At 66.2% G+C, this 57,671-nt stretch carries 47 protein-coding genes (2 of these 47 running past the window's edge); 20 read left to right on the top strand and 27 right to left on the bottom strand.

All coding sequences use genetic code 11. The annotated features are described in order from the left end of the window. The 9 genes from bamA to RDV64_RS13930 form a co-directional block, all read right to left on the bottom strand. Window positions 1-883 carry the beginning of an outer membrane protein assembly factor BamA gene (gene bamA, locus RDV64_RS13970; protein ID WP_309195529.1) on the bottom strand. The gene continues 1,412 nt to the left of window position 1, outside the view, so 883 of the gene's 2,295 nt are visible here — the first part of the coding sequence; its start codon is at window positions 881-883; its stop codon lies beyond the left edge, outside the window. A 196-nt stretch (window positions 884-1,079) separates the two neighbouring features. Continuing rightward, window positions 1,080-2,213 (bottom strand): RIP metalloprotease RseP, encoded by a 1,134-nt coding sequence (rseP, locus tag RDV64_RS13965; protein WP_309195528.1) that lies wholly within the window; start codon window positions 2,211-2,213, stop codon window positions 1,080-1,082. A gap of 110 nt (window positions 2,214-2,323) precedes the next feature. Beyond that, window positions 2,324-3,484: a 1-deoxy-D-xylulose-5-phosphate reductoisomerase gene (gene dxr / locus RDV64_RS13960; protein ID WP_309195527.1), complete on the bottom strand. Its 1,161-nt coding sequence runs from the start codon at window positions 3,482-3,484 to the stop codon at window positions 2,324-2,326. After that, complete coding sequence (locus RDV64_RS13955; protein WP_309195526.1) at window positions 3,481-4,443, bottom strand: phosphatidate cytidylyltransferase; 963 nt, start codon at window positions 4,441-4,443, stop codon at window positions 3,481-3,483. The genes dxr and RDV64_RS13955 overlap by 4 nt, the downstream gene beginning before the upstream one ends. Beyond that, on the bottom strand, window positions 4,440-5,180 hold the full coding sequence (locus RDV64_RS13950) for an isoprenyl transferase (RefSeq protein ID WP_309195525.1): 741 nt from the start codon (window positions 5,178-5,180) through the stop codon (window positions 4,440-4,442). The genes RDV64_RS13955 and RDV64_RS13950 overlap by 4 nt, the downstream gene beginning before the upstream one ends. Window positions 5,181-5,219: 39 nt before the next feature. Continuing rightward, the gene (frr, locus tag RDV64_RS13945; RefSeq protein WP_309195524.1) at window positions 5,220-5,771 is read right to left on the bottom strand and encodes a ribosome recycling factor; all 552 of its coding nucleotides are present in this window, start codon (window positions 5,769-5,771) and stop codon (window positions 5,220-5,222) included. Between the two features lie 112 nt (window positions 5,772-5,883). Further along, window positions 5,884-6,615: a UMP kinase gene (gene pyrH / locus RDV64_RS13940; RefSeq protein WP_309195523.1), complete on the bottom strand. Its 732-nt coding sequence runs from the start codon at window positions 6,613-6,615 to the stop codon at window positions 5,884-5,886. 7 nt (window positions 6,616-6,622) lie between these two features. Further along, window positions 6,623-7,546, bottom strand: a complete 924-nt coding sequence (gene tsf, locus RDV64_RS13935) for a translation elongation factor Ts (RefSeq protein WP_309195522.1) — start codon at window positions 7,544-7,546, stop codon at window positions 6,623-6,625. A 174-nt stretch (window positions 7,547-7,720) separates the two neighbouring features. Further along, window positions 7,721-8,419, bottom strand: coding sequence for a carbonic anhydrase (locus tag RDV64_RS13930; protein ID WP_375143752.1), 699 nt, complete (start codon window positions 8,417-8,419; stop codon window positions 7,721-7,723). A gap of 214 nt (window positions 8,420-8,633) precedes the next feature. Here RDV64_RS13930 and rpsB point away from each other — a divergent pair, with 214 nt between their 5' ends. From rpsB to radC, 6 genes are all read left to right on the top strand, one after another. Beyond that, a complete protein-coding gene (gene rpsB / locus RDV64_RS13925) occupies window positions 8,634-9,503 on the top strand; it encodes a 30S ribosomal protein S2 (protein WP_309195520.1) in 870 nt (289 codons plus the stop codon). 179 nt (window positions 9,504-9,682) lie between these two features. Then, window positions 9,683-10,861: an SPFH domain-containing protein gene (locus RDV64_RS13920; protein WP_309195519.1), complete on the top strand. Its 1,179-nt coding sequence runs from the start codon at window positions 9,683-9,685 to the stop codon at window positions 10,859-10,861. A gap of 1 nt (window position 10,862) precedes the next feature. Beyond that, window positions 10,863-11,318, top strand: coding sequence for an NfeD family protein (locus RDV64_RS13915; protein WP_309195518.1), 456 nt, complete (start codon window positions 10,863-10,865; stop codon window positions 11,316-11,318). Window positions 11,319-11,336: 18 nt separating this feature from the next. Continuing rightward, entirely contained in the window at window positions 11,337-12,110 is a 774-nt protein-coding gene (gene sfsA / locus RDV64_RS13910; RefSeq protein ID WP_375143751.1) for a DNA/RNA nuclease SfsA, read from the top strand. A gap of 44 nt (window positions 12,111-12,154) precedes the next feature. Beyond that, on the top strand, window positions 12,155-13,003 hold the full coding sequence (gene map / locus RDV64_RS13905) for a type I methionyl aminopeptidase (RefSeq protein ID WP_375143750.1): 849 nt from the start codon (window positions 12,155-12,157) through the stop codon (window positions 13,001-13,003). A gap of 298 nt (window positions 13,004-13,301) precedes the next feature. Beyond that, complete coding sequence (gene radC, locus RDV64_RS13900) at window positions 13,302-14,012, top strand: DNA repair protein RadC (protein WP_309195517.1); 711 nt, start codon at window positions 13,302-13,304, stop codon at window positions 14,010-14,012. A gap of 346 nt (window positions 14,013-14,358) precedes the next feature. On the opposite strand, the gene RDV64_RS13895 is transcribed toward radC, so the two are convergent. From RDV64_RS13895 to RDV64_RS13885, 3 genes are all read right to left on the bottom strand, one after another. After that, complete coding sequence (locus RDV64_RS13895) at window positions 14,359-14,562, bottom strand: hypothetical protein (protein ID WP_309195516.1); 204 nt, start codon at window positions 14,560-14,562, stop codon at window positions 14,359-14,361. 166 nt (window positions 14,563-14,728) lie between these two features. Then, window positions 14,729-16,522 (bottom strand): chloride channel protein, encoded by a 1,794-nt coding sequence (locus tag RDV64_RS13890; protein WP_309195515.1) that lies wholly within the window; start codon window positions 16,520-16,522, stop codon window positions 14,729-14,731. Continuing rightward, the gene (locus RDV64_RS13885; protein ID WP_309195514.1) at window positions 16,522-17,025 is read right to left on the bottom strand and encodes a thioesterase family protein; all 504 of its coding nucleotides are present in this window, start codon (window positions 17,023-17,025) and stop codon (window positions 16,522-16,524) included. Before RDV64_RS13885 ends, RDV64_RS13890 begins: the two co-directional genes overlap by 1 nt. Before the next feature lie 122 nt (window positions 17,026-17,147). Between RDV64_RS13885 and RDV64_RS13880 the strand changes: the two genes are divergently transcribed. After that, window positions 17,148-18,554 (top strand): FAD-linked oxidase C-terminal domain-containing protein, encoded by a 1,407-nt coding sequence (locus RDV64_RS13880; RefSeq protein ID WP_309195513.1) that lies wholly within the window; start codon window positions 17,148-17,150, stop codon window positions 18,552-18,554. A 19-nt stretch (window positions 18,555-18,573) separates the two neighbouring features. After that, window positions 18,574-22,362, top strand: a complete 3,789-nt coding sequence (locus RDV64_RS13875; protein WP_309195512.1) for an AsmA family protein — start codon at window positions 18,574-18,576, stop codon at window positions 22,360-22,362. 25 nt (window positions 22,363-22,387) lie between these two features. Here the strand turns inward: RDV64_RS13875 and RDV64_RS13870 are convergent, their stop codons facing one another. From RDV64_RS13870 to RDV64_RS13840, 7 genes are all read right to left on the bottom strand, one after another. Continuing rightward, window positions 22,388-23,590 (bottom strand): ROK family transcriptional regulator, encoded by a 1,203-nt coding sequence (locus RDV64_RS13870; RefSeq protein ID WP_309195511.1) that lies wholly within the window; start codon window positions 23,588-23,590, stop codon window positions 22,388-22,390. 52 nt (window positions 23,591-23,642) lie between these two features. Beyond that, window positions 23,643-24,716: a sn-glycerol-3-phosphate ABC transporter ATP-binding protein UgpC gene (locus RDV64_RS13865; RefSeq protein ID WP_309195510.1), complete on the bottom strand. Its 1,074-nt coding sequence runs from the start codon at window positions 24,714-24,716 to the stop codon at window positions 23,643-23,645. Between the two features lie 3 nt (window positions 24,717-24,719). Beyond that, entirely contained in the window at window positions 24,720-26,237 is a 1,518-nt protein-coding gene (locus RDV64_RS13860) for an argininosuccinate lyase (protein WP_309195509.1), read from the bottom strand. Window position 26,238: 1 nt separating this feature from the next. After that, the gene (locus RDV64_RS13855; RefSeq protein ID WP_309195508.1) at window positions 26,239-27,072 is read right to left on the bottom strand and encodes a carbohydrate ABC transporter permease; all 834 of its coding nucleotides are present in this window, start codon (window positions 27,070-27,072) and stop codon (window positions 26,239-26,241) included. Further along, entirely contained in the window at window positions 27,069-27,962 is an 894-nt protein-coding gene (locus tag RDV64_RS13850; RefSeq protein ID WP_309195507.1) for a sugar ABC transporter permease, read from the bottom strand. Before RDV64_RS13850 ends, RDV64_RS13855 begins: the two co-directional genes overlap by 4 nt. A 50-nt stretch (window positions 27,963-28,012) precedes the next feature. Next, window positions 28,013-29,263: an extracellular solute-binding protein gene (locus tag RDV64_RS13845; protein ID WP_309195506.1), complete on the bottom strand. Its 1,251-nt coding sequence runs from the start codon at window positions 29,261-29,263 to the stop codon at window positions 28,013-28,015. Between the two features lie 72 nt (window positions 29,264-29,335). After that, window positions 29,336-30,175, bottom strand: coding sequence for an MBL fold metallo-hydrolase (locus RDV64_RS13840; RefSeq protein ID WP_309195505.1), 840 nt, complete (start codon window positions 30,173-30,175; stop codon window positions 29,336-29,338). 174 nt (window positions 30,176-30,349) lie between these two features. Between RDV64_RS13840 and RDV64_RS13835 the strand changes: the two genes are divergently transcribed. Then, complete coding sequence (locus tag RDV64_RS13835) at window positions 30,350-31,357, top strand: SIS domain-containing protein (protein ID WP_309199510.1); 1,008 nt, start codon at window positions 30,350-30,352, stop codon at window positions 31,355-31,357. 4 nt (window positions 31,358-31,361) lie between these two features. Here RDV64_RS13835 and RDV64_RS13830 read toward each other — a convergent pair whose 3' ends face one another. Both RDV64_RS13830 and tesB read right to left on the bottom strand, forming a co-directional pair. Then, entirely contained in the window at window positions 31,362-33,854 is a 2,493-nt protein-coding gene (locus tag RDV64_RS13830) for a S8 family serine peptidase (RefSeq protein ID WP_309195504.1), read from the bottom strand. A 200-nt stretch (window positions 33,855-34,054) separates the two neighbouring features. Next, window positions 34,055-34,918, bottom strand: coding sequence for an acyl-CoA thioesterase II (gene tesB, locus RDV64_RS13825; protein ID WP_309195503.1), 864 nt, complete (start codon window positions 34,916-34,918; stop codon window positions 34,055-34,057). 112 nt (window positions 34,919-35,030) lie between these two features. Between tesB and RDV64_RS13820 the strand changes: the two genes are divergently transcribed. The 6 genes from RDV64_RS13820 to RDV64_RS13795 all read left to right on the top strand — a co-directional run bounded on the left by RDV64_RS13820 (window position 35,031) and on the right by RDV64_RS13795 (window position 39,954). Continuing rightward, complete coding sequence (locus RDV64_RS13820; protein WP_375143749.1) at window positions 35,031-36,218, top strand: FAD-dependent monooxygenase; 1,188 nt, start codon at window positions 35,031-35,033, stop codon at window positions 36,216-36,218. 83 nt (window positions 36,219-36,301) lie between these two features. Next, window positions 36,302-36,493: a twin transmembrane helix small protein gene (locus RDV64_RS13815; protein ID WP_309195501.1), complete on the top strand. Its 192-nt coding sequence runs from the start codon at window positions 36,302-36,304 to the stop codon at window positions 36,491-36,493. An 11-nt stretch (window positions 36,494-36,504) separates the two neighbouring features. After that, window positions 36,505-37,077 (top strand): cob(I)yrinic acid a,c-diamide adenosyltransferase, encoded by a 573-nt coding sequence (locus tag RDV64_RS13810; protein ID WP_309195500.1) that lies wholly within the window; start codon window positions 36,505-36,507, stop codon window positions 37,075-37,077. Between the two features lie 77 nt (window positions 37,078-37,154). After that, the gene (locus RDV64_RS13805; protein WP_309195499.1) at window positions 37,155-37,904 is read left to right on the top strand and encodes an electron transfer flavoprotein subunit beta/FixA family protein; all 750 of its coding nucleotides are present in this window, start codon (window positions 37,155-37,157) and stop codon (window positions 37,902-37,904) included. 119 nt (window positions 37,905-38,023) lie between these two features. Continuing rightward, on the top strand, window positions 38,024-38,968 hold the full coding sequence (locus RDV64_RS13800; protein WP_309195498.1) for an electron transfer flavoprotein subunit alpha/FixB family protein: 945 nt from the start codon (window positions 38,024-38,026) through the stop codon (window positions 38,966-38,968). Window positions 38,969-39,075: 107 nt separating this feature from the next. Next, entirely contained in the window at window positions 39,076-39,954 is an 879-nt protein-coding gene (locus tag RDV64_RS13795; RefSeq protein WP_309199509.1) for a 3-hydroxybutyryl-CoA dehydrogenase, read from the top strand. Window positions 39,955-40,024: 70 nt separating this feature from the next. On the opposite strand, the gene RDV64_RS13790 is transcribed toward RDV64_RS13795, so the two are convergent. The 3 genes from RDV64_RS13790 to RDV64_RS13780 all read right to left on the bottom strand — a co-directional run bounded on the left by RDV64_RS13790 (window position 40,025) and on the right by RDV64_RS13780 (window position 45,493). Next, window positions 40,025-41,113: a choloylglycine hydrolase family protein gene (locus tag RDV64_RS13790; protein ID WP_309195497.1), complete on the bottom strand. Its 1,089-nt coding sequence runs from the start codon at window positions 41,111-41,113 to the stop codon at window positions 40,025-40,027. A 105-nt stretch (window positions 41,114-41,218) separates the two neighbouring features. Then, window positions 41,219-44,113 (bottom strand): hypothetical protein, encoded by a 2,895-nt coding sequence (locus RDV64_RS13785; protein WP_309195496.1) that lies wholly within the window; start codon window positions 44,111-44,113, stop codon window positions 41,219-41,221. A 3-nt stretch (window positions 44,114-44,116) separates the two neighbouring features. Further along, complete coding sequence (locus RDV64_RS13780) at window positions 44,117-45,493, bottom strand: tetratricopeptide repeat protein (RefSeq protein ID WP_309195495.1); 1,377 nt, start codon at window positions 45,491-45,493, stop codon at window positions 44,117-44,119. 230 nt (window positions 45,494-45,723) lie between these two features. On the opposite strand from RDV64_RS13780, the gene RDV64_RS13775 reads away from it, so the two are divergent. Further along, entirely contained in the window at window positions 45,724-47,985 is a 2,262-nt protein-coding gene (locus tag RDV64_RS13775; RefSeq protein ID WP_309195494.1) for an adenylate/guanylate cyclase domain-containing protein, read from the top strand. Window position 47,986: 1 nt separating this feature from the next. Here the strand turns inward: RDV64_RS13775 and RDV64_RS13770 are convergent, their stop codons facing one another. Together RDV64_RS13770 and RDV64_RS13765 are read right to left on the bottom strand one after the other, a co-directional pair. Then, a complete protein-coding gene (locus RDV64_RS13770) occupies window positions 47,987-50,242 on the bottom strand; it encodes a biotin carboxylase N-terminal domain-containing protein (RefSeq protein WP_309195493.1) in 2,256 nt (751 codons plus the stop codon). Beyond that, window positions 50,224-51,222, bottom strand: coding sequence for a hypothetical protein (locus RDV64_RS13765; protein ID WP_309195492.1), 999 nt, complete (start codon window positions 51,220-51,222; stop codon window positions 50,224-50,226). The genes RDV64_RS13770 and RDV64_RS13765 overlap by 19 nt, the downstream gene beginning before the upstream one ends. A 166-nt stretch (window positions 51,223-51,388) precedes the next feature. Between RDV64_RS13765 and RDV64_RS13760 the strand changes: the two genes are divergently transcribed. The 4 genes from RDV64_RS13760 (at window position 51,389) to RDV64_RS13745 (ending at window position 57,306) form a co-directional block, all read left to right on the top strand. Next, on the top strand, window positions 51,389-52,204 hold the full coding sequence (locus RDV64_RS13760; RefSeq protein WP_309195491.1) for a UDP-2,3-diacylglucosamine diphosphatase: 816 nt from the start codon (window positions 51,389-51,391) through the stop codon (window positions 52,202-52,204). A 22-nt stretch (window positions 52,205-52,226) separates the two neighbouring features. Continuing rightward, entirely contained in the window at window positions 52,227-53,252 is a 1,026-nt protein-coding gene (locus RDV64_RS13755; protein WP_309195490.1) for a glycosyltransferase family 1 protein, read from the top strand. 9 nt (window positions 53,253-53,261) lie between these two features. After that, window positions 53,262-54,878 (top strand): glucose-6-phosphate isomerase, encoded by a 1,617-nt coding sequence (gene pgi / locus RDV64_RS13750; RefSeq protein WP_309195489.1) that lies wholly within the window; start codon window positions 53,262-53,264, stop codon window positions 54,876-54,878. Between the two features lie 124 nt (window positions 54,879-55,002). After that, entirely contained in the window at window positions 55,003-57,306 is a 2,304-nt protein-coding gene (locus tag RDV64_RS13745; protein ID WP_309195488.1) for a xanthine dehydrogenase family protein molybdopterin-binding subunit, read from the top strand. Window positions 57,307-57,382: 76 nt separating this feature from the next. On the opposite strand, the gene RDV64_RS13740 is transcribed toward RDV64_RS13745, so the two are convergent. Beyond that, a protein-coding gene (locus RDV64_RS13740) for an aldehyde-activating protein (RefSeq protein ID WP_309195487.1) crosses the window boundary here: on the bottom strand, window positions 57,383-57,671 show its 3' portion. It continues 131 nt past the right edge of the window; the window shows 289 of its 420 coding nt (coding positions 132-420); its start codon lies off the right edge, out of view — the gene reads right to left on this strand; the stop codon is at window positions 57,383-57,385.

Raw genomic sequence — 57,671 nt, 5'->3', positions numbered from 1 at the left:
CGATCTTCTCGGCGGAATAACGGCGGCCGGGACGGGTCGCAACGCGGCGGCGGAGCTGATCGGGGTCAACATCGGCCAGCGTGGTTTCCACCCGCACTTCACCAAATTCGTAACGCTCGCCTTCGTCGATGGTGAAGGTGATGAAGAACTGGTTGCGCTCGCGGTCATAGTCCGCCGTGGCGGCAATGATGCGGAAGTCGGCAAAGCCGCGGTTGAAGTAGAAGCGACGCAGCGCGTCCTGGTCGGAGACGAGGCGGGCCGGATCGTAGGTGTCGGACGAGCGGATGAAGCCAAGCAGGCCGCTTTCCTTCGTCTTGATCAGGTCGCGCAGGCGGCTGTCGGAGAATGCGCGGTTGCCGATGAAGGCAATGCGGCCGACCGTGGTCTTCACGCCTTCGGTGATGTCGAACACCAGGTCGACGCGGTTTTCGCCGCGGTCGATGGTCTTCGGCTCGACGCTGGCAAGGTAGCTGCCGCGGCTGCGATAGGCCTGCAGGATACGCTGCACATCGCTCTGGACCGTGGCGCGGTTGAAGATCGCGCGGGCCCGGCTTTGCGTTGCGGCTTCGAGAAGCTCGTCGGAGATGCGCCTGTTGCCTTCGAACGATACGCGGCTGATCACCGGGTTCTCGACGACGCGGACCACCAGCGTGCTGCCCGACGACGTGATGGTCACATCCTCGAACAGGCCCGTGGCGAACAGCGCCGCGATGCTGTCGTCGATGGCACCTGCCCCATAGGAGGCGCCAGGACGGATGGTGAGGTAGGCGCGGACGGTTTCATCGTCGACACGCGCATTGCCTTCCACTGCAATCCGGCTCGCCACTGCGGCGAAGGATGGAGCGGCGAGCGCGATTGCAATCCCCATGACGGCAACGGCCATGGCCATCGCCTTGAGGGTGGTTCGCATCATTGGACCCGGACGGAACAACATGATCGGGACATAGCCTCGCTTTACTTCCAACCGCCGCATGTGCGGTCTGCCTCCAGCTATGCTCGCCTCGGGCCGGTAGAACAAGGCGATACCCCCCTCTTCAGGCCTGTTTCGGAAGGCACCGTTGCGCCTATGCCACGCTCCGTTACGAGGTAAGGTGAACGATGTCGTTGAAAGTGGCGAAACCCATTAACAGCAACACCAGACCGAGCCCGATGCGAAATCCCACATCCTGCGCCCGCTCCGACAAGGGACGCCCGCGCAGCCCCTCGATTGCGTAGAAAAGCAGGTGGCCGCCGTCGAGCATCGGGATCGGCATCAGGTTAATGAGACCGATCGAGACCGACAGCATTGCGGCCAGACTGAACAGTGCGCTGAACGAAATCGACGCCACTTCGCCGGAAACCTGCGCCACGCGGAGCGGTCCGCCCAGCTGATTGGCCGACTGCGTGCCGGTGATGATACCGCCCACGACCTCGACGGTGCGCTTTGTAATATAAAGGGTTTCATCCACTCCGGCGGCAATTGCGCTGAAGGGGCCGAGCTTTTCGCGAGGGATGCCTTCAGCACCCACGTCCCGCTGCACGCCGAGGACACCCTGCGCGTAGGGATTGCCGAACGGGTCCGTCAGCTCGCGCTGTTCGGGCGTTGCAACGAGGTCTACCGATTCGCCGCCGCGGGTGACGGTGAAGGTCAGCGTCTCTCCGGCGGCGCTGGCGACGACCCGCTGCACAGCGGAAAAGCTGGCGACCTTGTCGCCGTCGATGGCGACAATCACGTCGCCCGGCTCGAAGCCGGCGGCTGCGGCCGGACTGTCAGGCTGGACGGAGGAAACCATGGCATCCGCCATCGGCCGGCCGTTGATCGAGAAATAGATCGCAAAGATTGCAATCGCGAGAATGAAGTTGGCGACGGGCCCGGCCGCAACAATGGCAGCGCGCTGCCACAGGGGCTTGAGGAAGAAGCTCGTCTTGCGCTCCGCTTCGCTCATGCCTGACAGCGCGTCCCGGTCGGGAACGCTGGCGGCATTCTCGTCACCGGCAAACTTCACGTAGCCGCCCAGGGGCACGACGGAGAGCTTCCAGCGGGTGTTGTAGCGGTCGTTCCAACCGAAAAGTTCCGGCCCGAACCCGATGGAGAAGGCATCCACCGCCACCCCGCACCAGCGCGCCACCAGAAAGTGACCCATTTCGTGGACGAAGATGATGAGCCCGAGCACAAACAGGAACGGCAGCGCGTAGCTTGCAACGTTCGAGCCGAGCGACAGGATGTAGTCCATCGAAGATCCTTCCAATTACACGCGCCGGAATATTGACTGATTCGTTTCACGACGCGCGTTGTTCATCGCGCATACTGTTGCCGCATCCACGCCTGCGGCCTGATGCGAACCTAGCGGCCGGCCATTGCCGGGATCTTCTCCCGTGCAACCCGGCGCGCCTCGCCGTCGATCGCCTCCACCGCGTCGACGCTGTCTGCCGCGCCGCTGCGGCCGGCCATGGCATCCAGCGTCGCCTCCACGAGGGCGGCAATGTCCAGAAAGCCGATCTCCTCGGCGAGAAACGACGCCACGGCAACCTCGTTCGCCGCATTTAGTGCATTGGTCGATGCGGTGCCAGCACGCAGGGCTGCGCTCGCAAGCCGCAGGGCCGGAAAGCGGGCGTCGTCGGGCGCCTCGAAGGTGAGGTTGCCGAGCGCGACCAGATCCAGCGCCGGAACCGGCGCCGCCCCCCGGTCGGGATAATGCAGGCAGTGGGCGATGGGCGTGACCATCGACGGATTGGACATGTGGGCAAGGCAGGAGCCGTCCGCATAGTGGACCATCCCGTGGATGATCGACTGCGGGTGGACGACCACCCCGATCCGGTCAGGCCCAACGGGAAAGAGGTGATGCGCCTCGATCACCTCGAGGCCCTTGTTCATCATGGTCGCCGAATCGATGGAGATCTTCGCACCCATCGACCAGTTGGGATGCTTCAGCGCCTGACGCGGGCCGGCAGCGCGCATCGCCTCCAGCGACGCCTCGCGGAACGGACCGCCGGACGCTGTGAGGACGATCCGTGTGATGGCGCCCAGCGCACCGCGTTCGAACACCTGGAAGATGGCGTTGTGCTCGGAATCCACAGGCAGAACGGTGGCACCGGCAGCGCGGACCCGCGCCATCGCCACCTCCCCCGCCGCAACCAGCACTTCCTTGTTGGCAAGGCAGACGATGCGCCCCGCATCAATGGCGGCAAGCGCCGGACGGAGCGCTGCAAAGCCGGGGATTGCAACAATCACGCGCTCGGCATCCATGGCGGCCAGGGCAACCATGGCATCGGCGCCGGCATCGGTGGCAAGGCCCTGCGGGCCGAGCCGCGCCTTCAGCGCCGGGCCGCAGGCAGGGTCGGCCGCCACCGTCATCAGCGGGCGGTGGCGCTCGGCAATGGCACAAAGTTCGTCGACACTGCTGTTGGCGGCGACCCCCACCAGTTCGAAACCGCCAGCCTCGATGGCGGCAAGGGCGGATGTCCCGACAGACCCCGTTGCGCCAAGGAGAACGACGCGCGTCATCCCATCCCCATCATGTGGAGGAGACCGGCGGCCGGTGTCGCGGCCGAAACCCAGAATGCCACGATGCTGCCCATCAGCACGCTGATGAGTGCGGACACTATGAGCCCGTCGACACGGTCCATCACGCCGCCGTGGCCGGGGATGAGCGTTCCCGCGTCCTTGATGGAAAAGCGCCGCTTGGCTGCCGATTCGATCAGATCGCCGCTTTGCGCCCCAATGGCGACCAGGCCCGCGGCGATCAGTGTTCCCGCCGCAAACGGCACGCCCAGCATGTTGCCCACAACCGCGCCGAACACGATGGCTGCCACAAAGCCGCCCACAGCGCCGGACCAGGTCTTGCTGGGCGAAACGCTGGGCCACAGCTTGGGTCCGCCCACCTTGCGCCCGACGAAGAACGCCATGGTATCGCTGGCCCATGCGATGAGAAAGACGAAGATCACCGCGCCGAAACCGTCTGCGCCCTTGCGCAGCGCAACCAGCGAAACCACCGCGAGCCCCGAATAAAGCATGCCCGCCGCCAGCCAGCGCAGCGAGATGAAGGATTTTTGCAGGGTGCCGACCGCGGCAGTCACACCACAGGCGATGGCCACGGCAGCAAGCGCCACGGGAAGCGGCGACATGTGTGCCAGAACGGCAATGCCGGCAAGGGCGGCCCATCCGGTCAGCCGCGGGCCCAGCATCCCGCCGGCCCCCACCATGGCAAGCCACTCGTAAAAGACAGCGGCGCCGATGATGAGCGCCAGAAGCAGGAAGGGAATCCCGCCCAGATAGGCGGTCGTGATGACGATGGGGATCAGCACCGCCGCCGACATCAGCCGCAACCGCATTTCGCGGTTGAAGAGAAAACGCTCCCGCAGCGCACGAACGCGGGCGCGGATGCGCCGCGGCGGCTTGGCGGGAACAGGGGCGCCTCGAGGACGCCCGCTGGAGCGCAGCGAGAACCGCTTCGGCCGGCTCACGTGGACACGGAGGTGACTGGCGGCACGGTGCCGAAACGGCGCTCGCGGCCGGCAAAATCGCGCAGCGCCTCGTCGAACATGGCTTCGTCGAAGTCAGGCCACAACGCGTCCGGAAAGCTGTATTCGGCGTAGGCCGACTGCCACAGAAGAAAATTCGAGATCCGCTGTTCGCCGCTGGTGCGAATCACGAGGTCCGGATCCGGCAGGGTGCCGGTGTCGAGGAAACCCGCGAACCTTGCTTCGTCCAGCGCTTCGACGGCAAGCTCGCCGCGCGCCACGGCCTCGGCTGCCCGCCGGGCGGCCCGGACGATCTCGTCGCGCCCACCATAATTGAACGCCAGCACCAGGTGCATCCGGTCATTGTGTGCCGTCCGCGCTTCTGCGTTTTCGATCATGCCAAGCAGCGTGCTGTTCAGATCGTGTCGTCCGCCAATAACCTGCACCCGCACCCCCTGCTCGACCAGTTCTTCGAGGTCGCTGCGGATATAGCGCTGGAGGAGGCCCATTAGTTCACTGACTTCGGCCTTCGGACGATTCCAGTTTTCGCGGGAGAAGGCATACAGCGTGAGAACGCCGACACCGCGGTTGCCCGCGTGACGCACGATCCGGCGGACGGATTCAACGCCCTTGCGATGACCCAGCGTCCGCGGCAGGCCGCGGCGGCCTGCCCAGCGCCCGTTGCCATCCATAATGATGGCGACATGCCGCGGCACCCCGCTGTGCGTCAGCGGCGGCAACGACGCGGGGGGCGGTCCGGCGGGAACGTGAGTCACGTGTCAGATCTGCGTGATTTCTTGCTCTTTGTTAGACAGGATAGCATCAATTTCCGAGACTTTGTCGTCCGTCAGTTTCTGCACCCGATCGGACTGGACACGCGTGTCGTCCTTGCTGGCCCCGTCCTTCTCGGCCTTCTTGATGTCTTCCATCCCGTCGCGGCGGACGTGGCGGATCGATACCTTGGCCTGCTCGGAATATTTGTGGGCGACCTTCACCAGCTCGGCGCGGCGCTCGGCGTTCAGCTCGGGGATCGGGATGCGCATCACCGTGCCCTCGACCACGGGGTTGAGGCCGAGGCTGGATTCGCGGATCGCCTTTTCCACGGCCTGCGCCATGGAGCGGTCCCAGACCTGAACGTTGATGAGGCGGGCCTCCGGGACCGACACCGTTGCCACCTGGGACAGCGGCATCGTCGTGCCGTAGGCATCCACGGTGACGGGCTCCAGCATGGATGCGCTGGCCCGTCCGGTGCGCAGACCGGACAGCTCGTTCTTAAAGCCCTGGATTACGCCGTCCATCCGCCGTGCCAGGTCATCAAGGTCGACGCTCATCTCGGCTCTCCTCAGTCACGTATTCTTGTCCGCCTCCATGAAGGCGGAAGGGGTTGGTATCAAGTGAACAGGCCCTTCGGCAACGTCTCGCTGCACAAAGGGCCGTCCGTATTCAGTCGCAGACGATGGTGGACACGCCCTCGCCGCGCGCCACCAGAGGCAGTGCACCCTCGTCCTTGATGGAGAACACCACAATGGGCAGACCGTTGTCGCGGGCCAGCGCAATTGCAGCAGCATCCATCACGCCGAGGTTTTTCTCCAGCGCTTCCTGGTGCGTCACCGTCTCGTAGCGGGTTGCGTTCGGGTCGCTCTTGGGGTCGGCGGTGTAGACACCGTCCACGTTGGTGCCCTTCAGGAGCGCATCGCAGCCCATCTCCACCGCGCGCAGCGATGCCGCGGTGTCGGTGGTGAAGAAGGGGTGGCCGGTGCCCGCAGCAAACAGGACCACGCGCCCTTCCGCCATGTGCTTCAGCGCCCCGCGGTGGGTGAAGCGGTCGCAGATCACCGGAACGTCGATGGCGGAAAGCACGACGGCCTCGGTACCAAGCGCCCGCAGCTGTGCCGCCACGGCAACCGCGTTCATCACGGTGGCCAGCATTCCCATCTGGTCGCCGGCAACACGGTCGACGGCGGTCAGCATGTGGTTGGCGCCGCGCAGGAAATTGCCGCCGCCGATGACCAGGCCGACTTCGCAGCCGGACCGGACCACCTCGACGATCTCCGAAGAGATGCGCTGGAGCGTCTTCTGGGAGATGCCATGGGCGCCATCGCCCATCAGCGCTTCGCCGGAGACTTTGATGAGAAGCCGGCGCCACTCGGACGCCGGCTTTAACTGTGACGGCACGGCGCGATCAGACGCCAGCTGCCGCAGCGACTTCGGCAGCGAAGTCGGACTCTTCCTTTTCGATCCCCTCGCCGAGCGCGAAGCGGACGAACCCGGTCACGGTGATCGGGGCACCCACAGCAGCTTCACCGTCCTTGACGGCCTCGGCCACGGTCTGATCCGGGTTCACGACGAAGGCCTGCTTCATCAGCACGACTTCCTCGTAGAACTTGCGCATCCGGCCTTCGACCATCTTCTCGATGATGCTGTCCGGCTTGCCGGAAGCACGGGCCTGATCGGCGTAGACGGCGCGCTCACGGTCGGCGGCTTCAGCCGGGATGGCGTCCACGTCGAGGGCGAGCGGGTTCACGGCGGCCACGTGCATGGCAATCTTGCGGCCCAGCTCTTCGAGCTTGGTCTTGTCGCCGGTGGACTGCATCGCGACCAGAACGCCGAGCTTGCCCAGACCGTCCGCCACTGCGTTGTGGAGGTAGGTGGCGACAACGCCGTCGCTGACTTCGAGGCTGGCCGTGCGGCGCAGTGCCATGTTCTCGCCGATGGTCGCGACCGCTTCGGTCACTTCCTCGGCAACGGTGCGGCCGGTGCCGGGGTAAGGCTGTGCCTTCAGCGTGTCGAGGTCGCCATTTGCTGCGAGACCTTCAGCGGCGATAGCGCTGACCAGTGCCTGGAACTTTTCGTTGCGGGCGACGAAATCGGTTTCGGAGTTGACTTCGACGAGCACGGATTTCGTGCCCTGCGAGGCGGCGCCAATAAGGCCTTCGGCTGCAACGCGATCCGCTTTCTTCGCGGCTTTCGACAGACCTTTCTTGCGCAGCCAGTCAACCGCGGCTTCCATATCGCCACCGGTTTCATTCAGCGCGGTCTTGCAATCCATCATGCCGACGCCGGTTTTCTCGCGGAGCGCCTTCACCTGCTGCGCGGTGATCGTCATGGTATAAAGTGTCCTGATTGTGCGTGTTTTTGTGGCAACGGCCGGCACCTCTCTTGAATGAGGTACGACCTCGTGTCGAGACCTTGCGCATGACTTTTGCCGCACAAAGCTTCACACTCCGTGCGGCAACCACGCGTCCCGATGGCGTTATATAGTCGCCCTTTTCGCAGACCGCTACCCCGCAGTCGCCTCCGCGCGGATTGCCTCCCGATCACGGCCGTTGAGCCCGATCAGGGGATCGGCGGTGACAAGGTGCTGCAACAGCCCGTCGCGCAGGCTGTAAACCATGCCGTACACGCCAAGGTCCTGCCCGCGCGCCCACGCATTGCGCACGATTGTGGTGGAGGTGATGTTCTTGACCTGCTCGATGACGTTTAGCTCGCAAAGCCGGTCGGCCTGTGCGGGTTCACCGTCGATCGCGTCGATCTCGTCCCGGTGAAGACGGCGTACCAGGCGGATGTGGTTGAGCCAGTTGTCGATCAGGCCGTGGTCTTCGTCGGACATGGAGGCCTTCACGCCGCCGCAGCCATAATGGCCGCACACGATGATGGTCTTCACCGAGAGCACCTCGACCGCGAATTGCAGCACGGACAGGAAGTTGAGGTCCGACGGCGAGACGACATTGGCAATGTTGCGGTGGACGAAAACCTCTCCCGGCGGCAGATCCATGATCTGGTTGGCCGGCACCCGGCTGTCCGAACACCCGACCCACAGGAATTCCGGCGCCTGCTGATGCGACAGCCGCTCGAAGAATGTCGGGTCGTTGGACTTGATCCTGTCGGACCAGTTCCTGTTGCGCAAAACGAGCTTGTCGAGATCATCCACGCCGTGTTGCTCCTGCCACTCGCACTGACCCTGCCACCGTCTAGCCATACACCGTTCCGCCGGTTTGCACTGAATGAACGCTGGCGCAAGGTGCGCGGCGCAGCAGTGCGGATGATTGGAAGCGCCGACAGATTGGCCGCAACCCTCTCTTGCCATCCGCAGCGCGCTCACGTATGTCCCCGCGTAATCCCTCACGCGAGCACGGACTTCCGGTGCCATCCTGGCAGCGCTCGCGGCGGTTCAACCGGATGAGACTACAAAAATGGCAGTTCCTGACTTTACGATGCGGCAGCTTCTCGAAGCTGGCGTTCACTTCGGCCACCAGACGCACCGCTGGAACCCCAAGATGGACGAGTACATCTTCGGCGCCCGCAACAACGTCCACATCATCGACTTGGCGCAGACCGTTCCGCTGCTCCACCAGGCGCTGAAGGCCGTTTCAGACACCGTCGCCAAGGGCGGCCGTCTTCTCATGGTCGGCACCAAGCGGCAGGCCCAGGAGGCCGTCGCCACATCCGCCACCGAATGCGCGCAATATTATGTGAACGCGCGCTGGCTCGGCGGCATGCTGACCAACTGGAAGACCATCTCCCACTCCATCAAGCGCCTCAACAGCCTTGAAGAGCTGATGGACGGCCAGGGCCAGGCCGGCGGCTTCACCAAGAAAGAGCGCCTGACGCTCGACCGTGAGCGCGAGAAGCTCGACCGCAACCTCGGCGGCATCAAGTCGATGGGCGGCGTGCCGGACATCGTGTTCGTGATCGACACCAACCGCGAAACCATCGCGGTGCAGGAAGCGCGCCGGCTCGGCATTCCCGTGGTCGCGATCCTCGACACCAACTGCGACCCCGACGGCATCACCTACCCCATTCCGGGCAACGATGACGCCGCCCGCGCAATCACCCTTTATTGCGACCTGATCTCCCGCGCCGCACTCGACGGCCTGCTCCGCTCGCAGGGCGACAGCGGCTACGATCTTGGCGAGAGCGAAGAAGCCCCCGTCGAGGCCGCAATCGAAGAGGCGCCGGCAGAAGCCGCAGCCGAGGCTCCCGCGGCCGAGGCAACCGTCGAAGACCTGATGACCCCGACGCCCGAAGACACCGGCGACAAGCCCGCCGAACAGCAGGCCTGACGTCAGGCCAAGGGGCAACCTCCCCGGCCGCGGCAGCGATGCCGCCCAAACCATCCAGCCCGGACAGCCCCGCTGTCCGGGCTTTTTCGTTGTTCGGGCCGTGCGAACACGCCGGTTTTGTTGCGGCACGAAGCGTTCGTGCCCACTTATAGGACCGTTGCTTCAACACGGACTTGCGCATGATCCCCTTCGACCTTGGCGTCAACCTTTACCTGATCGCAGCGGCGGTCCTGGTTTTCGTGGTCATTGTTGCCGCAGTGAAGACCGTGCCGCAGGGGATGCACTACACCGTCGAGCGGTTCGGCCGGTACACCCGCACCCTCAAGCCCGGCCTCAACATCCTCACCCCGTTCGTGGAGCGCGTGGGCGACAAGCTCAACATGCGCGAGCAACTGCTGGACGTGCCGAGCCAGGAGGTCATCACCCGCGACAACGCCACGGTGACGGCCAACGGCGTCACCTTCTTTCAGGTGCTGGACGCGGCCCGCGCTGCCTACGAGGTGACCGACCTAGACAACGCCATCCTCAATCTCACCATGACCAACATCCGCTCCGTCATGGGGTCGATGGATCTCGACGAGCTCCTCTCCAACCGCGACGAGATCAACCAGCGTGTCCTGCGCGTCGTTGACGCCGCCGTGGACCCGTGGGGCGTGAAGATCACTCGCATCGAGATCAAGGACATCAACCCGCCGCCCGAAACCACCGCGGCGATGACCCGCCAGATGAAGGCCGAGCGCGAAAAACGCGCCATGGTGCTGGAGGCCGAGGGCGACCGGGCCGCCGCCGTCGCCCGCGCCGAGGGCGAGAAGCAATCGCTCATCCTCGCCGCCGAGGGCCGGCGCGAAGCCGCCTACCGCGACGCGGAAGGCCGCGAGCGCACCGCGGAAGCCGAGGCCCGTGCCACCGAGGTGGTGTCCACCGCCATCGAGGAAGGCTCGATCCAGGCGATCAACTACTTCGTCGCCGAAAAATACGTGGGTGCGCTGCGGGACATTGCAGCGGCGCCCAACCAGCGCACGCTGATCCTCCCTATTGAGACCGCGGCCACGCTGGGCTCGCTCGCCGGCATTGCCGAAATTGCACGCGATGCCTTTTCAGGCGGTCCCGGCCCGGCCAGCCCTGCGCCCGAGGGCGGCGGCCCGCGCCCGTCGCCAAGGGAGATCGAGCGCGCCGTGGAGGCGGTGATTGCCCGGACGGCCTCGCCGGTGCCGACTATAACGCCGGACAACGACACGCCAGACAGCGCCACTGCCGAAGTGCCGCCCGGCGAAAGCCGGATCGAACGGATCCGCCGCCTGACCACCCGCAACGATGCCCTAGGCGCCCGCCTGTCCGGCGAGACGGAGGACCGCTGAGATGATCGTCTTTCTCGCGATCCTGCGCGACCTCGGCCCCTATGTCTGGTTCATTGTCGGCGCGCTGTTCCTGATTGCGGAGGTGATGCTGCCGGGCGTCAACCTCATCTGGTTCGGCGTGGCAGCCTCCGCCACCGGGCTTGTGGACCTTGCCGTGCCGCTCGGCTGGGAGCTGCAGATGGTCTGCTTCCTCGCCATCTCCGCCATCTCCGTGGTGGCTGCGCGGATGATCACCATGCGCAGCATCAGCACCGGGACGGAGGAGGTCAACCGCGGCCCGTCGTCGATGATCGGCCGCGAGCTGGCGCTGGCGGACCCCATCGTCAACGGCACCGGACGCGCCCTGTTTGCCGACAGCACCTGGCGCGTCGCCGGGGCCGACCAGCCCGCCGGAACCCGCGTGCGCGTTGTGGGCATCGACGCGTCCACACTGGTCGTGGAACCTGTGGAGCGGTGAATCGACCGGCGGGCAGCCATGCCCGCCTGCCTTGCGCCGCCCACCACGCCGCGCCACCCTCGCGCAATGATCATCCTGCCATTTCCCGACCTTGCCGAAGGCACCTGGATCGAGCGGCGCAAGCGCTTCATGCTCGATGTGGCGTTGCCTGATGGTTCGCAGATCACCGCGCACGTCCCCAACACCGGCGCGATGACCGGACTCGTCAACCCCGGCGCGCGGGTGCTCCTTTCGGTCTCGGACAATCCGAAACGCAAATATGCCCATACGCTGGAAGCGGTTGAGGCGGATGGCGTCTGGGTGGGCGTGAACACGCAAAACCCCAACCGGATCGCTGCGGCACTTGCGCGCGCGCGCCATGCCCCCTTCCCTGCCGAAGGTGAGGTCCGGCCCGAAGTGCGATACGGCAAGGCCGAGCGGATCGACCTTCTGATCACCCCGGCGGACGCGCCGCCGCTTTACGTGGAGATCAAGAACGTCCACCTGGTCGAGCGGCCGGGCGAGGCTTCGTTTCCAGATTGCGTGACCGCCCGCGGCGCCAAGCACCTGGACGCCCTCGCCGATGAAGTTGCCGCTGGCAACCGCGCGATGATGGTCTACCTCATCCAGCGGGGCGACGTGTCGTCCTTCCGCCTCGCGCGCGAGATCGACCCCGCCTATGGCGCCGCGTTCGACCGCGCGGTGGCGGCCGGCGTTTCGATGGTCGCATTGCGCTGCACGGTCACGCCTGAGGGGATCGGCGATGCCGAAGCAGTGCCGGTCCTTGAGCCGATGGGCATGGCTGCTGCCTGAAAGGCCGCGCGTGGGTTGCCATCGCGTCCGGAAACGACGACATAATGGACATCAACAGACGGCGTGGTGACATGGTGGAATTCGTCGACGCGGACACGGCGCCCGCGCGCAACACGGGACAGGTGCGGCTCTACAACGAGGCCGCCTTCGAAGCGATGCACAAGGCTGGCGGGCTGGCCGCCCAGTGCCTCGATGCGCTTGAAGACATGATCGAGCCCGGTGTCACCACCCAGGCCATCGACGAATTCGTCATGGATTTCGCAAAGCAGCACGACGTGCTGCCGGCAACGCTTTATTATCGCGGCTTCCGCCACTCCACCTGCACGTCGATCAACCATGTGGTGTGTCACGGCATTCCGGCGCAGAAGGCGCTGCGCGAGGGCGATATCCTCAATGTCGACGTGACCTTCATCCGTGACGGATGGCATGGGGATTCCTCCCGCATGTACCGCGTCGGCCAGGTGCGCCGCGCTGCTGACCGGCTCCTCAAGGTCACGCTGAAGGCGCTTCAGATCGGGATCGAGGCGGTCAAACCCGGCAACACCACCGGCGATATCGGCGCCGCCATCCAGGACTATGTGGAGAGCGAGCGCTGTTCCGTGGTGCGCGAGTTCTGCGGGCACGGCGTTGGCCGGCTGTTCCACGACATGCCCAACATCCTGCACTATGGCCGCGCGGGCGATGGCGTGCGGCTGCAAAAGGGCATGATCTTCACCATCGAGCCGATGGTGAACCTTGGCCGCCCGCACGTGAAGGTCCTGTCGGACGGATGGACCGCCGTGACGCGGGACCGTTCCCTGTCCGCCCAGTACGAACACACCATCGGCGTCACCGAAAGCGGCTGCGAGATCTTCACCGCATCCGAACGGCTTGACGCAGCCGCTTCTGCCTGACCGATTGAGCAAATAAATTCCCGCATCGATAGCCCGAAATTGTGTGGCTCTTACGGCAACCAAAGGTTGATTAATAAGATTGGTTTTCGTAGTTTCGTGTGATCGGGAGTATCGCGTGATGACTGGGACGACCAATATCCTTTCTGCCTTGCACCTGGCGGCAGCATCGCGCGGTCGTGCCGGCGGGCATGACCTGCCCGCAGAGGAAACGGCACCAGCGGAAAATGGCTCAGGCCGGCCGCCTTTAAACACTGATAACGACGCACCAGGCCTCTTCAATGCCCAGGCCCTCGGACCGATGCCAAAGCCGAAATCCGGCGACAATGCTGGCGGCAAAGGCTCCGCCGACATGCTCGAAGGACACCGCAATCGGCTGCGTGCGCGGTTTGACAACGGCGAGACGCTGGCGGACTACGAGATGCTCGAACTGGTGCTTTTCCGCGCCATCCCGCGACGCGATACCAAGCCCATCGCAAAGGCAATGATTGCGAAATTCGGCTCTTTTGCCGAGGCGTTGTCGGCCCCTGTGGCCCGGCTGACCGAGATCGATGGTGTCGGCGCGCGCGTGGTGTCCGACATGCGCGTGGTGCGCGCGGCCGCCGAGCGGTTCGCCCTTGCCGAGTTGCGCAAAAGGCCAACGCTCTCATCCACCGAAGCTGTCGCCGAATATTACCGCATCAAGTTGAAAAGCGCCGAACGGGAAGAGTTCCACATCCTGTTCCTCGACAAGCGGAACCAATATCTCGCCAGCGAATGCGCGGGCGTCGGCACCGTGGACCACACGCCGGTCTATCCCCGCGAGGTGATTGCACGCGCCCTCACCCACGGGGCCACCGCCGTGGTTCTGGTCCACAACCACCCCTCCGGCGATCCCACCCCCTCACGGGCCGACGTGACGATGACGGAGCAGATCATCCGCGCCACCGCAGCGGTCAATGTCTCGATGCACGATCACATCATCATTGCCGGCCACCGTTATCTTTCCATGCGCAGCGAGGGCTTCATCTGATTGGAGGCGCCCGCGGCCGGATCGGGTACGATGAGGCAAAGGCGGGAACGCGTGGACACGCGCGAAGCTCGCGTCAGAACGCACGTCTTCATCGAGACGCCCCGGCCGGTCACACTGTGCTGGTTTGTTTTTGCTGCAAATGGCATTCGCGGGACGAAGGGCTATCTTGTGTCCGTCGGCTGCCCTTTCGTTCTCGGCATCACGAAAGGGTTCGCCGGAACGTCATCGCGCCGCACTGGCTGCTGGCCATGCGCAAGGCGTGGCAGGAAGGGCGTCACCGCGCCGCGCACCATTTGCAAGATCGGCGCCGGGCCGGAACACCGCCGCCGATGGCGCTTGAGAGGCTTCAGGCAAGCCTTCGGCGAAGGGCCTGATTCAGATAGTCGAGCACACGCTCGGCGCCAGCTGTACCATCCATCGCAATCTTGTATTCGATTGCGGCCTGCAGCTCACGGTCGATTTCTGCCGTGAGGAACTGGCCACGCTCTTCTGCGGGACGGTCGATATTCGGCGCGCTTTCGCCGCCGCTGCACGAATCGAATGCTGGCACGCTTTTTCGTCTTTCGTGGACTGACATAACCTCAGTTAACAACCATAGGGTGCCACACGCTTATGCCCCTGTCGAGCACGGACAGCGCCTGAAGGCGGTAGTGTTGCCTAAAAATCCCTGCGGCGCGGCGGTTCATTGAAGGCATCGCATCGCGGCGCCGGATCAACTACTGGTGCGCCTCGTCGCTGGTTTCCTCCAGGCGGCGGTTGTAGGTCCGCAGCGCCTGCACGTGGCTGACGGAGCCGACGACCCGGTTGCCCTTGCGCGGGTCGATCACCGCCAGCGCATCAGCCCCCGTTTCGTTGAAGATGCGCAGCGCCGTTTCGAGGGAATCGTTGACGGCAACGGTGCGCTCATCGTCGGGGTCGGCAAGGTCGGCATCATCTTCGATGGGTGCCATGAAGCTGGAAACATTGACTGTCTTCAGGAAGTAGCGATGCGGTCCCTCGGCCAGCACCACACCGCGCGTTTCCAGCTGGTAGTGGAAGAAGGACCGGCCGTGGACAGCCAGGTGCAGCGCCGTGGCGATGGACACGGTGAGAAGCAGAGCGATTGACACCGCGTAGCCGCCCGTCAGCTCGAAGACGATCATGGTGGTGGAAATCGGCGCACCGAGGAGGGCCGATGCGACGGCGCCCATGCCCAGAATGGCGTAAAGGCCCTGGTCGCTGGCAAGGTCCGGAAACACGGTGGCCGTGACGATGCCGAACATGCCTCCGGTCATCGCGCCAAGGTACAGCGCGGGCGAAAAGATGCCGCCGCCGAAGCGGGACGCCAGCGTCACCGCCGTTGCGACGATCTTGGCGACAATGAGCAGCAACATGGTGGTGAAGGCAAAGCCGCCTTGCAGTGCCGTGTCGGTCGCCTCGTAGCCGACGCCCAGGATCTCCGGCAGATAGAGGCCGATGAAGCCGATGATGAAACCGCCGATTACCGGACGCAGCCAGGTGGGCATGATGACGGCGCGGGCCGACTGGTCGAAGATGATGAGCGCGAACTGGAACGCAATGGCGACCAGCGCCGCCACCACGCCAAGAATGGCGAAGGCGGGCATCTCCCAGTAGGAGCCGATGGTGTAGGCAGGAATTTCGAATGCCGCCACGTCGCCGATGAAATAGCGGCCCGCAAGGGTTCCGGCCACAGAGGCAATCACGATGGGCACGAAGGCCCGCATCGCATAGTGCCGCAGCACCACCTCGTGGGCGAACAGCACGCCGGCGATGGGCGCGTTGAACGAGGCGGAGATGGCGCTGGCCACACCGCAGGCAAGGATCACCCGGCCTGCCATCGGCGGCAATTTGATGGCGGTGGTGAGGCCGGTGGCGACCGTTGCACCAAGGTGGATCACCGGCCCCTCGCGCCCGGCGCTGGCGCCCGCCCCCAGCGACACGATGGTGGCAAAGGCGGAGGCAAGCCCGGTGCGCAGCGACAGACCCGCCCCGCCCCGCGCGGAAGCCTCGATCACGTCGGCAACGCCGTGGGGCCGCCGTCCGGGCAGGACGAACTGGTTGAGGAGGCCCACAATCGCCCCGCCCAGAACGGGTGTGCCGATGATGACCCACCACGGCTGCGCAGACACCGCCGCAATGATCCGCTCCGACGTGACGCCCAGCCACAGCCACTGCACCGCGTCGATTCCGAGCCGGAACAGCACGGCGGCGCCGCCGACGGCAGCACCGACAATTACCGCAATCAGCCACAGGGCCGGGTCGCGGGAGGTGGCGAACTCGGTCACGTTGCCGGCGGAGCGCGCATAGGTCTGCCGGCACCAAAGCACGCTGCGGGTCATCTTGCCGCCGGCGTGCTCGGCAAAACTGCGGCGAAGCGTGCGCCGCGGCGGCGTGGCCAGAATCTCGTCGAACACCTCGGCGCGGGCGTCCTGGGCGGCGTCGTCGGCCGCAGCATCCTCATCCGCATCCCTTGCGGTGTCGGCGCGGGGGGGCGAGCCGGTCCGTTCCATCAGCGCACCGGTGCAGATGCCAGAGCGGCAATCCGGCGGCCGGCATTGTCCGGCAACCCGGCGGCGGCGTGACGTTCGATCATCGCATCGAGCGCGGCGCAGACGGCAGCCGTCATGGGCGTGACGCGCCGCGTGCCGAGATCGACGTGGAGAAACAGGCTTTCCGATGAAGCGACAAGCTCGTTGTCGGCAAGGCGCCACATTGTCTGAAAGATGTGGAGGCGCTTGTCGTCCCGCCCCAGAAGCTGCACGCTGACGCGCACGCGATCGTCGCCACGCACCTCCTGACGATAAAGAACGTGGGTTTCCACATTGAAGATACTGGCATTTTGCGCCTTGCGGTATTCCACGCCGAACGCCAGCGCCTCAAGCGCAATGTCGACCGTGCGGTCGAACATCACGTGGTAATAGGCCATGTTGAGGTGGCCATTGGCGTCCAGCCAGTCGAGTGCGATGTCGAATGGCGGCGACCATATCAGGGCCTCGTCCGTTCGGCGTTCCATCGCAACTCTCTCCCATCCGGCTCACCGCAAGGTGCATACTGCACCACGAGCGTGACCTTCAGCTTGCCGGCAACATCGTCTAGATTGCTCCCGAGCCTAACATACAACAGGAACACATCCGCATGGCCGTGCCGCTCCGCCGGGTTGATCGCAACGACGACGGGATCGCAACCGCGGTCCCAGTGCTGAAACAGCGTTTCGGTCCGCACTGTCACACGGGCGCGGACATGCGCCGGCAACACGGTCATACCACGTCGTGGCTGGCGAACGAGGCGCCCGACGCCGTGGTTTTCGTGACCACCGCGCAGGATGTGGAGGATGTCCTCGAGATCTGCCGCACCCACGGTGTGCCGGTGATCGCGTTCGGGGTCGGCACGTCGCTGGAGGGCCACGTCAATGCGCCCGCAGGCGGCGTCTCGGTGGACTTCTCGCAGATGAACCGGATCATCGAGGTGCAGGACGAGGACCTCACCTGCACCGTGGAGCCCGGCGTTACCCGAAAGCAGCTCAACGATTTCCTGCGCGACCGCGGCCTGTTCTTCCCCATCGACCCCGGCGCCGACGCTTCGCTGGGCGGCATGTGCGCAACCCGAGCGTCCGGCACCAACGCCGTGCGCTACGGCACCATGCGCGACAATGTCATTGCGCTGGAAGCGGTGCTGGCCGATGGCCGCGCGCTGAAAACCGCGTCCCGCGCGAAAAAGACATCTGCCGGGTACGACCTCACGCGCCTCCTCATCGGCTCGGAAGGCACGCTCGGCCTCATCACGAAAATCACGCTGAAGCTGCACGGCATCCCGGAAGCGATCTCGGCCGCCGTCTGCCCGTTCCCCAGTGTCGAAGCGGCCTGCAACGCCACCATCCTCACCATCCAGAGCGGCATTCCGGTGGCGCGGATCGAGCTTCTGGACGCGCTGCAGATCCGTGCGGTCAACGCCTATGCCAAGCTGGGCCTCCCCGAGCAGCCCACGCTGTTTCTGGAGTTTCACGGTTCGCAGTCCAGCGTCACCGACCAGTCCGAAGCGGTTGCCGCCATCGCCGAAGAGCTGGGCGGCGGGCCGTTCAGCTTTTCCACCCGCGCGGAGGAGCGCAACAAGCTCTGGCAGGCGCGGCACGATTCCTACTGGGCAGCCCTTGGCCTGCGCCCCGGTGCGGCCGGCATTTCCACCGACGTTTGCGTCCCCATCTCGCGTCTTGCAGAATGTGTGGCAGACACCCAGGCCGACCTTGAGGAGCTGGGGCTACTGGCCCCTATTGTCGGCCACGTGGGCGACGGGAATTTTCACACGCTCGTCCTCGTCGACAACGACAATGCGGACGAGCGCGCCAAGGCAACGCTGTTTCTGGAACGGCTTGCGGAGCGGGCGTTGACCATGGACGGCACCTGCACCGGCGAGCACGGGATCGGCCAGGGCAAGATCAAGTATTTGCGGCGCGAGCTGGGGGATACGGCGGTGGACGTGATGGCGGCGATCAAGTCCACGCTCGACCCGCAGAATATTCTGAACCCCGGCAAGATCCTATCCTGACCACAGACGAGGGCTTTTCGTGAACTGGATCGTCATCACGATCGGCACTGCGCTTGTTCTGGCGCTGTTTGCCGCGCTGGTCGGGCCCGTGCTGGTGGACTGGACCGCGTACCGGACCACCATCGAAGCCAACGCCTCCCGCGTTCTGGGCACGGAAGTCGTCATCGACGGGGAGGCGGAACTGCGGATCCTGCCCTCACCCCGCGTGCGGCTGACCGATGTGCGGATCGGCAGCACCGACGCCCCGCTGATGCGGGCCGAGGCGGTGGTGCTGGACGTGGACCTTCTCCCCCTCCTCAGCCGCGAATTCCGCGTCCTGGGGCTGAAGCTGGAGCACCCTGTCGCCACCGTCAGCCTCGACCGGAACGGCAGCCTTGCCTTGCCGGAACTGACCGTCGACAGCCGCTTCACCTCCGTGTTCGACGTCGACCACATCACGGTGGAGGAAATTGCCGTGGCGGGCGGCTCGGTCAATGTCGTCGACCGCCGGTCCGGCCGTTCGACCGCAATCACCAACATCGACATGACCGGCGAGGCGCGGACGCTGCGCGGGCCGTTCGCCGCCACCGGCGAGGCCACCATCGGCGGTGTCCGGCACGCGGTGCGGCTTGGCGGCGGCACGGTGGAGAGTGGGACGATGCCGCTTTCGGCGCGCATCAACCCCGAAGGCAGCACGCTGGCGCTCAGCTTCGAGGGGGCGCTGGTACCGCGGCCTCGGCGGCTCTCTCTGCGCGGCGAGGTGGCACTGGAATCCTCCGCATCCACGCCGTGGTCGGTGCGCGGCACTCTCAGCGCCAACGCGCAGGACGTGCAGTTGCAAAGGGCCACCGTGCGCTACGGCGCCGGCGCACAAACGCTGGAGCTTGCCGCCAACGCCACCTACGCGCTGACCCGCAGCGATCCGGTCGCCATCGCGCTGGAAGGCCGGCAGATCGACCTTGACCGCATGGCCCGCGCTTTGATGCCCGCCAGAGCCAGCGGCACCCCCGCGGGCTCACCGTCGCCCGACGAGATCGTCCCCCTCCTTGCCCGCTACCTCGCCCCCGTCAGCGCGGCCCTTGCCGCCCCCGCATGGCCCGATGTGCCGCTCGATATCGAGCTTGCCATCAACACGGTGCTTGCCGGCGGTTCGGTGATCCGCGACGTGTCGGCCGAAGCCTCGGCAGCGCGCGGCACCATCGCCCTCAACCGCGCCGAAGCCGTCTTCCCCGGCGACACGACGGTGGATGTCGTGGGCCGGATTGCCGATGCCTTCGATGGCACGGTCAAGATCTCGGCCTCTCAGCCGGCACTTCTGGCGAGATGGTGGACGGGCACACGCTTTGCCCGTGGGCCGATGGACCCGGTGCTGCTGGAGGCCGACATCCGTGCCACCGCAGACACGCTGGAGGCGCAGCGGCTTTCCCTGCGCATCGGCGAGTCCCGCGCCAACGGCCGCGCCAGCTACGCCCGCAAAGATGGCGCGCCGGTGCTCGACGTGGCGATGACCGCCCCCCGCCTCGACATTGCCGACGTGGCGGACGCTGCCGCCGTGCTCGCGGCCACTGGCGCTGCCCTCGACACCATGCCCGAAGTGCTGATGGACCTTTCCGTCGACCAGCTCATGATTGGCGGCGTCGAAGGCGCAGCATTGAACATCGACGGCGCATACCGCAGCGGTGCGCTGACGATCGACGCCATCTCGGCGGAAAATCTTGCCGGCGCGCGCCTGTTCGCCCGCGGCGAGATCAACAACCTCGGGGACAACCCCGTCGGCGTCATCGAAGGATCGCTGGATGTGGAGGACGGCAATCAGCTTGCTGCCGCGATCCGCGCACTCGCGCCGAACGACACCGGCGCCAGCGCTCTCGCAGCGCGGGTGACGGCGCTGGCACCCGCCCATCTCGACATTGCGCTCACCGGCCAGCCGGGCGGCAGCACGGCCGACCTCTCCCTCGGCCTCGATGGCACCCTTGGCGGCACCACGTTGACGCTGAAGGCACTGTCCGCCGCCCCCGGCCCGAACTGGAAAATGCTGCCGTCCGAGCTGACCCTCGACGCGCGCAACGACAACGGCGCTGTCCTTCTGCGCCAGTTCGGCCTCGACGCCGCCGAACGCGCAGGCCCCGCGCATCTTGCCGTCAACCTTGCCACCACCGCCGAGGACGCACTGGCCGGCCGCGTGACGTTCGATGGCTTCGATATCGATGCCGTGTTCGACGGCACCGTTGCCAACGGTGCGGGCCTTGCCCCCACGGGCCGCCTTGCCGTCACCGCAGCAGGTCTCTCGGGGCTCGCCGATGCGCTCGGAACCACGCTGCCCGCGTCCGGCACGATCGACGTTGCGGCGACCCTTGCCCCTGAAAGCGCCGGCATTGCACTGGACGGCCTCAAGGGCACGGTGGACGGTGTGATCGTCACCGCAGATGTGATCGTCGATCCCTTTGCGGCGCCTCTTTCGGTGGACGGCACCCTTGCGCTGAGCGAGGCGGACCTTGCGGGCATCGCGCGCCTCTTCCTGGGCGACCCCAAGTCCGCCAACGGGGACGGCAAGTGGGCCACCGCTGCGCTCGGCAGCCCGCTCCTGTCCGGTACCGACATTGCGCTCGGGATCACCGCGGAGACGCTGACCGTCGGCCAGCAGACTGTCCGCGATGCCAGCTTCGACCTTGATGTGAACGATACCGCCATGAGCCTGCGCAACGCACGCGGCCGGGTGGCAGACGGGACCGCCACGGGCCAATTGCAGATCACCCGCCGCGGCGCTGCGGCCGACATCGCATTCTCCCTCGCGCTGGATGACGCCTCGCTCCGCCCCCTCCTGCCGTCGCCGGACGGAACGCCTGTCGCCACCGGCTCCGTCTCGCTCACCGCGGAAGCGTCCGGTTCCGGCTACACGGTTGCAGGCATCGTCGGCTCGCTGGCGGGCGAAGGCTCACTCCATCTTCGCGATGCTCGCCTCGAAGGTTTCAACGGCGCACCGTTCCCTCTGCTGTCGGAACCCGTCGCCGGTGAGCCGCCATCCGAGGCCGATGTGGCCGCAGCCTTTGCCGCGCATCTGGCGGCGGGCGCGCTTGCGCTGCCGGCGCTCGATGTACCGTTCTCAATTGCCGACGGAACCGTGACCATAAAGGAGGCCGCGCTCCCCGGCGGAACGGTCACGACCCGCGCGAGCGCCAAGATCGACCTTGCCGCATCCATGCTCCAGAGCGACTGGACGGTGGTTCAGCAAACGCCGGATGAAACGCCGGTTTCGGCCCTCGTCCGCTTTACCGGGCCCGTTGCAGAGCCGGTGCGCAGCATCGACGTTTCGGCCATTGCCGGCTGGTTGAGCCTGCGCGCGCTGGAGCGTCAGGTGGAGGCGGTGGAAGCGCAGAACGCCGAACTGGAGGCGGAGGCCGAGGCCATCAACCCCGCCCTGCCCGGCGAAGAGCCGGCGTCCCCGCCGGAGGCCACCAGCCCGCCTGACGAGGATGCAAACGCGGCAAACCCAACCGACGGGATTGCCGATCTGATCGACGGCAGCGACGCGGCCGCACCGTTCGACATGGACGGCCCTCCCGCGGAGGCACCGCCGGTGCCGCCCGCACCGCCATCGGGCGACCGCAGCCAGCGCAGCACCGCGCCTGACGTCCAGACCGCGCAATCGGAAACGCCGGGTCCCGGCGCCAGCCTTGCCAGCCGGGTGCGTGCGCTGGACGACGCGCTGACGACCTACGAGACGCGGCAGGCGAACCGCGAAAGCGTCCGTGCCGAACTCCTGCGCCGCCTCGGCGTGGACCCGCAGACGGCGCAGAGCCGAGCGCAAGAACTCGCCACGGCAAAGTGACGGCGCTCAGGCGGCCGGTTGTCTGCTAGGTGCGTTCGTCCTGCCGTGCAGCAACCGCCGCCGCGTCCTCGAACAGCGTTTCCTGAAAATGGTTGACCGCGATGGCGATGGCGCCGAACTGGCCGGCCCTCCCGCCAAGCTGGCTCGCCTCGATGCCGATCGGCGTTTCCATGCAGCCGGCCAGCTGCGCGCGCACCAGCGCAATCAGCTCCGGACGCGTGCCGATGCTGCCGCCGAAGACGACCACCTCGGGGTCGAGGATCGCGTGGATTGCCACAATCGCGACCGCCAGCATCCGCGCCGTTTCCTCCAGCACTCGCCGCGCGGCATCCTCGCCCGCATTATAGCGGTCGAAGATTTCGCGCACGGTGCCCTCAGAGCCGCCCATGGCCGTGTAACGCGCCACGATGGCACTGCTGGACACTGCGTTTTCCAGCGTACCGGCTCGAAAATTGCGGCTGTCGAACGGGTCTCCGCCCAGCGGCAGCCACGCGATTTCGCCGGCCCCACCGCGCGCACCGCGCACGATCTGCCCATCTGAAACGATGCCGAGGCCAACGCCCGTCCCCATCGCCAGAAAGGCAAACGTGCCGGTCAGCCGCTTGTTGCCGCGGTGGAGTTCGCCGGTGGCCGCCAGCGTGACGTCGTTCTCCACAAAAACCGTCATGCCCATGGCTTCGCTGAGCGCGTCCTCGAAATCGAACGCATCGAGCCCCGCAATATTGGTGACGAGACTGAGCCGGCAGCGCTGCCTGTCGTAGGAGCCCGGCACGCCGAGCGCACCGCACGCCACCTGCGCCATCTCAACGCCGCTTTCGCGCACGAGCCCCCGCACCAGATCGACAATCTGGTCGATGATGTCGTGGCCACCGCCAACGGCAGTGGGCACGGTGCATTCGGCCAGGATATGGCCGGTGAGATCCGAAATGGCGAGCCGCAGGCTGGTGCCGCCCAGATCGCCGCCCCACACGTAGGCGCGATTGCGGTTCAGCTCATAGTTGGTGGCACTGCGGCCGACATTGCCGCGCTGCTGGCCAATCTCGCGCAGCCAGTCCTCTTCCAGAAGGTCGCGAACGATTTCCGACATGGTCTGCTTGGAAAGGCCCGTGCGGCGGGCAAGTTCGGCGCGGGAAATGGCGCCCGCGCGCACAACCTCGCGCAGCACCGTGCGCAAGGACGCACGGCGGCTGTGGGAGTGCGACGCGAACGCGATGAGGTGCCTGTCCATTCTCTTCCCGAATATATTTTGAGCGGTGCCGGTTTTGATGCCGAACCGCGGATCAACCCGCAGGCAGGGCCTGCCCGCTCGCGCGGTCGAACAGGTAAAGCGCGCTGGCCGGCGCAGAGACGGTGACGTCGGCACCGGCATCGAGCCCCGGCTGTGCCTCGGCCTTGGCAATCAGCGTCTGGCCGCCGGCCTTGAGGTAGACCAGCGCGTCGTGGCCAAGCCGCTCCACAATTTCCACGGTCCCGCGGATGGCGTGCCCGCCCTCCGGCGCGCCGACGCGCAGCTCGTCCGGCCTGAGCCCCACGATCACCTCACCCGCGCCGGTGGTGCCCGCAAAGGGGGCGGCAAACCCGTCGATCCCGTCGAGCCGCACCGTGCCGTCGGCGCCAATCGTGCCGGGCACCAGATTCATGGACGGGCTGCCGACGAACTGGGCGACAAAGGTGTTGACCGGCGTGCGGTAGAGTTCGTCCGGCGTGCCAAGCTGTTCGATCCGGCCATCGCGCATGATGGCGATCCGGTCTGCCAGCGTCATCGCCTCCACCTGGTCGTGGGTGACGAAAACGATGGTGGCGCCGAGCCGCTGATGGAGCCGCTTCACCTCAAGGCGCATCTGGGCGCGGAGCTGCGCATCGAGGTTGGAGAGCGGCTCATCGAACAGGAAGACGGCGGGGTCGCGCACCATGGCGCGGCCGATGGCAACGCGCTGGCGCTGCCCGCCGGAAAGCTGCGAGGGCCGCCGGTCCAGAAGCGGCGTCAGCTCCAGTAGGTCCGCGGTTTCGCGGATGCGTTTGGCCTTGTCGGCACGCGGCAGCTTTGCGGTGCGAAGGCCGAAGCCGATATTCTTCTCCACCGACATGTGCGGGTAGATGGCGTAGTTCTGAAACACCATGGCGATGTTGCGCGCTTTGGGCTCCAGGTTGTTGACCACCTTGTCGCCGATGCGGATTTCGCCGGCGGACACGTCTTCGAGGCCCGCCAGCATCCGAAGCGTGGTGGACTTGCCGCAGCCGGACGGGCCGACCAGGACGATGAACTCGCCGTGCGCAATATCGAGGTCGATGCCGTGCAGCACCTCCACATCGTCGAAACGCTTGGTGAGATTGCGGATTGAAACGCTCGCCATGTCCTACTCCACCGCAGCCGTTGCGGCGAGCGCATCGAACGCTGCCGAGAGGCGCGCTGCGGCCTCCTTCTCGTGGGCGGCATGGGCCGCCGCCGCTTCGTCCATTGCAGCCAGCGCCCTGCCGTAGTGGGCCAGCGCCTCTTCCATTGCAGCCGGGCCCGGCCCGCCGAACCGCTCGCGCACCGCCACGAAATGCTCCGGCGATACGGCAGCGCGGAACGCACTCGCATCCAGCCCCGGCGCGCGCCCCGTATGATCCTCGAAGGCGGCCTTGAAGGCGGAGAAGCCGCCGCTGAGGACGCTGCCTCGGGCGACCACCGCGCGTGACACGGTTGCCGCAATCTCGTGCGCATCGCGGAAGGAAAGGCCCTCCTCGCGCACCAGCGTGTCGGCAAGTTCGGTGATGGTGATGCACGAGCGGTCGATGTTGCGGCGCACGTTCGCCGGTTCCACGCGCGCAGCTTCGAGGACGGCGGCGAGGAGGTCGACCACGCGACCCGCCGTCTCGAATGCGATGAGGCCGGCGGCCTGTGCCACGCTCTCGCTGTCGTTCATGTCGGTGAACGGGGTGTTGTGCATGGTGCGCACCATGGTCTCGGCCTGTCCCGATGCGGTGGAGGCCAGGTGCCGCATGTGCTCGATGGGCACCGGATTGCGCTTTTGCGGCATGATGGAGGAGATCTGCACCAGGCTGTTGGCAACATAAAGCTGCCCCACCTCGAACGCCGTCCAGTATTGGAGGTCCTGCACCAGCCGGCCGAGGTGGATCATCATCAGCGATATGGCCGAATAGCTGGCGGTCACATAGTCGACCCCGGCAATCGACGCGTAGGAATTGCGCGTGGGCGCGGCAAAGCCGAGGAGGTCCGCCATCCGCGCACGGTCGATGGGAAAGCCGGTGGTGGTGATTGCGGCGGCGCCCATGGGCGACAGGTCGACGATGGCACGGGCCGCCTCCAGCCGCTCGATGTCGCGCAGCAGCGTTTCCAGCGCCCCGGACAGATAGTGGCCGTAGGTGGTGGGCTGGGCGGGCTGGCCGTGGGTGTAGGCGACGATGATCTCCGTCTTGCCGGCTCTTGCGGCATCGAGCATCGCGTGCGCGCTCGCCCGCGCCTTGGCCAGAAGCGTGTCGATCACGCTCTTGAGGCGGACGCGGAAGATCGCGTGATCGAGGTCGTTGCGGCTTCTGGCGGTGTGAAGCTTGCCGCCAAGCTCGGCCCCAAGCTCGGCCTTCAACGCAGCTTCGACCTCGAAGAACAGGTCCTCATGCTCGCCGGTATAGTCGGACGGGGCGAGAATGTCGGACGCTTCGATCTGGCAGAGGGCCGCTGCGATGCGGGCAGCTTCGGCTCGGCAAAGCACCTGCGTTTCGGCCAGCATCACGCAGTGCGCGCGGTTGATGCGCATCAGCGGTTCGCCGAACACCGTCTTCGCGTTCTCGTAGATCGGCGCCAGCACGGTGCGGGCATAGACCGGGTCCGGAAAGGAGGTGGTGTCGGTGTCGGACGGACGGGCGGTCATGTCAGCCTTTCAGTCCGGAGAGGACGACGCCCCGGATGATGTATTTCTGGAAGACGATGAAGACGATCAGCGTCGGGATGGTGGAAACTGCCGCGCCCGTCATCACCATTTCCCAGCGGGTGAGGTTCTCGCTGGCAAAGGACGACAGGCCCACCGGCACGGTGAAGAGGTGGGAATCGGACGTCACGATCAGCGGCCACAGGAACGCCGTCCAGTTGCCCAGAAACGTGAAGATGGCGAGCGCGGAGAGCGCCGGCGCCACCAGCGGCAGCGCAATCTCCCACCAGATGCGAAATTCGGAGAGGCCGTCGATCCGCGCGGCGTCGATCAGCTCGTCCGGCACGGTGCCGAAGAACTGGCGCATCAGGAAGACGCCGAACCCCGTGATGAGACCGGGGAACATGATGCCCCAGAGCGTATCGGTCCATCCGAGCGCTGCGCTCATCACGTACCAGGGGATCACCAGCATCTCGGTGGGGATCATCAAGGTCGAGAGAATCGCGACGAAGACGAGGCCGCGCCCGCGGAACTTGAACTTGGCGAGGGTGTAGCCGACGAGACTGTCGAAGAAGAGGACGGACGCCGTCACCAGGGTGGAGGTGATCAGCGAGTTGATGAACCAGTCCTTGAACCGCGCGTCCTGAAGCAGCTCCTCGTAGTTGGCGAGGGTCGGGCGGGCGGGGATGAAGCGAAGGTCGTAGACCTGGTCGGGCGTCTTCAGCGATGTGGAGATCATGAAGAAGAACGGCATCACCATCAGGACACCGCCGAGGAAAAGCAGAGTCCAAACGAGGATGCGGCCGGGGCGCACGTTGGCGCGCTGCAAGGCGGTCATTTCGACCTCAGGAGACGGAGCTGGATCACGGTGATGATGAGGAGGACCACGAACAGCACCATCGTCTGCGCCGTCGCATAGCCCATGTCGTACTGGACGAAGGCGGAGTTGTAGATGTTGAGCACCAGTGGGCGGGTGGCGTTCAGCGGCCCCCCCTGCCCGTCCACCGTCATGTTGAACACCTGATCGAAGATGCGCAGGAAGCCGATGGACGAGATCACGATGAGGAAGAGCAACGTCGGGCGCAGGAGCGGCAGCGTGATCGACCACAGGATCGTCCACGGGCCGACGCCGTCGATCCTCGCGGCCTCATAATAGGTGTCCGGAATGGCGCGCAGGCCCGCGAGAAAAATGATGACCTGGAAGCCGAGCCCCGCCCACACCGCAGGCGCCAGCACCGAGGGCAGCGACTGCTCCATCGAGCGCAGGAACGGTTGCTGCGGGAGGCCGAGGGAGAGGAGCACGTCGTTGAAAAGGCCGATGGGGAACGGCTCGTAGAACCAGCGCCAGACCCAGGCCATCGCCACCGCGGTGGTGAGGTACGGGACGAAATACAGCGCGCGGATAAGACCGTGGCCGAAGCGGACCTTGTCGAGAAAATAGGCGACGGTGAAGGAGATGACGAGGCTGACCGGCAGGCCGATCGCGAGATATTCGAAGGTGTTGGCGAACACGGTCCAGAACACCGGGTCGGCAAACATCTTGGCGTAATTGTCGAGGCCGATGAAGGTGGCTTCGCCGAAGAACTTCCATTCGGTGAGCGAGATGTAGGCCGACTGGGCGGTCGGCCAGAACCGCACCACCACGAAAAAGATCACCGGCACGGCCAGAAAGATCCAGGCGGTGAGCGCCTGTTTCTGGTTGACGGTCATGTTTTCGGTCAAGCGCATGGCATCCTCACCCTCGGTGGCCCGGCGGGGGTACCGCCGGGCCGAAGCCGCTATTTGGCGTAGTAGTCGTCGAGCAGCTTCTGCTCGGCGTCGGCGGCGGCAGCCAGCGAGTCTTCCACCGAAACGCCGGCAATGTTGATCCGGTCGATCATGTCGAGCCAGATCTGCCGCTGTTCGGATTCGTTGACGAACTGCGTGGTCTGCGCGCCCTCAAGCCCCGAAAGGAACGGCCCGTAGACCGGATCGGCAAGGTTTTCCTCGGTCTGCGCCACTGCCGGACGGGCCGGAAGCTCGCCGACAACTTCGAGCCACAGCTGCATGGCGTCGGGGCTGGAAATGAACTTCAGGAACTCTGCGGAGGCCGCCAGCGCCTCGCCCTCGGTGCCGCGGGTGATGCCGTTGACCCAGTAGGACGCATAGTTGGAGCTGATGCCGTTCTGGGTCGGCAGCGGTGCCACGCCCCAGTTGAGGCCGTCCATCTTCTGCACCGCGCCGATGCGGAACGAACCGTCGATGAGGATGCCGGCGCGCTGGGCTGCAAAGGAGGCCTGCGATTCGTTCATGAAGCCGTAGTCGGTGGCTTTGTTCTCCATGAACATGTCGGTGTAGTTCTTCAGCGCCGCCAGCCCCTCGGGGGTGTTGTAGGTGACGGTCTTGCCGTCGTCCGAATAGGGCGCGCCGCCTTGCTGGCGGATATAGACCTCACGCCACAGATGCGCGTCCTGCGCCACCGGCGTTGCAGTGATCCCCGCAACCAGCAGGTTGCCGGCCGCGTCCCGCTCGGAGACTGCGGTCGCCGCCTCCACCAGCGCGTCGTAGGTGGCCGGCGGTGTTTCCGGGTCGAGCCCGGCCTTCTCGAACAGGTCCTTGTTGTAGAACATGGCGAGCGAGCGCACTGCGGTGGGGATGCCGTAATACTGGCCGTCCACCTTCATCTTCTGGACGATGGGGAAGAAGTCGGCGTCCACTTCGGCGGGATCGATCACGCTTTGCGGGATCGGCTGAAGCAGGCCGGCGTCCAGAAAGTCGGGCAGCCAGCCATAGTAGAGCTGCACAACGTCCGGCCCCTCGCCGGCCAGCACTGCGGCGGCCACCTTGGTGCGATATTGCGCATAGGGGAAGTGGGTGTGCTTGACGGTGATGTCCGGGTGTTCCGCCTCGAACTTCTCGATCAGCTGGTCGATGGCGTCGACCCGCCCCTCGAAATAATATTGCCAGTATTCGATCTCCACCGCGAAGGCGGGGGATGACATCAGCGCGGCACCCATGGCCGCTGCGGCCAGTTTGGTCTTCAAGCTCATTGCCAACTCTCCAGAGTTCGTCGCCATTAAATGCCGGCACCGCATCACGGCTGCCGGCGCCGATTGTCTCGCTCAGTCGTTGAGGGGCTGCCAGACAAGGTCGGACCCCGCGCGCGCCACCCGTCCGAACTGGAGGCCATCGCGGAAATGACCGGCGGCCACGGTCCAGTGTTTGGCCGCTGCGTCTTCGAGAAAGGCCTGCCGCGTCCGGCGCGCCAGCGCCGGGTCGACGTCGGCGCGGTGCGACCAGTCCGGCCGCTCCACCTGCGCCGGGCAGTGGCAGATGTCGCCGGTGACCACCAACGTGCCGCCATCGGTGTCGAACGCGATGGACTGGTGGCCCGGCGTGTGGCCGGGCGTCGGAATGTAGCGCACGCCGGGCATGATTGCGGCGCCGTCCGCAAGCGGGGTGACGCGGCCGGCATCCAGCAGCGGCTGCACGCAGGCGGCAAAAGCCCTGGTGTGGTGGGGCCCGATGCCGGGCGCATCGCCCGTGAAGGCCGCCAGATCGGCCGCCGGCGCAAACACGGTCGCGGCCGGAAAGGTCGGCCCCGCATCGGTGGCGAGCCAGCCGATATGGTCCATGTGGAGGTGGGTGAGGATTATGGCGTCCACAGCTTCCGGCGCAGTCCCCGCCTCTTCGAGCCGTGTCAGGAGCTGGCCGGACAGTCCGCCGAGATAATCATTCGGCCCCGGTCCGATGCCGGCATCGCAAAGAATGGTAGCCGCCGGTGTTTTCACCAGGAAGGCACCGAGGCTTGGGTGAAAGGCACCGTCATCCAGCCCGTCGCACGCAAGACCGGCCCAGTCCGCCTCGGGCGTTTGCGGAAACGACCACGTGACCGGCACCGGCTGCGGCACGGCATCCACCAGCGCATGGATCTGGACATCGGCACGGCGCAGTTGGTGCAAGTGGACGCTCCATTTGTTCCAATAACGAACTAACGCAATATATCCCGCGCCTGTCAAGCCGGAAATTCGCATCCAGCCAAGTTCCTTCCATTGACCGCGCGCGCAAAAGTCCGAAAAATGGTCAAAATAATGATGGTTGAGGGAAACGTGGCTGATCGAGATCCAAAACCGGGGATGCTGGCCGAGGCGGCGGAGGCCGGCGGTGCGGTCGCCTCGCTCCTGACCCGCGAAAAAGCCACGCTCGGCGCCCTTGCCCGCCGCTTTGCGTTCACCTCGCCGCCCGTTGTCACTACCGCCGCCCGCGGCTCGTCCGACCATGCCGCCAGCTTCTTCAAATATTTGATGGAGCTTGGTTCCGGCATTCCAGTCGCCTCCATCGGCCCGTCGGTGGCGTCGGTCTACGGGCGGCCGCTGCAGCTGGCGGGCGCGCTCCATATTACCGTGTCGCAGTCGGGCGAGAGCCCGGACCTCATCGCACTGCAGGATGCGGCAAAGGCCGGCGGCGCCTTCACACTTGCCGTGGTCAACGCGTCCGAAAGCCCGATCGCCCTCAGCGCAGATCTGGTGCTGGATATTGGCGCCGGACCGGAGCGCAGCGTTGCCGCCACCAAGAGCTTCATTGCCTCCGCCGCAGCGCTGGCAGCTTCTGTCGCCGCCCTCACCCACGACGATGGTCTCGACCGTGCGCTTGCCGCCCTCCCGGCCGCGCTGGATGCAGCGCCCGGCGCGCCCGACGAGGCCGTTGCCCGCCTTTCGGGCGCTGCGCACATCTACTGCGTTGGCCGCGGGCCTGCGCTTGCCATTGCCTCGGAGGCTGCACTCAAGTTCAAGGAGGTGGCGGCAATCCACGCCGAGCCGTTCTCGCTGGCGGAGGTGATGCACGGGCCGCTGGCGCTTGTGGGCCCAGCCTTCCCTGTCGTCGGCTTCGTGCCGGGAGACGCGGGCCTTGAGAACGCGCAGGAGGCGCTGGGCCGCCTGTCTGCACTCGGCGCCGATCTATTCTGTTTCTCCAGCGGAACGCTGCCCGGTACGTCCGTCCCGCTGCCCGCCACCGGCGCCCCGGCCCTTGATGCGCTGGCCGGGATCTTGCCCTTTTACCGGCTGGTGCATGCGGTGGCGCGGGCCAGAGGGCTCGACCCCGAAGCCCCGCCCCACCTTGCCAAGGTCACCCGCACCGCGTGACCGGTCAGATCAGGAAATCGCTGGCGTCGATGTCGCCGGCTGAATTCCGGATGATGACGAAATCGCGGTGGGCGTCGCGGTCGAAGACCAGTGTGCTGTTGCCCCGCGTCTGGATGATGAGGTCGCTCATGGAATCCACCCGCACGTTCGACCGGTAGTCGAGCAGGTCGGTACCATCCTCCCAGTCGGCGATCACATCGCGGAACGAGGCGGCCGCAAAGGCAAAGCGGTCCGCACCATAGCCGCCCAGAAGAACGTCGGCCCCGGCGCCACCTTCCAGATAGTCGGCACCATCGAGGCCCACCAGGCGGTCCGCATGGCCGCCGCCGCGCAGCACATCGTTGCCCTTCTGGCCGACCAGATAGTCCCGTCCAGTCCCGCCCAGCAGCGTGTCGTTGTCGAAGCCGCCAATTAGCGTGTCGGCGCCAACGTCCCCGAAAAGGCGATCCTCACCCGCACCGCCGAAACAGCTGTCGTTGCCCGTGCCGCCGCGCGCGATATCGGCGCCGTCGCCGCCATCCAGCGTATCGTTGTTGTGTTCGCCGAGAAGCAGGTCGTCGTCGTCGCCGCCGACGAGGCTGTCATTGCCGCCGCCCCCGCGCAGCGTGTCGTTGTGGAGACCGCCGAAGACGACATCGTTGCCGGACTGCCCGGCCAGAAAATCCCGGCCGAGGCCGCCGTCGATCCGGTCGGTCCCGGCACCGCCGAAGACGCGGTCGTTGCCGCCACCGCCCAGGAGCACGTCGTTGCCGTTGCCGCCGTTCACCACGTCGTTGCCGTTCTGGGCAACGACGCGGTCATCGCCCCGCATGGTGAAGATGCGGTTCGCGCCCTGTGTGCCGGTCACGTTATCGTTGCCGTCGCCCGTCACCATCCACTCGAAATTGCGCAGGGTTGCGTCCACCCCGTCGATCCTCGCAGCGCCGGTGGCCATGTTGACGACGGTGTTGCTGGCAACCGCTGCAATGTTGGCGGCATCGAAGCCCGCCCCGGCGTCGACGGTGGCACGGCTGGCATCCATGCCAACGCTGTCGGAAAACTCGTCGGTGAAGTGGAAGACGTCCCGATCCAGAACGTGGTTGGCGCCGCTTCGGCCGAAGAACTCGATCTGTGCCGATTGCAGGACACCGCTGTCGCCGGCGAAGCGGTCGTTGAAGCGCAGCGTCCAGTCTCCCGCCATGTCCTCGCCGCGGAAGGCGTGGGCGCCGAACGTCCAGGTGAGGCCGTTCGATGCATTGCCCGGCGTCCCTTCCCGGTGGAACAGGCGAGCCGCGGTGCCATCCGGCGAAATGAGGTCGATGGTGAGGTCGGTCATGTAGCTGTGAGTGATGTCGAGCGTGACGGCGACATACTCCACCTCGAACGCCCGGTCCGGTGCGGCCACGTCCACCCGTGTGACCGACGTGTCGGGCAGGGTCACCGGGCCGCTGGTGCGGGCGGTGATGGTGTCCTCGTTGGCGCTGGTCATGCGCGGGCCGAGCAGCGACCACGCCTCGGCCATCCGCACGGCATTGTAGGCATTGACGGAGCCGAAGCCGTAGTCCTCCGAGAAGTGCCGGCCGCCGCCATTCCAGTCGTTGGCGCCGTTGGAGAACCATTTGTGGTTCTCGTTGGGTCCGCGCGCATTCCCGACGCCGCTTCCCACCTCGTGGGCGGAAACCGACAGGATCGTCTGCACGTCGCGCCAGCCCAGTTGCGGGTTGGCATCCAGCATCAGCGTGATCACCCCGGCGACCACCGGCGAAGCGCCCGATGTTCCACCGAAATTCGATTCATAGTCGCCGTTGGTGTAGCCGTCGGAACCGGACAGGTCGGTGGTCACCTGGCCGCGCGCCCCGCCGTCCGACGGTGCGGAGACAAGCAGGTTGGCGCCGTAGTTGGAGTAGGACGATGCGGTGCCGCTGTCGTCATAGGCGCCGACAGATATGGTCGCGCGCGACGCTTCGATCTGTTCGCCGTTGGCATTTGTGTTGGCGTTGCCGGACGCTTTCACGTTGATGGTGCCAAGCCCGCCACGCCCGCTCACCAGCGACGCCTCGAACAATGCAGCCTCCCGCGCCACGGAAGCGCCGAGCGCGAACGGGCTGTCATAGCCCCAGCTGTGGTTCGTCACGTCGAAACTGCCGAGCTGGCCGAGCGCTGCGTTGAACCCTCTGGCCGTGGACGCCGCCCCGGCAAAGATGTTCACCCCGGTGAGCGAGGCATCCCATGCGATCCCCACGGTGCCGACGCCATTTTTTTCGGCCGCGATGATGCCGGAAACTGCGGTGCCGTGCGCGCCGTCCACCGGCAGCGGGCCGACTGCAGTGCCCCCGATATCGATATGGCGTGAGGCGTCGTAGTTTCCGTCGAGGTCCCTGTGGGCAATGTCGATCCCGTCGTCATAAACGCCGACGTGAACGCCGCGGCCGTTAAAGTCGTCCCAGATCCGCTCCAGATTGCCTATCCGCGTGAGATACCACTGAGACGCGTAGAGAGGATCGATCGGCGACGTCATCCCGGAACTCCAAACAAGCGCGGCGCGCACACAAACATCCGCTTGGCGAACACGCTTTAGGGCTTCGCTCGCCGACGGGCTACACCATAAACGCTTCGCGCGCGTTTCTACTCAAAATTGTGGCGCTCTAGCTGTTATGCATTCACGCGCCGCTGCGGCTGGCAGTCGGAACCGCGTCGATCGCGATCAGAACAGGGTTTTCAGCGCGTCCGCTTGCGCATCAGACCTTCCTGCGCCGTGGAGGCCACCAGGCGTCCGTCCTGCGCGTAGATCAATCCGCGAGTGAACCCCCGTGCGCCGCCGGATGACGGGCTGTCCTGCGCATAGAGCAGCCATTCGTCGGCACGGAACGGGCGGTGGAACCACATGGCATGGTCGAGGCTGGCCACCTGCATGGTTCGGTTGAACACCGAAAGACCGTGAACGAACAGCGCCGTATCGAACAGCGTCATGTCCGAAAGGTAGGCCAGCACCGCCTGGTGGATCTGCGGATCGTCGGGAAGGCGGTCGGTTGCACGGACCCAGATGTACTGGCGCGGCGGCAGCTTCTCGTTGGTGGTGTAGTGACGCAACTCCAGCGGGCGCATCTCTATCGGCCGCTCGCGCTGGAAATACTTTGCCATCGCGTCCGGCGCATCGCGCAGAAAGGTCTCGCGCAGTTCTGCCTCGTCCGGCAGTTCGTCGGGACCGGGCACATCGGGCATCGCCACCATGTGCTCCAGCCCGTCCTCGGGCAGGTGGTAGGAGACGCTCATGGAAAAAATCGCCTCGCCGTGCTGGATCCCCACCACCAGCCGCGTGGCAAAGGAGCGGCCATCGCGCAGCCGCGTCACTTCGTAGATGATCGGCACCGAAGGGTCGCCCGGCCGCATGAAGTAGCCGTGCAGGGAGTGGGGCTGGCGCTCGGGCGCCACGGTGCGGGTGGCCGCCACAAGCGCCTGGCCGATCACCTGCCCGCCGAACACGCGTTGCCAGCCCACCTGCGGGCTTTCACCGCGAAACAGGTTCACCTCCAGGGGCTCGAGGTCCAGGGTCTTCAGCAGCTCTGCAACGGCGGGGCGCATGGCGGTTCGTCTTTCATTGTGTGGCGGTGCGACGCTGCCACGGTTGCTGTCCGGCGGCAAAGGCGCAATGTCTGTCGCACGCGGGCAATTGGCGCGAGTGGCGGGGAGACAGATGGTGGGACGGGTGATCGTTGCAGGCGGCGGGCTTGTGGGGCGGACAATTGCAGTGGCGCTGGCCTCGCAATCCCACCTGAGCGTGACGCTGCTGGCAGGCCCCCCGCCGGGGCGCGACGAGCGGGCCAGCGCGGTCGCCGCCGCAGGGCGCCGCCTGTTCTCGCGCATCGGCGTGTGGCCCCATGTTGCCGATGTGGCCCAGCCCATCGAGGACATGGTGATCACCGATTCGCGGGCCGACGACCTTATCCGCCCGGAGGCCCTGTCCTTCGAGGGGGAGCGGGGCGCGCCCTTTGCCTACATGGTGCCCAACGCTGCGCTCTACGGCGCGCTGACCGACCGCTGCGCCGCCCTCGGCATCACCGAAATTGCCGCCAGCGCCACATATTACACCGAGGCCGAACGCACGATCACCGTCGAGCTGGACAATGGCGACACGATCACGGGCGACGTTCTGGTTGCAGCGGACGGGCGCGCCTCGCGCCTGCGCGGCATTGCCGGCATCGGCGTCGTCGAAAAGCACTACGGCCAGTGCGGCATTGTCGGCACCGTTGCCCACGAAGACCCGCACTATGGCCGCGCCACGCAGCACTTCCTGCCGAACGGCCCGTTTGCGATGCTGCCGCTCACCGGCAACCGCTCGTCCATCGTGTGGACCGAGCGCCCGCAGTTCGCAAAGACGCTGGTGGAGATGGACCCGTTCATCGCCGGGCTCGAAATCGAACGGGTGTTCGGCCTTTCGCTCGGCCGCCTCACGGTGGAAGCGCCGCTCATGATGCACCCCCTGTCGGCGCATCTTGCACGGGACTTTGCACGCGGCCGGCTGGTGCTGGCGGGCGACGCTGCCCACGGCATCCACCCTCTAGCCGGCCAGGGCCTCAACCTTGGCCTTCGGGATGCCGCGGCGCTGTCGGAAGTTCTGGTCGACGCCGGCCGGCAGGGCGAAGACCTGTCGCTTGCCCTGCCGCGTTACGCCCGCTGGCGCCGCGCGGACGCGGCCCAGATGCTTCTCGTCACCGACCAGCTCAACGCACTGTTCTCGCGCCGGTCGGATCTGATGCGGGCGGTCCGCTCCATCGGCCTCGGCCTCGTCGACCGTCGCGACAAGCTGAAATCCCTGTTCATTCAGGAAGCCGCGGGTATCGAAGGGGAGATCCCCCGTCTGATGCGCGGCGACGCGTTGTGAGGGGCCGATCCAACCCTCTCGCCCCGCGACAGGTCCGCAACTGATGAGTTTACGCCCCTGCGAAAACCGGCCAAGGAAGCGCCATGCCATCGATCGTCACATTCATTACAGTCGTCGCCGCGCTCGCGGTCGCAGTCGTTCTCATCATGGGCCTGTGGAACATGGCGCGAAACGGTTCGCCTAACCGCAGCCAGGCCTTGATGCGGATGCGCGTCATCCTCCAGTTCGTCACCATCGTTATCGCGATGACGGCCCTCTACTTCACAACAGGCTAACGGGTTTCTCCATGGTCACGCTGAACAAGATCTACACCCGGACCGGTGACGACGGCACCACCGGCCTCGGCACGGGAGAACGGCGCGACAAGTTCGACCTTCGCGTCTCGACCTATGGCACGGTGGACGAGACCAACGCCGTCATCGGCATCGCCCGCCTAGCAAACCCCGATGCCAAGCTCGACGGCATGCTGGCGCGCATCCAGAACGACCTGTTCGACCTTGGTGCGGACCTTGCGACCCCCGAGGGCAAGGCGCTGTCCTACGAGCCGCTGCGCATCGTCTCCGCCCAGGTGGACCGGCTGGAACGCGAGATCGACGAGCTCAACGCCGCGCTGGCGCCGCTGAAATCGTTCGTGCTGCCGGGCGGCTCCGCGCTGTCGGCGCAGCTGCACCTTGCCCGCACCGTGTCCCGGCGCGCCGAGCGGATGATTGTGGAACTTGCCACCAGAGAGACCGTGGGCGAGGCTGCCGTGCGCTATGCCAACCGCCTGTCGGACTTCCTTTTCGTGGCCGCCAGAGTTGCCAACCGCAACGGCGCCGACGACGTTCTGTGGGTGCCCGGCCAAAGCCGCACCATGTGACGCGCCAACACCGCGTTTGACACCAAAATCCGACGCCGATAGCGTCGCCACGCAACGTTCAGAAAGCCTCTATCCGCATGAAAATCCTCGTCCCCGTCAAACGCGTCGTTGACTATAACGTCAAAATCCGCGTGAAGCCGGACGGCAGCGGCGTCGACCTCGCCAACGTCAAGATGAGCATGAACCCGTTCGACGAAATCGCCGTCGAAGAAGCGCTGCGCCTGCGCGAAGCGGGGACCGCCGCCGAAGTGATCGCCGTTTCCATCGGGCCGAAAAAATCCGCCGAAACGCTCCGCACGGCGCTTGCCATGGGGGCCGACCGCGCCATCCACGTGGAAATGGACGAAGCGCCCGAACCGCTCGACGTTGCAAAGATCCTGAAGGGTGTGGTGGCCGAGGAAGAGCCCGGCCTTGTCATTCTCGGCAAGCAGGCCATCGACGACGACTGCAACCAGACCGGCCAGATGCTCGCCGCACTTCTGGGCTGGGCCCAGGGCACCTTTGCCTCGAAGATTGTCATCGAAGGCGACAGTGCCAGCGTCACCCGCGAGATCGACGGCGGCCTTCAGACGCTCAAGCTGAAACTGCCCGCCATCGTGACCACCGATCTGCGCCTCAACGAGCCGCGCTACGCATCCCTGCCCAACATCATGAAGGCCAAGAAGAAGCCGCTCGCCGAAAAGACTCCCGCCGACTACGGCGTCGAGCCCAGGCGCCGCCTCGAAATTCTCAAGACCGAAGAGCCGGGCGCGCGGCAGGCCGGCGTCAAGGTCGCCTCGGTGGACGAGCTGGTCGACAAGCTGAAGAACGAAGCCTCCGTCATCTGACGCAATGGCCGACCGCTGCGCGGGAGCCGGTTGCACGCCAGACCAGGCAGACACGGCCCCGGCATCCGCACGAACCTGAACACGAGACCCAGAACAATGACCCCGACCAGGAGGCCCCGTTGACGACGCTCCTCATCGCCGACCACGCCAGCGGCGCCCTCAGTGACGCCACGCACAAGGCGCTCTCTGCCGCCAACGCGCTCGGCGCGCCCGTCCACATCCTCGTGGCCGGCGCCGACATCGACGCCGCCGCCAAGGAAGCTGCCACGCTGACCGGCGTTGAGGCCGTCCTCACCGCGAGCGGCGATGCCGTCGCCCACGGCCTTGCCGAACCCGTCGCGGACCTCGTCGTCTCGCTCGCGGGCGACTACGACGCCATCGTTCTGGCCTCCACCACCTCCGGCAAGAACGTCGCCCCCCGCGTCGCAGCCCTGCTCGACGTGATGCAGGTTTCCGACGTGATGGCCGTGGAAGGCGCCGACACCTTCAAGCGCCCCATCTATGCCGGCAACGCCATCCAGACCGTGCGCGCCACGGACGCCAAGAAGGTGATTACCGTGCGCACCGCGTCCTTTCCGGCCGCGGGCACCGACGGTTCGGCCGAGATCCGCGCCATTGATGCAGCGCCCGACCCCGGCCTCTCCAGCTTTGTCGGCGAGGAGGTTGCGACCAGCGACCGGCCGGAGCTTGCCAGCGCCACGCGGATCGTTTCCGGCGGCCGCGCCCTCGGCTCCGAAAAGAAGTTCAGCGAAGTGATCGAGCCGCTGGCCGACGCGCTGGGCGCGGCCATCGGCGCCTCCCGCGCTGCCGTCGACGCAGGCTATGCCCCCAACGACTGGCAGGTCGGCCAGACCGGCAAGGTGGTCGCGCCCGACCTTTATGTGGCGTGCGGCATTTCCGGGGCGATCCAGCATCTGGCCGGGATGAAGGACTCCAAGGTGATCGTCGCCATCAACAAGGATGAGGAAGCGCCGATCTTCCAGGTGGCCGACTACGGCCTCGTGGGCGATCTGTTCACCATCATCCCGGACCTGACGGAAGCGTTGAAGAAAGCCACGTCGTGAGAGATATCCGCCGCGATCTCGACCCGCGGCGGACAAACCGCCTTGACGCGCCGGGAAAGGCTGCTTTCATCGACGACAAGTATGGCAAGCGGGTGGCTGCGGACAAGATGAACGAGATCAAGAGCGTTGGCGTGATCGGCGCCGGGCAGATGGGCAACGGGATTGCCCATGTCGCCGCGCTCGGCGGCTACCGCGTCGCGCTGCACGACATTTCGCGCGACCGGATCCAGTCCGGTCTTGCCACCATCACCGGCAACATGTCCCGCCAGGTCGCCTCCGGCCGGATCGAGGATGCCGAACGCAAGGCCGCGGTGGAGCGGATCAACGCCGCCGACAACCTCGACGACCTGTCCGAGATGGACCTCGTGATCGAGGCCGCCACCGAAAACGAACAGGTCAAGAAGAAGATCTACGCGCAGGTCTGCCCGCTTCTGAAGCCGGAAGCCCTGCTTGCCACCAACACCTCTTCGCTGTCGATCACCCGCCTTGCCGCCGCCACCGACAGGCCGGAGCGTTTTATCGGCATCCACTTCATGAACCCCGTCCCCGTGATGGATTTTGTGGAGCTTGTGCGCGGCATCGCCACCGTGGACGAGACGTTCAATCTGGCGAAAGCGTTCATCGACCGGCTCGGCAAGGTGACCGCCGTTGCCGAAGACTTCCCCGCCTTCATCGTCAACCGCATCCTGCTGCCGATGATCAACGAGGCGATCTACGTCCTTTACGAGGGTGTGGGCACCGTGGAGGCCATCGACGTCGCCATGCGCCTTGGCGCCAACCACAAGATGGGCCCGCTGCAGCTGGCCGACTTCATCGGCCTCGACACGTGCCTCTCCATCATGCAGGTCCTGCACGACGGTCTGGCGGACTCCAAGTACCGCCCCTGCCCGCTTCTGGTAAAATATGTCGAAGCGGGCTGGCTGGGCCGCAAGGCCGGCCGCGGCTTTTACGACTATCGCGGCGAGGTTCCCGTCCCCACCCGCTAGACGGCGCCGGCGAGCTGACCGGCTGCAAACGAGCGGACCGCACCTTGATGATGCGGCCCGCTCTGGCGGATCAGTTCAGCGTCGTCACCGCCGTCCGGCCCGGAAAGGGCAGGTCGGTGACAAGCGTATCCACCGCTTCGCCCGACTTGAACAGCGCCTTCAGGTCGATGGTCAGCGCGTTGGCGCGGTTGTCATAGTCCGCAATGGTCAGCGTGTTGTTGTTCAGATCCTTCATCACGACCCACTGGGTGTAGTCGGCAACCGTCTTGCCGTCTTCCTGGCTGCGCACCACGCCTTCGGGAATATCCACCGTGTTGAGGATGTGGTTGCCGAGCGAAATGGCCTCCGCGGCATCCTTGGGGTCATAGGCGAAGTGGGTGAGGTAAGCAGCCTTCACGAAGCGCGAGGGGGGCGTGTAGTCAGCCGGGACGCCGCGCAGACCGCCACCCTGGCCGAGCGCAGTCACGTTGGTGCCGCCGATCTCCACCGCGCCATCGCCGTCGGGTGACAGGTCGAGATAGTTGCGCAGGTTGTTGAGGTGCCAGTCGTAGGTCGGCGCGTTGGTCAGCACCCGCGAAACATTCTTGCTGATCTGCTGCTCGCCGCCGACGAATTCGACGACAATGCTGTCGCCCGTGCTGTCGGTGAAGACGAAGTGCACGTCCGGCACGACACCCTGGATCTTCTCGCCGCTGTACCAGACCTTCACGTCCGGCAGCGCAGCCTGAAGTTCGGCGACCGAGCCGAACTGACCCAGCGACCAGACCCCGAAGTCCGGCAACCCGACGTAGCCTTTGTCGTCCGCCGCAACGTCCTGGTACTGGGTGAAGCCCGGCAGGAAGTTGGCGCTGAAGGTGAGGCCGGCGTCGTTCTGCGCGTCGACCAGGAAGTTGCCCGGAACGAGCGCGGTCTTGATGCCGAAGATCGCGTGGCTGGTTTCCATGGCCACCGGCTTCAGACCGGAGCCCTCGGGCGCGGTCATGTCGTACTTGTTTCCGACGGGGATGGTGACGGCGGTCCACTCCATGGGAAGCGCCCATTCCATGGAACGGGCCGCAACGACGGTCCCGTCCGTGGCGACGATGTTGACCGCCGTGCACCCCAGCGCCGCCGGTGTGAAGCTCATGATCGCGAATGCCGCCAGTAACGCTGATCGCATTGAAACGTCCTTTATCCCGAGTGAGCGCAACGAATGGCGCGCCGGGCATGATGTTTCAAGCGATTGACGGCCGGATTTTCTGTGAACCTTGCGCGGCCACCAGCTCTAGCGACGTTCACCCAGGAAATTGCCCGTGGCACGGTAGCCCGATCCGCGCACGTTGAATGCGCCCAGAACGCCCTGCGCAGAGCCCTTCGGCCCGCGGGCGAAGGCGCCGTCCACCGATCCCGTCAGCCCCTTGCCGGTGAGGTTGCCGCCGAAGCGGTTCCGCACGCCGTTGCGTCCGACGCCGCCGGAAATACGGCCGCCGAAGCTTCTGCCGTCAAACTTGGTGATGGCAAGGTCGCCGGAGCGGCTGCCGAAATCGTAGTTCACTCTCAGCTGACCGGCGGCGACGTAGCGCGCCTTGCCGGCGCCCGGCTGGTTGGCCACCACGGTGCCCACGGCGTGGCCGGCGTAGCTGCCGGTGCCGGTCGTCGGCAGTTCGGCATCGGGCGTGATGTCGCCGGCCACCCACGTTCCCAGATGCGCAACGTCGTTGCGGCCGGGGGGCAGACCCTCCCCCTCGAATTCGGTGGACGTGCCCCACCAGCCCCATTCCATGAACCGGCAGTCGCATGGCGTCACACCGGCATTCTCGAACAGTGCCGGCTGGGGAACCGCATCGGCTGAAATCATGTAGGTGCCCGGCGTCGAACGGCTGTGGGTGATTGTGGCGCCATCGTCGGTGGTGAGCGTTGTCTGCGGGCTGCCGGGCTCGTTGACGGGGCCGGTGGCAACGCCGGCAAACATGTCGTCGTCCACGTAGGTGCTGCGCGCGCGGGAGGAGGCCCCGCCGAAAATGTCGGTGCCGAATGCGAGCCTGAAGCTGCGCACCACGGGGTCCTGATCGTCGATGTCCTCGATCCCGAACACACCGCCCAAGGTGCTGCCCGGCGCGTTGAAGTCGATCCGTACGTCTCCGGCATCAGTGGAGCGGAAGGCGATGGCGTCGCGTCCGTTGGGCTCGATCATGCCGGCCGCAAAGCCTGTGATCGAACGGGTGGAGCGCGACAGGGCGCCAGCGGCAATGGTCTCTTCCAGCGTCGCCACCTGGGTGGTCATGCTGCGGCGCTCGGACGGCAGCAGCGGCTTGCCGGTGCGCTGATTGTCGACGAACAGGCGGGACCTGCCCTCGCTGAGCGGCCGCACGCTGGCACCCGAGGTGTAGACAAAATTGTCTCCGTCTGCGCCGAACACAGTGCCGCCGCTTCGGGCGCCGGTTGGCCGGGAGCCTGTGGCGCCGGACAGGGTGCTGGCGGCAAGGAGCGCCTGCGTCCTGGTGGAGCCGCGCCGCTGGCCCACCACAACCACCCCGCCGTCGGGGTTGGTCGCGACGAAGCCGGTGTCCACATTGATGGCGGAGCGCTGGTTCGGGCCCGTCCCGTCAATCAGCAGGCCGCCATAAAGCGTTCCGGCCACCGTCGGGTCGACGCTGTTCTGGACGATGTGGAAACGGGTTTCGGCGGCATCGGCGAGCGAGGCGCCGAATTCGCGCGCAATCAGCGGATTGAGAAGGTGCAGCTCTGAGCGGATGCCGCGGGCACGCTTCTGGTAGTCGTCTGTCAGGCTGTAGCGGCGCACGGTCAGGGGTGCCCCGTCGCCGGAGAGCATCACTTCGGGCCGTGTGGTCTCCCCGGTCAGGAAATAGGCGACCTGCTTGGCCTTTGCCGGGCCGCCTGCCTGCTGCAGCGTGTAAAGCGCGAAATTGTCTGCCCCGCGGTAGACCGTGCCTTCCACCTGACGCCCAAGCGTTTGCGAGCGGAAGCGGTTGATCCGCGTTTCCCCCGTTGCGGCGGGGAATGGCAGCGTGTCGGCCCCGATTTGCAGCGCCACCACGCGGCCACGGTCGTTTTCGATCAGGGCAGCACCGTAGGGCGCAAGGTCCAGGGCGGTGACGATGCCCACAGCGCCCGGCTCGCGGATGATCTGCCCGTCCGCGGTATCGAAGCGCGGCGGCGTCGCGAATGCGGCAACGCGGCGATCCACGGCGGCCGGCTCGGGCGGCAGCGGCGGCTCGGGCGGTCGCGGCTTGGGCGGTTGCGGCCTGGGCGGACGGTTCGTCACCACGTCGTCCGTCACGGCATCGCTGTCTGCAGGCTGCATCACCGTCACGTCAATAAGGTTGGTGGTGGTGGCGATACCGGGCGAGGTCGCGTTCGGCGCGTAGCGTGATGTCGCGACGACGGGGCGCGGCCGCGGCAGGACCGTGAAGGGCGCGCGCGCGGAGTTGAGGGCGGATACGCCGCTTTGCGTGACGTTCGCATCGGTGGGGATATTACGGCTGCCGCCGCTGCGGTCGGGCTTGCCGGCAAGCCGCTGCTGCAGGCTGGACAGGTCAAGCCGCGCGGTGGGCACAATGTCGGCCCGCGCCCGCGCCCCGGTACCGAAAATCGCGAAGGAATAGCCCGGCGTGTCCACCCGGCGCGTGCCGCCGCCGGGCAGAGCCAGCACCAGCGCGTCGCCGAACACCAGCGAGGCGGTGGCGGTGGGGCAGCTGCCATCGGGCAGGCAACCTGGCGAAAGGTCGACATTGGTGATGCCGCCGCGCACGCCAAGGGTGCCGCCCGGCGTGCGGAACCGCACCTGATTGTCCCGCTTGGACAGCTTGCCGCCCACAAAGCGCAACGCGCCGCTGGTCACCTCGGCCACCAGCGAGCCGGACCCGGTGGACGGGTTGTAGACGAACTCGTCAATCACCACCCGTGCCCCCGGCCCGACCGTGAAGTTGGACCCGTCCACGAACAGCACCTGAACCAGCCCGTCATCCCCGGTGACGATCCGGTCCTTGAACAACACTTCGTCGCCGATCACGACCGTGCGAACCCCGCCGCTGCGGTCGAAGTCGGACTGCGGGTTGACGGCGGCGGTCACACCCACCCTCGCCTGCGCCAGCGCCGCCTCGCCCGTCAGGAGCGAGAGGGCAACGGCCGTGGCCGCCTGAAGGATGCGCTTGGCCATGGCTCAGAACCGCCTTGAAAGACCGAAGGTGAAGACCGCATTGTCGTAGTCGCGCGTGTCGTAGTTGGACCACTGGCGCGTGTACTGTGCCGTGAAGAAGGCAGAAAAGCCGCGTTGCAGCGGGGCCGAAATGCCGGCTTCGATCCAGGCTGCCTCGTCCTTTTCCGACGCTGCGGCATTGATGAGCACGTCCGGATCATCGAACCGCCGCAGGAGGCCGCCAACCGCCAGCGAGGCGTTCCACGGCGCATCCGCCGCCAGCGGGCCAAACTCGGGCATGTAGAAGAAATAGGTGCCGCGCAGCGATGCGCCCAGCTCGCCATAGCTCTTGAAGCCGGCGCGGGCGTCCACCCGGCGGCCCGTGACCACGGTCTGCATCAGCACCTGCGGTGACAGGCTCACCGTCAGATTGTTGAGGGAGCTGTATTCCTGCCCGGTCTGCAGCCGCACCGTGGGGTAGGCCGGCGAGTCGTTGTAGTTCGCCGCACGAAACTCGTTGCGCGTTTCGAACAACACGCCCTCGGCAAACGCTGTGCGCAGCACGGCGCCCGCGCCATAGGTGGTCGTGTAGAGCGCCTGGTCGAGCCCGGTGGCCCCCGCAATGCCGTAGACCCCGAGGCGCGTCTGGGCAAAGCCGAAGCGCCCGAAACCGAAGCTCGGCCCGAGCTGCGCCTCCACCAGACCGAGGTTGAGCCGCTCCACATCGAAGAACACGCTGCCATAGGTCACGAGATTGGCCTCGATCAGATCGTACTGATTCTTGAGGTCGTAGGTCATGTGGATGTCGGCAAGGCCGAAGAGGTTGCCGTCAGCCTGGGCACGGGCGTTCTGGTCGAGCCGGACAGGAACGCCGTTGATGGCAATCACATCCTCGCCGGGGGCGGCCGTGGCGTTGCTCTGATAGCGGATCCCGGCATAGGCCGTGCCGGACACCAGGAAGCGCCTGTCCTGCCGGTCCACCTGCGCCAGGAATGTGGCGACCCGCTCGCGCACCTCGGGCGGCGCGGTGCTTACCTCGGCGGCCTCCAGATAGCTTCGCGCCATCTCGGTCGCGCCAATCCGGTAATACAGGACGCCGAGTTCGAGCTGGATGCGCGGCAGGTTGGGCGCGTAGATCAGCATCCGCTCCAGGGTGCCGATGGCAGCCTCAAAGTCGCCCAGCTGGGCCGACAGCGTGGCGTACTCGAATGCAATGTCGAGATTGGACGGGTCGGTCAGCATGGCGGCGAACAGCGCGTCCCGCCGGGACTCGACCGCTTGTGATGCGCTGGCGCTGGCAGCCTCGCCCGTGCCCTGCGCGTTTGCCGACACCGCAAAGCCGCAACCAGCCACCGCAAGGCAAGCCAGCACCACACCTTGACGCAGGGCGGTTGTGTTCATGGACGGACGCCACTTCACCGGAGTTCACTCAAACAGCTGTCGTTATGCATTAAGGAACGGAGGTTGCTTCGCTGCAACCTTGATGCGTACCGGCAGTGTGCTTTCGGCTCGCCTGTTGCCCTGCGAACACATGGCCCGCCGCAATCCTCGCGCTCTGGACACGCCGCCCGGCGAAAGCCACCATTGGCGAAAGTGCCGCCGCGCCGGCGCGGACCGCACCGGAGGCATTCATGCTCGATCGGAGCGCAACGCAGCGCAAATCACCTCGCGGGCGCTGGCGGCGCAGGCTCGCCCGTGCCCTGCCGCTGGCGTTGATTGCGCTCGGCTTGCTGTTTGCCGGGCTTACGGTGCGCGTCAACGACGGCACCGCGGTCGGCGCCCTGCGCAATCTGGTGTTCGATGAATACCAGCGGCTGGACCCCCGCCCCTACGATCCCGCCTCCCCCGTGCGCATCGTCACCATCGACGAAGCCTCCCTCGCCGAGCTTGGGCAATGGCCGTGGCCGCGCGCCGTGTTGGCCGACATCATCAACACGCTGACCGGCATGGGGGCTGCCGCCATCGGCCTCGACATGATCCTTGCAGAACCGGACCGCATGTCGCCCGAAAGCATTGCCGAACTGATGCCAGAGGGAGACAGGCGCAACGCACTTCTGACTGCGCTGGATGGCGCGCCCGACAACGATACGCTGCTGGCCGCCGCGCTTGGCGCATCCCCTTCCGTGCTGGGCGTTTCACTGGACAAGGCCCCGCGCGAGACAAACGGCGCGCCGCCTCTGGTGGCCAAGACCGGATTTGCCTTTGCCGGGGACGACCCGCGCGCCTTCATCCCCGCCTTTTCGAGCGCCACCTTGCCGCTGCCCGCGCTGGAGCGCGCCAGCGCCGGCCTTGCCGCACTCAACTGGTTGCCGGACCGGGACCGGATCGTCCGCCAGATCCAGGTTCTGTTCCAGGGCGGCGACGGCACCTTGATCCCGGGCCTTGCGGGCGAAACCCTGCGCATTGCGCAAGGCGCCAGCACCATGGTGGTGCGCGCGTCCAATGCGTCGGGCCAGAGTGCGTTCGGCGAGAAAACCGGCATCAATGCCGTGCGCATCGGCGGACTGGACGTGCCGACGACTGCGGACGGCGCGGTCCGGCTGCATTTTTCCAGAAATGACGAGGCCCGGCAGATCCCGGCGTGGACCGTGGTGCGCGGCACGGTGGACCCGGACGAGATTGCCGGACGGATCATCCTGATCGGCGCCACTGCCCCCGGCCTTCTGGACATTCAGGCGACGCCGCTGGAAGAGGCCGTGCCGGGGGTCGAGCTGCACGCCCAGCTCATCGACCATATGGTGTTCGGCACCAGCCTTGAGCGGCCGGACTGGTCGCTCGGGCTCGAAATTGTGGTGTTCATCGCCCTCACCATCCTTTTTGCGGTGGCAGCGTCGGCCCTTTCGCCGATGCTGAGCTTCGGCGTCGGCATTGTCCTTCTCACCGCCGTCGTCGGGGCAAGCTACGCGCTGTTTCGCACCGAGCGGCTCCTGGTCGACCCGTCCTTTCCGGTGCTGGGCGGGGCGCTGGTGCTGCTCGCCACAACGAGCTGGGTTGCCATCCGCGAAGGCTCGGAAAAGCGGTGGGTGCGGTCCGCCTTCGGCCGCTACGTGGCTTCGGACCTGGTGGAAGACATTGCCACCAACCACGAGCGGCTGACCCTTGGCGGCGAGACCAAGTCGATGACGCTCCTGTTCACCGATATTCGCGGCTTCACCACCATCTCGGAAGGAATGGACGCGCAGGGCCTCACCACCTTCATCAACGCCTTCCTGACGCCCCTCACCAACGTGATCCTCTCCCACCGCGGCACGGTGGACAAATATATGGGCGACGCCATCATGGCGTTCTGGAATGCGCCGCTCGACGATCCGGCCCATGCCCCCCACTCCGCCGAAGCCGCGCTCGACATGATGCAGGCGCTGGACCGCTTCAACGCCGAACACGCGGGCATCTACAAGCCGGTTGCCATCGGCATCGGCATCAACACCGGCGAGTGCTGTGTCGGCAATCTCGGCTCCAGCCAGCGGTTTGACTATTCGGTCATCGGCGATGCGGTGAACATCGCCTCCCGCCTCGAAGGGCAGACCAAGACCTACGGCGTGCCCATCCTCGTCGGCCCCGAAACGGCCGTGGCGCTGATGGAGGCCGGCTACTACTGCCTGTCGTTCGACAACATCAAGGTAAAGGGCAAGGAGATCGCCATCGAGATCTTCGCGCTGCTGGGCGGCCCCAACCACCCGGTGCCAACCCGTGTTGCCGGGGCCGAAGGCCACATGAACGAGATGACCCGCGCCTACCGCAGCGGCGACCTTCCGGCCATGGCAGCCGCCATTGCCGCGCTGGAGGCGGCAAACGTGCCGGAACTCCGGCTCGTCGTCGCCCTTTACGCCGAGCGGCTCGCCGCGCTGACCATGCTCACCCCCGCCCCCGAGCCGGTGGCGGCTGGCAGCTGACCTAATATTCGCGCGGGCTCGGCGCCGCCGTATCGTCCGCGCCATCACCGTCGGGGCCTTCGTTCTCCAGCGCCGCACCGACAGCCCCGTCCCCGTTGGCGGCCTCGGCGTCGGCAGCATTATTGGCGTCATCGTCAATGCCCAGTGCCGCGGTTTCTGCCTGACCGTCCGCCTCCGGTACGGGCGCAGTCTCCCCCGCGTCATACGACGCCTCGGCAGTTGGTTCAGTTTCGACCGGCACGGCCAAAGGCAGCTCTTCGGCTGGCTCGGGCGCTGCCGGCACGGACCCCGGCGGGCCAAGCACAATCACCTCGGCCCGTTCGGCGACCTGATCGCCAGCCGCGGCATGCACTTCCAGCACCACGCCCTCGGCGACCGCCTTGACGGTATGCTCCATCTTCATCGCTTCGATGGCGAACAGCTTGTCGCCCGGCGCCACGGTCATGCCGGGTGAAACGTGGACCGCCACAATCCGCCCGTGCATCGGCGCCAGCGCGCCACCGGCCGCATCCGGCGCAATCTCCCGCGACAGCTGCTCCACCAGCGAAACGCGCACGGCACGCCCGGCCTCCACGGCAAAGGCATCGCCGTCGGCATAAATCACGCGCGGCCCGCCCACCGTGCCGACAATGCCGTCGATGCTGACGGTCTGGCCCTCGGGTCCGCTGTCCAGCCGCGCAAAACGGGGCTCGCCATCCACCAGCAGCGAAACGTCGCTCGCCGCATGGCCGGTGAGACGGTAGCCGTCGCGCGCAAGCCACGGGTTCTGAAAGCCGCTCTCCACCGGCGCCGGCACCTCGGCCGCCGCCACAAGCGACGCCGCCGCATCGGCAACCGCCTCCGCGCTGACGGTGCCGCCTGTCAGGTCATCGAGCGCATGGCCCACAAAGCCGGTGTCGTGGTTGGCGGCCAAAATGTCCGGATGGGTGACGAGCTTTGCCAGAAACGGCAGGTTGGTGCGCGGGCCGATGGCCACGGTCCGGTCAAGCGCATCGCGCATTGCCGCAAATGCGGCGTCGCGGCTGTCGGCGTGAACGATCATTTTGGCAATCATCGGGTCGTAGAACGGGCTCACGCGGTCGCCGGTCTCGGCGCCGGTGTCCACGCGCACGCCCTCCGGAAAGGACAGCGCGGCAAGACGGCCGGTGGACGGCAGGAAGCCGTTGTCCGGGTCCTCGGCGTAAAGGCGCACCTCCAGCGCATGGCCTTTCGGCGGACGCGGCTCGCCCGATGGCAGCGGCTCGCCGGCCGCAACGCGAAGCTGCCACTCCACCAGGTCGAAGCCCGTCACCATCTCGGTGACAGGATGCTCCACCTGAAGGCGGGTGTTCATCTCCATGAAGAAGAATCCGTCCTCGGTGAGCTCCCCGCCCCCTTCGACGATGAACTCCACCGTGCCGGCCCCGACATAGCCCACCGCCTCGGCCGCCATCACCGCAGCGCGGCCCATGGAGGCGCGCAGCTCCGGCGTCATCCCCGGCGCGGGGCTCTCCTCCATTATTTTCTGATGGCGCCGCTGGACCGAGCAGTCCCGCTCATGCAGCGAGACGGTGCGACCGCGCGTGTCGGCAAACACCTGAATCTCGATGTGGCGGGGCTGCTTGATGAAGCGCTCCACCAGCACGCGGTCGTCGCCGAACGCATTCTTTGCCTCGCGCCGTGCCTCGGCCAGCGCATCGTCGAAGTCGATCGCCTTGTCGACGCGGCGCATCCCCTTGCCGCCGCCCCCGGCAATGGCCTTGATGAGCACCGGATATCCGATCTCGTAGGCCTTGCGCTTGAGGAACTCGGCCGACTGCATCTCGCCGTGATAGCCGCGCACCACGGGCACGCCGGCGCGTTCCATCAGCGTTTTCGCGTCCGCCTTGGAGCCCATGGCGGAGATGGCGGCAGCCGGCGGTCCCACAAAAGCAATCCGCGCCGCAGCGCATGCCTCCGCAAAAGCCGCATTTTCGGACAGAAAGCCGTATCCGGGGTGGATTGCGTCCGCACCGGCCTCGCGCGCCGCCAGCAGGATCCGGTTCTTGTCGAGATAGGAGCGGGCAGCGTCGGCCGGGCCGATCAGCACCGCCCGGTCGGCAACGCGCGTGTGCATCGCGCCCCGGTCGGCTTCCGAATAGACAGCGACGGTCTCGATCCCGAGCCGCTTCGCCGTCTTCATGATGCGCACCGCAATTTCACCGCGGTTTGCAATCAGCAGCGTCTTGAACACACCGTACCCCTCGCCATCCGCGCCACTCAGCGGAACGCCCACCATGGCTTTTTCAGTCCGCGCGCGTCCACCACATCGCGTACCACACGGTCAATGGCCGCGCGCTCCCCGTTTGGCCGCGAACCGCGCCGCCACTCGTTGCTGGTCTTCGGGCCGGCCGGTGCGCCAGCATAGATTTCAGCCCAGTCCGCCCCCCAGGCGGCGCGGGCAAAGCGGTTCTGGCTGTCGCGCACCCCGGTCTCGATGGTCTCCGTCAGCGCCGCATCCAGCCCCTGGAAGCGCCCGTCGAATTTTTCCCGTGCCGCACTTTCCAGAAGGACCCGGCGCGCCGGACGCACGGCCGCATCGCCTCCCCTGGCCAGCCCGAAGGCGGCAAGCCGGCGGGCCGCTTCTGCCGTTCGCGGGTCCACCGCCTCGTTGCGGCGCGGCCCCTCCGGCACGAAGCTGAGCGCCATGGCCTCCAGCGTGCGCACCACCACCGAGCGCTGGTCCCGGCGATCGGCCAGCGGCACGGCGTGGAAGGCCACACCGGGCGCCTCCATCCACGGCGCGAACTGGCGATGCCAGTCCACATCGCCGCGCCGCACTGCCTTGCGGGCGTAGCTGGCGAACCCGTCGCGATAGCGGAACTGTATTGCGCCAAACGCATAACGGGAATTCAGCCACCCCGGCGCATCGCGAATCACCGCAAATGCCGCCACCGGCACGCCGCCCCACCCGCCATCGGCCAGCACCTCAAGCACCGGCGCAACGCCGATCCGGTAGAAGGTTTCGCCGGCCAGAAGCAGCGTGTGCGCATCACTCGCGGCAGCCGATTTCAGCCTCGCAACGGCCCGTTCGCGCGGCTCCGCATGGCCTTCCAGACCCAGCCGAAGGTCCCGCTGATCCTTGGCGCCGCCGCCGCCGATGGCCGGAAACGCCACGCCGTTTGCCGCCAGTGCGGCACGGTGGTCCACGAGCGCCCCCTGGAGGGATGTGCTCGCCGCTTTCTCAAGGCCGATGTGGAGGATGACGCGCCGCTGCAAACTCTATTCCTTCGATAAGCCGGAGCTGGGGAGAAGCGTTGCGCGTTCTCCCCAGTGAAGTGGAGCTGAATGCCTCATTTCGAGCCTGCGAGCTTCCACCCCGTTTGAACAAACAGTAGGGTGTGCTAGCGCGAACCCTGCCGACAATGACATGGGCGGAAGAGGCATGGCGAGATCCCAATCAGGCGGCGGCGACGTCCGCAAGTATCGCACCCTCTTCATCTCCGACATTCACCTCGGCAGCAAAGGCTGTCAGGCGGAACTCCTCCTGGATTTCCTGCGCTATCACGAGGCCGAAACGATCTACCTCGTGGGCGACATCATCGACGGATGGCGCCTGAAAAAGAACTGGTACTGGCCGCAGTCCCACAATGACGTGGTGCAGAAAATCCTGCGCCAGGGCCGCAAGGGCGCCCGAATCGTCTACCTCCCCGGCAATCACGACGAATTCCTGCGCGAATATCTCGGCACGCATTTCGGCGGCGTCGAGGTGACCGATTCGATCATCCACGAAACCGCTGCGGGCAAGAAGCTCCTCGTCATCCACGGCGACCAGTTCGACGTTGTGGTCCGCCATGCCCGCTGGCTCGCCTTCCTGGGCGACTGGGCCTACGTGACCACGCTTGCCGCCAACACCTGGGTCAACCGCTTCCGCCGCCGCCTCGGCCTCACCTACTGGTCGCTGTCGGCATGGGCGAAACTGAAGGTGAAGAACGCGGTGTCCTTCATCGGCCAGTTCGAGACCGCGCTTGCCAGCGAAGCCAAGCGCCGCGGCGCAGACGGCGTGGTCTGCGGGCACATCCACCACCCGGTGATCCGGGACATGCTGGGCGTGGAGTACATCAATACCGGCGACTGGGTGGAGAGCTGCTCCGCGGTGGCCGAGAACGAAAAGGGCGAACTCATTCTCATCAAGTGGACGAAAATGCGCCGCAGCGAAGACGTGATGGAGCTATCACCGTCCAGCGTCCGCGCCGCATGACGCGTGCAGAACACCTGATCCGATGACGACCCTCGCCCTCGTGACCGACGCCTGGCACCCCCAGGTCAACGGTGTCGTCCGCACGCTGGATAAAACCCGCGAAGAACTCACCAGGCTCGGCATCAACGTGGCGATGATCACGCCGGAGCCGTACAAGACAATTCCGCTGCCCACATACCGCGAAATCCGCCTCACCATCGCGCGGCCGAGCACCATCCACCGCGCCATCAGCGATGCCGCGCCGGACTATGTGCACATTGCCACCGAAGGGCCACTAGGCATGATGGCGCGCACATGGTGCCGCCGCAACAAGATCAACTACACCACCAGCTACCACACCCGCTTTCCCGAATATGTCCGGGCGCGCGTTCCGGTGCCGCTGCCGTGGACGTATGCCATGGTCCGCCGGTTCCACAACGGCGGTGTCGGCTGCATGATTTCCAACAACACGCTCGGCAAGGAACTGTCGGACTGGGGCTTCAAGCGGCTGGTGCGCTGGGTGCGCGGCGTCGACACCGAGCTTTTCAATCCGGACGTGCCGCCCGCGTACACCGATCTGCCGCGGCCCATCTTCCTTTATGTCGGCCGCGTCTCGGTCGAAAAGAACATGGAAGCCTTTCTGGACCTCGACCTGCCGGGCACCAAGGTTGTGGTGGGCGATGGCCCTGCCCTTGGCACCTTGAAGGCCAAGTACAAGGACGCGGTGTTCATGGGCGCGAAGACCGGCGAGGCGCTCACCGCACAATATACCGCGGCAGACGTGTTCGTGTTCCCCTCCCTCACCGACACGTGGGGCCTTGTCCAGATGGAAGCGCTGGCGTGCGGCGTGCCGGTCGCCGCGTTCCCGATCATGGGGCCGATCGACGTGATCGGCGATTCGGGAAGCGGTGTCCTGTCGTGGGATCTCAAGGAAGCCTGCCTCGCCGCGCTCGATATCCCGCGTGACAAATGCCGCTCCTATGCGGAACAATTCTCCTGGGAAGCCAGCGTCCAGCAATTCTGGGCGAACCTACAAGATGCAAACAGCCGGTATTCGACGGCGACCTGAGGAAACACCATGGACCGCGCAGACGCTGCCGCCGCACTCGTGAAACACCGGGAAACGCTGCGAGATTTTCATCTGCGACAGGCCTTTGCCGACGACCCCGGCCGTGCGGCCCGCTTCACATTGACCGACGGCGACCTGCTGCTCGACTATTCCAAGAACATCGTCACCGAAGAGACGATGGAGCTTCTCATCGCCCGTGCTGCCGCAGCCGACGTGGAAGGCTGGCGCGCCAGAATGTACGGCGGCGAACCCATCAACCTCACCGAGGGCCGCGCGGTCCTGCACGCGGCCCTGCGCAGCCCCGGCCCGTTCTTCGTGGATGGCGCGGACGTCAGCGACGATGTGGCTCTGGTGCGTGACCGCTTTCTGGCCTTTGCGGACGGCGTGCGCTCCGGCGCCATCGCCGCTGCCGACGGCGGGCGGTTCACCGACGTCGTCAACATCGGTATCGGCGGCTCCGATCTCGGCCCGCGCATGGCCGTGCGGGCGCTGACCCCCTACCGCGGCGACGGCCCGAACGTGCATTTCGTTGCCAATGTCGACGGGGCAGACATTTCCGATACGCTGGCGGGACTGGACCCCGCGCGCACCCTCGTGCTGGTTGCCTCCAAAACCTTCACCACGCAGGAGACAATGACCAACGCCGCCACGGCGCGGGCGTGGATTGTCGATGGCCCGGGCGAAGATGCCGTCGCGGACCATTTTGCCGCCATTTCCACCGCAGCCGACAAGGTGTCCGCGTTCGGAATTGGCGAAGACCGGATGTTCGGCTTCTGGGACTGGGTCGGCGGGCGCTACTCGGTCTGGTCCGCCATCGGCCTTGCGGTTGCCATCGCCATCGGCTCGGACAATTTCCGCGCCTTCCTTGCCGGCGGTGCTGCCGCAGACACGCACTTTCGCGAGAAGCCTCTGGGCGAGAACATTCCCGTCGTGATGGCGCTTCTGGGCGACTGGTACCGCACCTTCTTCAACTTTGGCGCCCATGCCGTTCTGCCATACGACCAGCGCCTCATCGAATTTGCCGCCCACCTCCAGCAGGTGGACATGGAGAGCAACGGCAAGCGCGTCACCCGCGAGGGGGCACCGGTGGACGGGCCGACCGGACCGGTGATCTTCGGCGAACCCGGCACCAACGGCCAGCACGCCTTCTACCAGCTTCTCCATCAGGGCACCGAGCCCATTCCGTGCGATATTCTGGTGGCTGCCGTCCCGCACGAGAAAGTCAGCGATCACCATGCCAAGCTGGTGGCCAACGCCCTTGCGCAGACGCAGGCGCTGATGCGCGGGCGCACGCTGGAGGAGGCGCGCGCACAGCTCATCGACAAGGGTGAGAGCGATGCGGAGGCCGACCGGCTGGCGCCCCACCGCGTCTTCCCCGGCAACCGCCCGTCCAACACCATCGCCTATCGGACGCTCGACCCGTTCACGCTGGGCAAGCTCCTCGCCTTTTATGAGCTGAAGGTGTTCGTCGAAGGCATCATCTGGGACATCAACTCGTTCGACCAGTGGGGCGTGGAGCTGGGCAAGGAGCTGGCCGGCGTGCTGCTGCCTGCGGTGAAGGGCGAGGGCGAAGCGGCGCTCGATGCCTCCACGGCCAGCATTCTGACCCACCTCAAGAGTTTCTGACCGGCGCTCATTTCGCCGCACCGCGCCAACTTGCGCGAACGAGTGGTACGGCACACGCTAGCGCAGAGGCGCTGCGCGCGCTAAGTCAGTGGCAATCGATAAAACGACCCCGGGGGACGGCTGAATGAACGACATGACCATGGCCAAGTTCGGCGTGGGGGCACGCGCCCTTCGCGTCGAGGACAAGAAATTCATCACCGGCCACGGCAAATACAGCGACGACTTCCAGCCCGAGGGTTGTCTGGTCGCCGTATTCCTGCGCTCTCCGATTGCGGCCGGCACGTTCACCATCAACGACACTGCCGCTGCAAAGGGCGCCCCCGGCGTCCACGCCGTTTTCACCCATGACGACCTTGCCGACCTGAAGCCGCTGCCCTGCCGCGCCGCGCTGGAACAGGCCGACGGGTCCGCCACCAACGTGCCGCCGCGCCCCGCGCTCGCCAACGGCCGCGTCCACCATGTGGGTGTGCCGGTTGCTATGGTCGTTGCCGAAACCGTCGAGCAGGCGAACGATGCCGCCGAGCTGATCGAGGTGGACTGGGACAGCGAGCCTGCCGTCGCCGGCACGGCAGAGGCGCTGGAAGACGGCGCCCCGCTGGTGTGGCCGGACCACGGCTCCAACCTCGCCTTCCTCTACGCCCAGGGCAACAAGGACGCGACGGAAGAAGCCTTCGCCAAGGCTGCGAAGACCGCCAAGGTCGAACTCATCAACAACCGCGTCGTCGCCAACTACATGGAAACGCGCACCTGCCTCGCTGAATATGAGAACGGCCGCTACCGCCTGACCGCCGGCACCCAGGGCGGCCACGGCATGATCGACGTTCTGGCCGAGATCCTTCAGGAGAAGGAAGAGAACATCCACGTCGTCACGCCCGACGTCGGCGGCGGCTTCGGCACCAAGATCTTCGTCTACAACGAATATCCGATGGTGATGAAGGCCGCGAAGGACCTTGGCCGCCCGGTCAAATGGGTCTGCGGGCGCTCCGAATCCTTCATGTGCGACAGCCAGGGCCGCGACAACGTCACCGTTGCCGAAGTTGCGATGGACGACAACGGCAAGTTCACCGCCCTGCGCGTGGACCTCAAGGCCAACATGGGCGGCTATCTGGCCCAGTTCGGCCCGTTCATCCCGTGGGTCGGCACCACCATGGCGCCCGGCGTCTACGCCATCCCCGTGATGTATGTTGCCATCAAGGGCGTTTTCACCAACACCGTGCCGGTGGATGCCTACCGCGGCGCCGGCCGCCCCGAGGCCGCCTACACCATCGAGCGGCTGGTGGACGAAGCGGCCCGCGTCACCGGCATCGACCGGCTGGAGCTGCGCCGCCGCAACTTCATCACCCAGGAGCAGATGCCGTTCCTGACCGCCGCCGACCGCACCTACGACACCGGCGACTTCAACGGCCACATGACCCGCGCCCTCGAAGTTGCCGAATACGACACTTTTCGCACCCGCGACGAGGAAAGCGCGGCCAGCGGCAAGTTCCGCGGGATCGGCGTTGCGACCTACATCGAGGCGTGCGCCTTCCCGGGCTCGGAAAAGGCCGAAGTCATCCTCAAGGACGATGGCAAGTTCCAGCTCCTCATCGGCACCCAGTCCAACGGTCAGGGCCACGCCACCGCCTATGCGCAGGTGATCGCCGAAAAGCTCGGCGTCGACATTTCCGAAGTCGACATGATCCAGGGTGACACCGACATCGTGAAGACCGGCGGCGGCACCGGCGGCTCCCGCTCGATCCCGCTCGGCATGCCTTCGGTCGCCGCGGCGACCGACGAGCTGTCCCAGAAGATGAAGGACCTCGCCAGCGACCACCTCGAAGCCGCAGCCGCCGACCTCGAGTTCGACGCCGGCTCCATCCGCGTCGTCGGCACCGACAAGGCGGTGAGCTTTTCGGAGCTTGCGGCGAAGGCCCCCGGCACCTCCGGTTCGGGCGACGTGTCCCACGCCGAACCGACCTTCCCCAACGGCACCCACATTGCCGAGGTGGAGATCGACCCCGCCACCGGCATCACCGAAGTGCTGCGCTACACCATAGTCGACGACTTCGGCGTGACGGTGAACCCCAACCTGCTCGCCGGCCAGGTTCACGGCGGCGTGGTGCAGGGCATCGGTCAGGCGCTGCTCGAAAACACCGTCTACGACGAGGACGGCCAGCTCATCACCGCCTCCCTGCTCGACTATTGCGTCGCCCGTGCCGACGACGTGCCGTCGCTCTATTTCGAGACGCGCAACATCCCCTCCAAGCACAACGCGATGGGGATCAAGGGCGCTGGCGAGGCGGGCTCCATCGGCTCCTGCCCCGCAATCATGAATGCGGTGATCGACGCCATGTGGCGCAATGTCGGCGTGTCCGACATCAACATGCCCGCCACGCCGGGCGTGCTCTGGAAGGCGATCAACGACGCACGCCGGCAGGCCGCCGAGTAGGCTTCGGCCTCACGCAACAAAAAAGGGCGCCGCGTTGATCGCGGCGCCCTTTTTCTTTGCGCGGGCCGGTGCCCTGTTACCAGGGCGAACCCTCACCGATGGTCATCGCCTCGCGCCGGTACTCGAACGGGCCTGCGCCGGCCCACGCGTTGCCGTCGGGATAACGGACCTCGACGCCCGCCAGCTCTTGCGGGTCGAAGATCCGCATGTTGACGCCCATCAGGTCGACGGACGCATTTTCAGCCCTGAAAGCATCGGAGAACGACCAGTGCGTCGTCGATCCGCAGGTGGTGCAGGAGTGGACCTCCGCTGCGGCGTTTGCCTTGTCGCGGCGCAGGAAGGAGGCGGTATTTCCGGCGACCGCC

This window comes from Acuticoccus sp. MNP-M23, from assembly GCF_031195445.1.
In the GTDB taxonomy this organism is placed as follows: domain Bacteria; phylum Pseudomonadota; class Alphaproteobacteria; order Rhizobiales; family Amorphaceae; genus Acuticoccus.
This window is presented reverse-complemented; position numbering and strand designations above follow the sequence as displayed.

What these genes read in the sequence shown, in the direction of transcription:
- rseP (WP_309195528.1), bottom strand. Translation starts at nt 2,213, where the DNA reads ATGGACTACATCCTGTCGCTCGGCTCGAACGTTGCAAGCTACGCGCTG.
- dxr (WP_309195527.1), bottom strand. Translation starts at nt 3,484, where the DNA reads ATGACGCGCGTCGTTCTCCTTGGCGCAACGGGGTCTGTCGGGACATCC.
- frr (WP_309195524.1), bottom strand. Translation starts at nt 5,771, where the DNA reads ATGAGCGTCGACCTTGATGACCTGGCACGGCGGATGGACGGCGTAATC.
- tsf (WP_309195522.1), bottom strand. Translation starts at nt 7,546, where the DNA reads ATGACGATCACCGCGCAGCAGGTGAAGGCGCTCCGCGAGAAAACCGGC.
- RDV64_RS13930 (WP_375143752.1), bottom strand. Translation starts at nt 8,419, where the DNA reads ATGGCTAGACGGTGGCAGGGTCAGTGCGAGTGGCAGGAGCAACACGGC.
- rpsB (WP_309195520.1), top strand. Translation starts at nt 8,634, where the DNA reads ATGGCAGTTCCTGACTTTACGATGCGGCAGCTTCTCGAAGCTGGCGTT.
- RDV64_RS13920 (WP_309195519.1), top strand. Translation starts at nt 9,683, where the DNA reads ATGATCCCCTTCGACCTTGGCGTCAACCTTTACCTGATCGCAGCGGCG.
- RDV64_RS13915 (WP_309195518.1), top strand. Translation starts at nt 10,863, where the DNA reads ATGATCGTCTTTCTCGCGATCCTGCGCGACCTCGGCCCCTATGTCTGG.
- sfsA (WP_375143751.1), top strand. Translation starts at nt 11,337, where the DNA reads ATGCCCGCCTGCCTTGCGCCGCCCACCACGCCGCGCCACCCTCGCGCA.
- map (WP_375143750.1), top strand. Translation starts at nt 12,155, where the DNA reads ATGGACATCAACAGACGGCGTGGTGACATGGTGGAATTCGTCGACGCG.
- radC (WP_309195517.1), top strand. Translation starts at nt 13,302, where the DNA reads ATGCCAAAGCCGAAATCCGGCGACAATGCTGGCGGCAAAGGCTCCGCC.
- RDV64_RS13890 (WP_309195515.1), bottom strand. Translation starts at nt 16,522, where the DNA reads ATGGAACGGACCGGCTCGCCCCCCCGCGCCGACACCGCAAGGGATGCG.
- RDV64_RS13885 (WP_309195514.1), bottom strand. Translation starts at nt 17,025, where the DNA reads ATGGAACGCCGAACGGACGAGGCCCTGATATGGTCGCCGCCATTCGAC.
- RDV64_RS13880 (WP_309195513.1), top strand. Translation starts at nt 17,148, where the DNA reads ATGGCCGTGCCGCTCCGCCGGGTTGATCGCAACGACGACGGGATCGCA.
- RDV64_RS13870 (WP_309195511.1), bottom strand. Translation starts at nt 23,590, where the DNA reads ATGGACAGGCACCTCATCGCGTTCGCGTCGCACTCCCACAGCCGCCGT.
- RDV64_RS13865 (WP_309195510.1), bottom strand. Translation starts at nt 24,716, where the DNA reads ATGGCGAGCGTTTCAATCCGCAATCTCACCAAGCGTTTCGACGATGTG.
- RDV64_RS13860 (WP_309195509.1), bottom strand. Translation starts at nt 26,237, where the DNA reads ATGACCGCCCGTCCGTCCGACACCGACACCACCTCCTTTCCGGACCCG.
- RDV64_RS13855 (WP_309195508.1), bottom strand. Translation starts at nt 27,072, where the DNA reads ATGACCGCCTTGCAGCGCGCCAACGTGCGCCCCGGCCGCATCCTCGTT.
- RDV64_RS13850 (WP_309195507.1), bottom strand. Translation starts at nt 27,962, where the DNA reads ATGCGCTTGACCGAAAACATGACCGTCAACCAGAAACAGGCGCTCACC.
- RDV64_RS13845 (WP_309195506.1), bottom strand. Translation starts at nt 29,263, where the DNA reads ATGAGCTTGAAGACCAAACTGGCCGCAGCGGCCATGGGTGCCGCGCTG.
- RDV64_RS13835 (WP_309199510.1), top strand. Translation starts at nt 30,350, where the DNA reads ATGCTGGCCGAGGCGGCGGAGGCCGGCGGTGCGGTCGCCTCGCTCCTG.
- RDV64_RS13830 (WP_309195504.1), bottom strand. Translation starts at nt 33,854, where the DNA reads ATGACGTCGCCGATCGATCCTCTCTACGCGTCTCAGTGGTATCTCACG.
- tesB (WP_309195503.1), bottom strand. Translation starts at nt 34,918, where the DNA reads ATGCGCCCCGCCGTTGCAGAGCTGCTGAAGACCCTGGACCTCGAGCCC.
- RDV64_RS13820 (WP_375143749.1), top strand. Translation starts at nt 35,031, where the DNA reads ATGGTGGGACGGGTGATCGTTGCAGGCGGCGGGCTTGTGGGGCGGACA.
- RDV64_RS13815 (WP_309195501.1), top strand. Translation starts at nt 36,302, where the DNA reads ATGCCATCGATCGTCACATTCATTACAGTCGTCGCCGCGCTCGCGGTC.
- RDV64_RS13810 (WP_309195500.1), top strand. Translation starts at nt 36,505, where the DNA reads ATGGTCACGCTGAACAAGATCTACACCCGGACCGGTGACGACGGCACC.
- RDV64_RS13805 (WP_309195499.1), top strand. Translation starts at nt 37,155, where the DNA reads ATGAAAATCCTCGTCCCCGTCAAACGCGTCGTTGACTATAACGTCAAA.
- RDV64_RS13795 (WP_309199509.1), top strand. Translation starts at nt 39,076, where the DNA reads ATGAACGAGATCAAGAGCGTTGGCGTGATCGGCGCCGGGCAGATGGGC.
- RDV64_RS13790 (WP_309195497.1), bottom strand. Translation starts at nt 41,113, where the DNA reads ATGCGATCAGCGTTACTGGCGGCATTCGCGATCATGAGCTTCACACCG.
- RDV64_RS13785 (WP_309195496.1), bottom strand. Translation starts at nt 44,113, where the DNA reads ATGGCCAAGCGCATCCTTCAGGCGGCCACGGCCGTTGCCCTCTCGCTC.
- RDV64_RS13780 (WP_309195495.1), bottom strand. Translation starts at nt 45,493, where the DNA reads ATGAACACAACCGCCCTGCGTCAAGGTGTGGTGCTGGCTTGCCTTGCG.
- RDV64_RS13775 (WP_309195494.1), top strand. Translation starts at nt 45,724, where the DNA reads ATGCTCGATCGGAGCGCAACGCAGCGCAAATCACCTCGCGGGCGCTGG.
- RDV64_RS13770 (WP_309195493.1), bottom strand. Translation starts at nt 50,242, where the DNA reads ATGGTGGGCGTTCCGCTGAGTGGCGCGGATGGCGAGGGGTACGGTGTG.
- RDV64_RS13760 (WP_309195491.1), top strand. Translation starts at nt 51,389, where the DNA reads ATGGCGAGATCCCAATCAGGCGGCGGCGACGTCCGCAAGTATCGCACC.
- RDV64_RS13755 (WP_309195490.1), top strand. Translation starts at nt 52,227, where the DNA reads ATGACGACCCTCGCCCTCGTGACCGACGCCTGGCACCCCCAGGTCAAC.
- pgi (WP_309195489.1), top strand. Translation starts at nt 53,262, where the DNA reads ATGGACCGCGCAGACGCTGCCGCCGCACTCGTGAAACACCGGGAAACG.
- RDV64_RS13745 (WP_309195488.1), top strand. Translation starts at nt 55,003, where the DNA reads ATGAACGACATGACCATGGCCAAGTTCGGCGTGGGGGCACGCGCCCTT.